Source organism: Brevundimonas sp. ALps5, assembly GCF_058681645.1.
The window spans coordinates 1416797-1472406 of sequence record NZ_CM178744.1 but is presented as its reverse complement, the minus strand read 5'-3'; the positions used below and the strand labels follow the sequence as shown (position 1 = coordinate 1472406).

Here is a 55610-nt window from a genome sequence, read left to right as displayed (position 1 = left end):
GCCGTCATGGCGGCCCTGATGGCCATCGGCGTGGTCGGGGTCCTGCTGGCCCCGCGCGAAAAGACCCACACCATCCGCGAGATCCCGGTCGGCGACATCCCGGCGCGGCCCGTGCTGCAGGTCGTGGAATGGGTCGTGCGACTGGGCCTGATCTTCATCGCCGCCCTGATCATCGGTACGGGTTTGACGGACAAGCCCGACGCCCTGCTCTGGGCCTTCGGCGGCCTGCTGGGCGCGGGGGCGGAAACGGTCAAGGCCGGGCTCGAGGACAACACCGCCGTCGGGGTTTTGACCCAGTTCGCCTATGTGATCGGCGGCTTCGTCATGATGGCCGTGGCCTGCTGGCCCATCCCGGGGGTGAAGACCCGGCCCGGCGCCTATCTGGCCGGGTCGTTCGGCCAGCCGCTCGCCGACTTCTTCGTGCGCTTCGCCAAACTGGCCCTGCCGATCCTGGCCCTGATCTGCCTCTACCGGCTGGCCGACTTCGTGCTCAACATGATGAACCCCTTCTATCAGGACCTGGGCTTCACCAAGATCGAGATCGCCGAGGTGCGGAAGGTCTTCGGGGTGGTGATGCTGTCGCTGGGCGTCTTCGTCGGCGGCTGGTCGGTGGCCAAGCTGGGGCTGATCCGCACCATGGTCATCGGCGCCTTCATGAGCCCGGTGTCGAATCTCGTCTTCGGCTGGCTGGCGACCCAGGGGCATGACCTCGGCGCCCTGTTCACAGCCATCGGGGTGGACAATATCGCCACCGGCTACGCGGGCACGGCCCTGATCGCTTACATGTCCAGCCTGACCTCGATCGGCTTCACCGCGACCCAGTACGCCCTGTTCAGCTCGCTCTACGCCCTGCCCGGCAAGATCATCGCCTCCCAGTCGGGCAAGATCATCGAGGCCTCGGCCCGGGCGGCGGACGCGGGCGGCCCGCTGGCCCTGTTCAAGCCGATGTTCAACAAACTTCCCGAGGGGTCGCTGGTCGCGGGCGCGGCGAAGAGCGGCGTGACCGTTCAGGGTCTGGGCGCCGGCTATTTCACCTTCTTCCTCTATTCGGCGGCCATCGGGATCTTCGCCATCGTGCTGGCCTTCTACGTCGCCAAACGCCAGCCGGCCGTCATGGCCGAGGCCAAGGCGCGCGAAGAGGCGGCGCAGGCCGAAGCCGCGACCGAGGCCCAACCCTCGTAAAGGATCAGACGCCGGAGCCTAGAGCTCCGGCGCTCCGCCTTCGTAGGCCGCGAAGGTGGCGGCGGTGATGATCTCGGAGACCGAGGCGCCGAGGCTGACGATCTGGACCGACTTCTCGAGGCCCACCAGCAGCGGGCCGATCACGGTCGCGCCGCCCAGCGACTGGACCAGACGCGTCGAGATCGAGGCCGACTGGATCGCGGGCATGACCAGCACATTGGCGTCGGCCGACAGGCGCATGAACGGATAGTTCGAGCGCGCGCCCGGATCGAGCGCCAGCTCGGGCGGCATCTCGCCTTCGTATTCGAAGTCGACGTCCATGCCGTCGAGGATGCGGATCGCCTCACGCACCTTCTCGCCGCGCTCGCCGGGCGGGTCGCCGAAGGTCGAGTGGCTGAGGAAGGCGACGCGCGGGGTGCGGCCCAGCTTGCGCACGGCGGAGGCGGCCTGGACGGCGATCTCGGCCAGCTCCTGGGCGTCGGGCAGTTCGTGGATCGAGGTATCGGCGACGAACAGGGTGCGGCCCTTGGCCAGCACGATCGACAGGCCGATCAGCCGGTCCTTGACGTCGATGACCCGGCGCACCTCGCGCAGCACCATGTTGAAGTTCCGGGTCGTGCCCGAGACCACCGCATCGGCGTCGCCCAGCGCCACCATGGCGGCGGCGAAATAGTTGCGGTCCTGGTTGATCATCCGCTGGACGTCGCGACGCAGATAGCCGCGGCGCTGCAGCTTGGCGTAGAGCCAGTCGGTGTATTCGACGTTCTTGTGGCTGACGCGGGCGTTGACGATCTCGATGCCGAGGGCGTCGAAGTCGAGGCCGGCCTCGATGGCGTTCTTGCGGATCAGGTCCTCGCGACCCAGCAGGACCGGGGTGCCCAGTTCGGACTGTTTGAAGGCCCAGGCGGCGCGGATGACCGGGGTCTCCTCGCCCTCGGCGAAGACCACCCGCTTGTTCGGGGCGGCGCGCACGGCCGAGGAGATCTTCTGCATCAGGGCGGCGGACGGATCGACGCGCTCGCGCAGGGAGTTGCGATAGGCCTCCATGTCGGCGATCGGCTGGCGCGCCACGCCGGTGTCCATCGCCGCCTGGGCGACGAAGGGCGGGATGTACCAGATCAGGCGCGGGTCGAAGGGCGTCGGGATGATGTAGTCGGGGCCGAACTTCAGCTTGCGGCCCGAATAGGCGGCGGCGACCTCGTCCGGCACGTCTTCGCGCGCCAGGGCGGCGATGGCCTGGGCGCAGGCGACCTTCATCTCGTGATTGACGCGGCGGGCGCGGACATCCAGCGCGCCCCGGAACAGATAGGGGAAGGCCAGGACGTTGTTGACCTGGTTCACATAGTCCGAGCGGCCCGTGGCGATGATGGCGTCGGTGCGGACCGACAGCACATCCTCGGGCGTGATCTCCGGATCGGGGTTGGCCATGGCGAAGATGATCGGATTGGGGGCCATGGAGGCCACCATCTCCTTGGTGATCGCGCCCTTGGCGGCCAGGCCCAGGACGACGTCGGCGCCGACCATGGCTTCGGCCAGGGTGCGGTGCGGCGTGTCGGTGGCGTGGGCGGCCTTCCACTGGTCCATGCCGGTGGGGCGGCCCTTGTAGACGACGCCGTCGCGGTCGACGATCACGGTGTTCTCGGCGCGCACGCCCGCAGCCTTCATCAGGGCGATGGAGGACAGGCCCGCCGCGCCGGCGCCGGCCAGAACCACCTTCAGGTCCTCCAGCTTCTTGCCGACGATGTGGGCGGCGTTGATCAGGCCGGCGGTCGAGATGATGGCCGTGCCGTGCTGGTCGTCATGGAAGACGGGGATGTCGAGCAGGTCCTGAAGCTCTGACTCGATCACGAAGCATTCCGGGGACTTGATGTCCTCCAGATTGATGCCGCCCCAGGTGTCGCCGATGTTCTTGACGACGGTGATGAACTCTTCCGGGTCGGTGGTCTTCACCTCGACGTCGAAGCTGTCGACGTCGGCGAAGCGTTTGAACAGGACCGACTTGCCCTCCATCACCGGCTTGGAGGCCATGTGACCGAGGTTGCCCAGGCCCAGGATCGCCGTGCCGTTGGAGATCACCGCGACCAGATTGCCCTTGGAGGTGTAGTCGTAGGCGAGGTCCGCATCCTTGGCGATCGCCAGCACCGGAATGGCCACGCCCGGCGAATAGGCCAGCGACAGGTCGCGCTGCGTCGCCATCGGCTTGGTCGGCGCCATGGAGATCTTGCCGGGCGTCGGGACCTTGTGGAAATCCAGCGCGTCCTGATCGGAGAAGGTCTGTTTGTCGGTCAGGTCGGGCATGGGGGCCTTTGCGCGCGCGTCTTCGTATCGGGTCGGAACCCGACTGTTCCTAGAGCGCCGCTGGCGAGGGGACAACCCGGGCCGAACTTGACCCCGGGTAATCCTTGCCTCAGTCGACCCCGGCGAGGAACTCGAAGATGGCCGCCTTGGCCTCCGGCTCGTCCAGCATTGGGGCGTGGCCCACGCCGTGCACCTCGGCATAGTCCATATCGGGCGCCGCCTTCCTCATCTTCGCGGCGATTTCGGTGCTCAGAAGGTCCGAGTTTCCGCCACGGACGAGCAGGGTTGGGCGGTTTTTCGCCAGTTTGCGGAACCACGGCCAGAGATTCGGGACCAGGGCCTTGGCCCCCGCCGCCCGGATCGGGACGGCGATGTCGGGGTCGTAGTCCAGCACCGGCGTCCCCTCGGTCCCGTCGCGGAAGATGCGGCGGGCGAAGGCCGACCAGTCGGCGTCCGTATAGTGGGGGAAGGCGACCGCATTGATCCGCTTCGCATAGTCGGCGGCGGCGGCCCAGGTCGGGGTCTCGACCGGCTGGCCGGAATAGGCGGCGATCCGGGCCAGACCCTCGGGCGCCACCTCGGGACCGATGTCGTTGAGGATGGCGGCGACGACGGCCTTCGGCCGCATCGCGGTCAGGGCCATGGTGATCAGCCCGCCCATGGAGGTGCCCATGAAGACGGCGCGCTCGATGCCGGCCTGTTCCATCAGGGCGATGACGTCGCGGGCGTAGACGTCGGGCGTATAGGTCATCGGATCCGGCGCCCGGTCCGAGCGGCCCCGGCCACGCACGTCCAGCGCCAGGACCCGGCGTCCGCTCTGGGCGATCAGGGGGGCGATGCCCTCGAAATCGGCGCTGTTGCGGGTCAGGCCGTGGATGGCGATCAGCGGCGGCTTCGCCGGTCCGGCGCCCGGCGCATAGTCGCGGGCGAACAGGCTGAGGCCGTCGGGCGAGGTCCAGCGACGCTCGGCGAATCCGGTGTTTGGCGCGACCATGTCTTTGTTCCTGAACGCCCCCGATCACCCGAAGGCTAATTCAACGCCCCGGGAATTGCGATGCCGGCCCGGGGATCGGTTCCCCGAAAAGGCGAAGCCTGTGGCCGCTGAGACGCTTAACGCGCGAGCGCGCTCAAAGCCCCAGAATGTCGTGCACGAAGTCGCCGAGGTCGGGGCCGTGGAACAGGAAGCCCTTCACCCCGGCGCGGCGGGCGGCCTCCATGTCCGAGTCGCGGTCGCCGATCATGAAGGATTTGGCCGGGTCGATATTGTGGTCGGCGATGGCGCGCAGCAGCATGCCGGGATTGGGCTTGCGGTCGGGATGGTCCTCGTGGAACCAGGCCGGGTCGCGCGCCTCGTGATGCCAGGGGCAGGCGTAGACGGCGCCGATCAGGGCGCCCTTGGCCCCCAGCCGCCGCACGATCAGGGCGTTGAAGGCGTTCATCTGGGCCTCGTCGAACAGGCCCCGGGCGACGCCCGACTGGTTGGTGACGATCACCACCAGATAGCCCTGCCGGTTGAGCAGCTGGATCGCCTCGGCCGCGCCGGGGATGAACTCCAGGTCCTGTTCGCGGTGCGGATAGCCGACGTCGACGTTGATCACGCCGTCGCGGTCGAGGAAGACGGCCGGGACGCCGGTCGGATTCGAGGGAGCGGTTTCTGGGGTCATGCCCTGCCGGGTCTATCGCCCAACGTTGCAAGTCGCAACGCGAAGTGACCCTGTCGTGTTTGGCGTCAGGAACCGTCATTTGCTAGACCGCCCCACCATCGTCGCTTCCGACCGATTTGCGGAGGCTTTTCCCGGGCGGACGCTTGTCAGCGTCGCTCCGGCGCCGACCCGAAGCGGGCGGCCCGGACAAGAGATGAAACGATAACCCCATGATCCCCTTCATCGACCTTCAGGCCCAGCGCCTTCGCCTCGGCGGCAAGATCGAGGCCGCCGTTCAGGAGGCCGTCGTCGGCGGCGCCTGGGTCATGGGTCCGCAGGTGCGTCAGTTCGAGGCCGACCTCGCGGCCTTCGGCAAGGCCAAACACGCCCTCGGCTGCGCCAACGGCACCGACGCCCTGGCCCTGCCGCTGATGGCCTGGGGCGTGGGCCGCGGCGACGCCGTCTTCGTGCCGTCCTTCACCTTCGCCGCCACCGCCGAGGTGGTGCCGTGGTTCGACGCCGAGCCGGTCTTCATCGACGTCGATGAGAAGACCTACAACATGGACGCGGGCCATCTGGCCGCCGCCGTCGAGGCCACGATCGCCGAGGGCCGCCTGACGCCCAGGGTCGTCATCGCCGTCGACCTTTTCGGCCAGCCCGCCGACTATGCCGCCATCAAAGCCGTCTGCGATACGCATGGGCTGAAGCTGATCTCGGATTCGGCGCAAGGCTTCGGCTGCACCATCGACGGCGACCACCCGCTGAAATGGGCCGACGTCACCACCACCAGCTTCTTCCCGGCCAAGCCGCTGGGCTGCTACGGCGACGGTGGGGCGGTGCTGACCGACGACGATGAACTGGCCCAGCTGATGGATTCCATCCGGGTGCACGGCAAGGCCGTGGCGGTGGACCTGAAGGACCGCACCTTCGACCACGACCCCAAATATCTGAACATGCGTATCGGCCTGAACAGCCGTCTGGACACCATCCAGGCCGCCGTCCTGATCGAGAAGCTGAAGGTCTTCGGCGAGGAGATCGAATGGCGCAACCGCATCGCCAAACGCTACAACGAGGGCCTCGCCGCCCACGTCTCGGCTGTGCCGGAAGTCCCCGAGGGCAATGTTTCGAACTGGGCGCAATACACGATCGAGCATCCGAACCGCGACGCGCTGGCCGCCCATCTGAAGGAACAGGGCGTGCCGACGGCGGTCTATTATCCGATCCCCCTGCACCTGCAGCCGGCCTATGAGATGTATCCGCGCGGTCCGCAGGGCCTGCCGGTCACCGAGCGTCTGATGGAGATCGTCATCAGCCTGCCGATGCACTCGGATCTGGACGAGGCGACCCAGGACAAGGTCATCGCCGCCGTCGCCTCCTTCAAGGGCTGAGCCATGAACCCCTCACAGCTGCACACCCCCCTGCGCGCCGGCGTCGCCGGCGTCGGCGTCATGGGCCGCAACCACGCCCGCGTCATGTCCGAGATGCGCGAGTTCGACCTCGCCGTGGTCTTCGATCCCGACAGCGCCACCGCCGGAAACGTCGCGACCGCCTTCAACGCCCAGCCCTTGACCACCGCCGCCGACTTCGTCGCGGCCGGTCTGGAGGCCGCCGTGGTCGCCACCCCGAACCGCCACCACGCCGAACTGGGCGTCGCCCTGCTGGAAGCCGGCGTCCATGTCCTGGTCGAAAAGCCGATCGCCGCCACCGTCGCCGACGCCCAGCGGATGATCGACGCCGCCAGGGCCAACGACCGCGTCCTGATGGTCGGTCAGGTCGAGCGCTTCAACCCGGCGGTCGAGGCGGTCAAGCGCGCCATCGCCGGCGAGGAAGTCATCTCCATCCAGATCACCCGCGTCGGCCCCTTCCCGCCGCGCATGGGCGAGGTCGGAGTGGTCATCGATCTGGCGGTGCACGACATCGACATCATCCGCCACCTGACCGGCTCGGAGATCGCCGAGGTCCAGCCGCAGCTGGCCCGCACCCGTGCCGACCGCGAGGATACGGCGCTGCTGCAGTTCCGCCTCGACAACGGTGTGATCGCCCACATCACCACCAACTGGGTGACGCCCTACAAGACCCGCACCCTGCAGGTCGCGACCCATAACAAGTTCGTCGTCGCCGACCTGATGACGCGTCAGGTGACCGAATACTTCGGCCAGCAGCCGGACGGCTCCTACTCCACGCGCGGGGTGATGAGCTGGCCCAACGAGCCGCTCAAGAAGGAGCTGGAAGCCTTCGCCCACGCCATCCGCACCGGCGAGACCCCTGCCGTCACCGGCGAGGACGGCCTGCGCAACCTCGAGGTCGCCCTGAGGTGCCTGGGCGAGTAGGTCTCAGGCCGCGCCTGCGGTCGCCCGCTCCGGCGCCGGCCTGAAGGTCAGGCGGGCGCGGAAGCCGTCGGGGGCGTAATCCAGCTCGGCGGCGCCGCCGAGGTCGCCCTTCAGGCTGGTGGCGATCAGGCGCGAGCCGAAGCCGGTGCGTTCGGGCTTGGGCACGGTCGGCCCGCCCGTCTCGATCCAGTCCAGCGCGACACGGCCCGCCGCGTCCGGCGCGGTCCAGCGTACCGAGACCCGACCGCCCTGACGGCTGAGGGCGCCGTGTTTGGCGGCGTTGGTGGCCAGTTCGTGGATGATCATCCCCATGGCCAGGGCCTGGGGCGGGGCGAACAGGACGTCGGGGCCGTCGAGCGCGAACTGCTCGGGCGAATAGGGCCGCATCTCCCGACCCAGCATGTCGCGCAGCATGGCCTGCTCCCAGCCGGTGGCGGTCAGCAGGTTGTGGGTCTCCGACAGGGCCATCAGCCGCGCCTCGAACAGGGCCGAGAACTCGGGCACCGACCCCGTGCGCCGCGCGGTCAGCATGGCGATCGACTGGATGGTGGCCAGGGTGTTCTTCACCCGATGATTGAGCTCGTTGATCAGCAGCTTCTGACGCCGCTCGCTGGTCTCCAGAGCCTCAAAGGCGCGCCTGCGGTCGGTGATGTCGGACACCACCCCCGCCAGCTTCAACGGCCGGCCCGAGCGCGAACGGACCAGACTGCCCTTGGACTGGACCCAGCGGCCGGTGTTTCCGACCGGATACTCGACGTCATAGTCGGCCTCGCCCCTCATCGCCTTCTCCAGCGCCTCGGCGCGGGCGGCGAGGTGGTCGTCCTGCATCCAGACGGGGTTGTCGATGTCGCCGGTCGGAGCGTCGACGGACAGGCCGACGAGTTCGCGCGCCCGGGCCGAGAGGGTGAAGGTCCGGTCCTTGAGATTGAGCTCCCAGTATCCGACGTCGGCGGCGGCCAGGACCGAGACCAGTCGGGCCCGATCGTCGGCCATGGAGGCGGCAAGGGCGATGAACAGGATGACTGCGGTGACGGCCGCCACGCTGACGGCGATGGCCAGGGGCGGAGCGCCGCCATCGTCCATCATCCCCGCGACGGGCCTCAAATCCAGGGCCGCCATGCCGGTGTAGTGCATCCCGACGACGGCCAGTCCGAGAATGGCGGCGGCGGCGGCGCGCCAGCCGATCGAGGTCTCGCGGCGTGCGGCCCACAGGGCGGTGATGGAGGCGCCGATGGCGATGGCGATGGAGAAGACGACCAGCTCCGGCCGCCAGCCGACGGTGGCGGCGGTGCGCATGGCCGCCATCCCGACATAGTGCATCAGGGCGATAGCCGTCCCCATGGCCGCCCCGGCGAAGGGAATTCGGCCCGCGCCCAGCCTGTCACGCGAGGCGGTGAAGAAGGCGCCGGCCACGCCGGCCACGGCCAGCAGGAAGGACAGGACCGTCAGGCCGGGGTCGTAGCGGACCGGGGCGCCGGGATCGAAACCCAGCATGGCGATGAAATGCATCGCCCAGATGCCGCCGCCCATGGCCACGGCGGCCGCCGCCAGCCAGGGCGTCTGGTCGCGGCCCTCGCGGCCCCGAATGCGCTGGAACAGGTCGAGCGCCGTCCAGCCCGCCAGAACCGCGACGGCATAGGCCAGGAGGAGGAAGACGCCGCCGTGGTGGTGCAAGGCCGTTACCGTACAGATCTCTCCGAACGCCCCTTATCGGACACAAGCCGCGTCGGCGTCCACCCGCTTCCCCGGATCGGCGGTAGCCGACCCGTTCAAGGCGTCAGAAGATCAGTCCGTCACCATCTGCATGCCCAGCCACTCGGCGATCAGGGCGGGCTTGGCGACGCCCTCGATCTCGACGGTGACCTCATGCTTGATCAGCCAGCGGGTGACGCCGCCGTCCGAGCCCTTGTTCTCGGCCGAGAGCAGTTTGAAGCGGCCGCGCACCTTCGAGCCCGAGGGCACGGGGTTGATGAAGCGCAGTTTGTCGAAGCCGTAGTTGACGCCCATGACCACGCCTTCGAGACGCGGCACCCCGTCATAGCTCATGGCCGACAGCAGGCTCACCGTCAGGAAGCCGTGGGCGATGGTGCCGCCGAACGGGGTCTGTTTGGCCGCCTCGGGGTCGATGTGGATGAACTGCCAGTCCTCGGTGCAGTCGGCGAAGGCGTCGATGCGCTTCTGGTCGATCTCGATCCATTTCGAGACCCCGACCTCCGTACCGATCAGTCCCTCGAGTTCCGTGGCCTTGGTCATTGGTTCGCTCCCTTGTTTGGGGCGAAGCTATCCGCCTTCCCCAAGGTGAGGCCAGCCCGTTTTCATCCCCCGAAGCGATCGTCGAAGCGATCCTCGATGATGGCCGAGAACAGGGCCGGATCGACATTGCCGCCCGACAGGACGATGGCCGTGGTCTTGTCCGCCGCGGAAACCTTGCCGGTCAGCAGGGCCGCGAGCGACACCGCCCCGCCCGGTTCGACCACCAGCTTCAGGGTGCGGAAGGCGTAGCGCACGGCCTCGGCGACCTCGGCGTCGGTCACGGTCAGGATCCCCGCCAGTCGACGGTTGATGGGGAAGGTCAGCTCGCCCGGCCGGTCGGTCATCAGGGCGTCGCAGATGGTGCCCCTGGCCGGGGCGTGGGTCAGACGCTCGCCCTTCGCCAGCGAAATCTGGGTGTCGTTGTAGTCGGCGGGCTCGACGCCCCAGCAGGGGGTCGCGGGCGACAGGGCCGCCATCGACAGGTTGATTCCGGCCATCAGCCCGCCGCCGGAGGTCCCGCACAACAGTTGATCCAGAGCGCCGGCGCCCAGCTCGGCGGCCTGTTCGACGATCTCCAGCCCGGCCGTGCCCTGACCCTCGATGATGAACGGGTCGTCGAAGGGGCGAACGAGAATGGAGCCCTTCGAGGCCGCGATCTCCTCGCCGATGGCCTCGCGGCTCTCGGTGTAGCGGTCGTACATCCGCACCTCGCCGCCGAAGCCGATGACGCCCTCGACCTTCACCCTGGGACTGTCGGCGGGCATGACGATGATGGCCGAGGTTCCGACCATCTTCGCGGCGGCGGCGACGGCCTGGGCGTGGTTGCCCGAGGAATAGGCCACGACGCCCCGCGCCTTTTCCTCGTCCGTCAGCCGGCTGATGCGGTTATAGGCGCCGCGAAACTTGAAGGCCCCGGCCCGCTGCAGGGTCTCGGCCTTCATCAGCACCCGTCCGCCCAGACGTTCGTTCAAGGCCGGGCTCTCGATCAGGGGGGTGCGCACGGCGACGCCGGCGATCTGACGGGCGGCGTCGCGGACGCCATCGAACGAAGGGGTGTGCAAGGTCATGCCCGCTGCTTAAACCAAAGCCGAAGTCCTGGGTAAGGGCCAGTTCAAGAGTTCCTGCCTCGACTTTCTGCGACGCCAGCCCGGGAGACGGCCTTGTCCAATCTGATACTCGCCATCGACCAGGGCACGACGTCCAGCCGGGCCATCGCCTTCGAGGTCGGGGAGGATCAGTCGCTCAGGGCCGTGGCCATCAGCCAGATCGAGCTGGCCCAGCATTTCCCCCATTCCGGCTGGGTCGAGCATGACGCCGCCGAGATCTGGACCGCCACGCTGCAGACCTGCCGCGAGGTGATCCGCAAGGCCGGCGGCGTGTCGCGCTTCGCTGCCATCGGCATCACCAACCAGCGCGAAACCTCCGTGATCTGGGACGCCGCGACGGGCGAGCCCCTGCACAGGGCCATCGTCTGGCAGGACCGGCGCACCGCCGACGTCTCCGCCCGCCTCGCCGCCGAGGGCCATGAGGCCGAGGTGCAGGCGGCGACCGGCCTGATCCTCGATCCCTACTTTTCGGCCACAAAGTTCGCCTGGCTGCTCGACAAGGTCCCGGGCGCACGCGATCGGGCGGAAAAGGGCGAGGTGAAGCTCGGCACCATCGACGCCTGGCTGGTGTGGAAGCTGACGAACGGAGCCAGCCACGTCACCGACGCCACCAACGCCAGCCGCACCTCCCTGATGGATCTCCGGACCCGGGAATGGCGCGATGACCTGTGCGAGCTTTTCAATGTGCCGAAGGTCGTCCTGCCCCGCATCGCCGGCTGCGCCGAGATCAGTGGCGAAAGCGACCCCAGCCTGTTCGGCCGCGCCCTGCCCATCGCCGGATCGGCGGGGGACCAGCAGGCGGCCCTGGTGGGCCACGGCGCCCTGAACCCCGGCGACGCCAAGATCACCTACGGCACCGGCGCCTTCCTCGTCGCCAATGTCGGGGATCAGCCGGTCGCCTCGACCCGCCGCCTGCTCGGCACTCTCGGCTATCTGGTCGGGGACACCGCCGCATACGCCCTCGAAGGCTCCATCTTCTCCGCTGGATCGGCGATCCAGTGGCTCAGGGACGGGGTCGGGATGATCTCAGAGTCGCGTCACTCCGAGGCCATGGCGCAAGGCCTGAAGGACAACGGCGGGGTCTATCTGGTCCCCGGCTTTACGGGCCTCGGCGCGCCCTGGTGGGAGCCGGATGCGCGCGGCGCCGTCATCGGCCTGACCCGGGATTCCAAACCGGCCCACTTCATCCGGGCGGGGCTGGAGGCCTTGGCCTATCAGACGCGCGACCTGCTCGACGCCCTGGCCGACGACGGGGCGCCCCGGCTGGCGACGCTGAAGGTCGACGGCGGGGTCACGGCCAATTCGTTCGCCATGCAGTTCGTCGCCGACATCTGCGAGGTCACGGTCGAACGGCCGGCATTCCAGGAGATGACGGCGCTGGGCGCGGCCAAGCTGGCGGCGCTCGGCGTCGGCCTGATCACGGATCTGGAAGTCCACAGCACCGAGGCGCCCGCCGTCTGGACCCCGCGCATGGAGTCGGCCGAGCGTGAGAGGCTGCTCAAGGGCTGGCGCAAGGCCGTCAAGGCCGCCATCATCGCCGCGAACTGAACGACAGAGCGTCTTCAAGACGCCGACCGAGGAAGATCCATGACCGACGCCGCCACCAACCTCGACGCCCAGGCGACCTTCTCCGGTACGCGCGAGGTCGATCCCCGCTACGCCCTCGACGAGGGCAGGCTCGGCGAATGGCTGGCGGCGAATGTCGAAGGCTATGAGGGACCGCTGACGGTGCGCCAGTTCAACGGCGGCCAGTCGAACCCGACCTATGAGCTCGTCACCCCGGGCAAATCCTACGTCCTGCGTCGCAAGCCGCCCGGGACCCTCCTGCCCTCCGCCCATGCCGTGGACCGGGAGTTCACCGTCATCTCGGCCCTGTCGAAACAGGGCTATCCGGTCGCGAAACCCTGGGCCCTTTGCACCGACGACGCCGTCATCGGCTCGATGTTCTACGTCATGGACAAGGTCGAGGGCCGGGTCCTGTGGGACCTGAAGCTGCCGGGGATGGAGCCCGCCGAGCGCCGCGCCATCTATGAGGCCCAGACTGACGCCCTGGCGGCCCTGCACGCCTTCGACCCCGCCGCCATCGGTCTGGGCGACTATGGCAAGCCGGGCAACTATTTCGAGCGTCAGGTCGGGCGCTGGACCAAACAGTATCGGGCGTCGGAGATCGATCCGATCCCGGCCATGGACCGGCTGATCGACTATCTGCCCTCGACCCTGCCGCCCGAGGGACCGGCACGGATCGTCCACGGCGACTTCCGCCTCGACAATCTGATCATGGCCGCCGAGGCCTCGGAGGTCCGGGCCGTGCTGGACTGGGAGCTGTCGACGCTCGGCGATCCCATGGCCGACTTCTCCTACATGCTGATCGGCTGGGTCCTGCCGGCCAGCCAGAGGAACGGCATCAACGGCGTCGACCTCAAGGCGCTGGGCATCCCCACCATTGAGGAGACGGTCGCCCGCTATGCGGAGAAGACCGGGGCGGGGATCCCGGCCAATCTCGACTGGCTGATGGCCTATAATCTGTTCCGGCTGGGGGCCATCTGTCAGGGCATCGCCGGGCGGGTGCGCGACGGCACCGCCGCCAGCGCCCACGCCCGCAGCATGGCGGCCCAGGTCGGCCCCCTTTCGGACGCGGCCTGGAGCTTCGCGGTCAAGGCCGGAGCCTGAAGCGAGATTTCGGATTCAGGTCAGGAGCGCCTTGAGCACCCCGTCCAGCACCGGACGGCCCTTCGGCGTGGCGATAACCCGGCTGGCGCGCGTCTCGAGAAAGCCGTCGGCGGTCAGGTTGGCGACCCGGTCCGCGACGCCGAGCGTGTCGAAGGCGGAGGCTTCCGCCCCCTCGACGGTGCGAAGACCGAGCAGGACTCGCTCCTCGGCGGCGCCTTCGGCGTCCAGCGCCTCCCGTTCGGTCCAGGGTGCGCCTTCCGCGACACCAGAGACATAGTCCCCGATCCGGCGGTGGGCGATGGTGGCGGTGCGCAGCCCCTCCAGCGTCAGCCGCCCGTGGGCGCCGGGGCCGAGGCCCAGATAGTCGCCGCCGCGCCAGACATGCAGATTGTGCGCCGACCGGGCCGCCACGCCGCGCGCGTGGTTGGACACCTCATAGGCCTCGAAACCGGCGGCCCCGAGGACGGTCTGGGTCGTCTCATAGAGGGCGGCGGACAGGTCCTCGTCGGGCGGGGTCCAGTCGCCGCGCGCGAAGGCCCGGCCGAAGGCGGTCGTGGGCTCGACGGTCAGCTGATAGGGCGAGACGTGCTCGAACCCCAGGTCGACGGCGGTGGTCAGTTCGGCCGTCCAGTCGGCGACCGACTGATCCGGGCGAGCGTAGATCAGGTCGATCGAAAGCCGGCCGAAAGCCTTGCCGGCCAGGGCGATGGCGCGCCGCGCCTCCCCCGCCGAATGGTTGCGCCCGAGGAACCTCAGGGCCGCCTCGTCCAGCGACTGGACGCCCAGCGACAGCCGGTTGATCCCGGCGTCGGCCAGGGCGGCGAAATGGGCCGCCTCGGCGTCGGTCGGATTGGCCTCAAGCGTGATCTCGACGGGATGGGCTGTCGGGAAGCGGGCGTGGATCGCCGCGATCACCGCCGCCACGGCTTCGGGCGGCATCAGGGACGGGGTGCCGCCGCCGAGGAAGATTGAGGCCAGTCGCCGCTCACCGACCAGCTCTGCCTGGGCCTCGAGATCGCTCAGGATCGCCGCGACCAGCCCGGCCTGCTCCTCCGTCCGCCCGCGATCCCGCACGACGTTGAAATCGCAATAGGGGCAGATGCGGGCGCAATAGGGCCAGTGGACGTAGACGGCGACATCCGAACCCGGGTCGAGGTCAGTCAATCAGGGCGGCCTTGAGCTTGGCGAAGGCGCGGGCGCGATGGCTCATGGCGTCCTTGGCCGCCGGCTCCATCTCGCCGAAGGTCTGGTCGAAGCCGTCGGGAATGAAGATGGGGTCATAGCCGAAGCCGCGCGTGCCCCGGGGCGGGAAGGTCAGCTGGCCGTGGACCTCGCCCTCGACCACGACGCACGGTCCATCCGGCCAGGCGACGGCCAGGGCCGAGGTGAACCAGGCGCGGCGGTCGGTCGATCCGATCTCCTCCAGCCGATCCTCCACCTTCTTCATGGCCAGGGCGAAATCCTTGCCCGGCCCGGCCCAGCGCGCGGAAAAAATGCCCGGCGCCCCGTCCAGCGCCAGAACGGACATTCCGGAGTCGTCGGCCAGGGAAACCTCGCCAGAGAGCTGGGCCGCATGACGCGCCTTCAGCATGGCGTTGCCGCCAAAAGTGGTCTCGGTCTCGTCCGGTTCAGGCAGATTCAGCTGTCCTGCGGTGACAATCTCGTAATTTCCATCCAGCAGGGCCGCGATTTCGGGGACCTTTCCGGGGTTGTGAGTGGCCGCGACGAGCCGCATCCCTTTGATAAGCTTGAGTTTCATCGCTGTTCACGCACCGCGTTACAATCCATTGCCAAAGTTTAATATCGTTAAACGATATGTAACGTGACCTCGCCCGTTGCAAGGCCTATCTATGTTCTCACGAACGGGGGCCGCACCGTTCCAGAGATTGACGGAAACGCACAATCTTTACCCAGCGGTCATAACCAAGTGGGCAATAAACGTCCCACACTCAGGAGAACCACGATGAACACGATGAACGCCTCTCTCTTCATGGACAAGGTCGGCAATGTGCTGGTCAACGCCGCCCTGCTCGCCGCCCTGCCGACCGCCCTGGTCGCCATCCTCGCCCAGGCTTTCTGAGCCCGTCTACCGCGCCTTGCATCGATCTCGATGCAGGGATTGACCGAGGGGGTCTGATCCAGACCCCCGGTTCACGGCAGATGCGCTTTTGTAAGGCTTTGACGAGACCCATGAAGATCGCGATGTATAAGACCGCGACGGGGTTCGCCGGACCCCGCGCGGCATTCGCCTCCTCCCTCCCGGCCTGAGCGACCCCGGCCGATGCGCCTTCCGACCCTCGACAATCTGAAAGGTCGGCTTCCGGCAAACGGCGTCGCCTCCCGCATTCGATTTCCGCGCTTTCGCGCCCCCTGGCGGACCCTGGGTCCCGGCTCGGTCGCCAGCCTTCTGAAGGTCGCCCTCGACGTGGCCTATCTGCTGCTGATGCTGATCACCGCCGTCCTGCTGATCGCCTTCGTCGCCGCCATCTTCATTCCTGTCGCCAACTACAACGTCACCGTCACCGACCATGACGGCGGTCTGCAGCAGCCCCTGACGCGGCCGCTCCTGCTGTTCGGTCTCGGCGCCCTGTCGGCCTGGGTCGGCGGCTTCCTGCTGATCCTGCGAAACCTGCGCCTCATCTTCCGCACCCTGACCGCGGGCGACCCCTTCCGGCCCGAGAATGTGCGCCGTCTGCGCGCCATCGGCCTGACGCTCGCCACCGTCACCGCCGGCGTCTGGGTGGCCCAGGGCATGGTCGCGGCCCGCCTCGTGCCCGGGGTCATGGACCCGCAAGGGTTCGGCGAACTGTTGACCCCCATCTTCTCCGTCCTGGTCGTCTTCGTCCTCGCCGAAGTGTTCCGCGAGGGCGCCCGGCTGCGCCGCGAATCCGAACTGACCATCTGATCTGATCGAGCATCCCTTCTCATGGCCATCCGCATCCAGCTCGACCGCATCCTGCTCGAACGACGCATGTCGCTGACCGAGCTCGCCGACCGCGTCGGCGTGACCCTGGCCAATCTGTCGATCCTCAAGACCGGCAAGGCGCGGGCGATCCGCTTTTCCACCCTCGACGCCCTGTGCCGGGAGCTGAACTGCCAGCCGGGTGATCTTCTGGTCCATGAGCCGGGCCCGCAGGATTTGACCGCCGACGACGACGGCGACGACTGACCCGTGGCCAAGGGGCCGCCGAAAAAGACCTCGGGGGGCAAGGCTTCAGGCGATCTGACGTCCGAGGACCGTCGCATCTGGGCCCGGGTCTCGGGCTCGGTGACCCCGCCGACGGCCCGAAAGGCCGCCCGCGTCACCCCCGGCGGCCCCCTGCCGGCCGATCCGCCCGCCAGCCTGTCGACGGCCACGACCCCGGCCAAAAAGCCTGTCCTGACGAAGACGCCGCCCAGGCTCGCGCCGGCCCGTCCCGTCGCCTCTCCCGCTCCACGGGGTGCCCCGGAAGAGCTGGAGCCGCGCCGCCAGCGCCGGCTGTCGCGCGAGCGGGATCCGATCGAGGACCGCATCGACCTGCATGGCTTCGGCCGCTTCGAGGCCGAGGACCAGCTGCGCGCCTTCCTGATGGGCTGTCAGGCCCGGGGACTGAAGTCGGTGCTGGTGATCACGGGACAGGGCCGCAGGGGCGGCGGCGTCATCCGCGCCTCGGTCCACGAATGGCTGCAGTCGCCGGCCCTGCGCCCGATCGTCTCCGGCTTTGCCTCCGCCCACCGCCGGCACGGCGGCGACGGCGCGATCTATGTGACGCTCCGCAAAAGCTGAGATCAAGGAAAAGGGCCGGAGCGTCTCCGCTCCGGCCCTTCCTCATTCAGGCTTCCTCTTTGAAGAGGGGCGCTCGCCTTACCAGATGTGAACCCGGTCGGCCGGGGCGAGGTAGTATTTCGAGCCGGCCTGGACGTTGAAGGCTTCGTACCAGGCGTCGGAGTTGCGCAGCGGGCCGATGACGCGGAACATCGCCGGGCTGTGCGGGTCGGTGGCGACCTGTTGCTTGGCGGCTTCGTCGCGCATCTTCGACTGCCAGACCTGGGCCCAGCCGTAGAAGAAGCGCTGGTCGCCGGTGACGCCGTCCAGAACCGGGGCGGCCTGACCGTTCAGGGAGATGTGATAGGCCTCCAGACCCACGGCCACGCCCGAGGCGTCGCCGATGTTCTCGCCCATCGTGAGCCCACCCTGGACGTGATAGCCCGGGATGGGTTCGAAGGCGTCGTACTGGGCGCCCAGACGCGTGGTCAGGGCCTGGAAATTGGCCTTGTCGGCCGGGGTCCACCAGTCGCGCAGCACGCCGTCGCCGTCGGACTTGGAGCCCTGGTCGTCGAAGCCGTGGCCGATCTCGTGACCGATCACGCCGCCGATGCCGCCGTAGTTGACGGCCGGGTCTGCGTTCGGATCGAAGAAGGGCGGCTGCAGGATGGCAGCCGGGAAGACGATCTCGTTGTTCGACGAGTTGTAATAGGCGTTCACCGTCTGGGGCGTCATGCCCCATTCGGTCTTGTCGACCGGCTTGTTCAGGCGGGCCAGTTGGTAGTTCCACTGGAAGATCCCGGCGCGCTCGGCGTTGCCGAACAGGTCGTCGGGACGGATTTCCAGGGCGGAGTAGTCACGCCATTTGTCCGGATAGCCGATCTTGACGGTGATCTTGGACAGCTTCTCCTGGGCCGCGGCCTTGGTCGTGTCGCCCATCCAGCTCAGGCCGGCGATGCGGTGCGACAGGGCCGAACGGATGTTCGAGACCAGCTGTTCCATCTTGGCCTTGGATTCGGCCGGGAAGTATTCGGCGACATACAGACGGCCGGTCGCCTCGCCGAGCGAACCCTCGGCGAAGGAGATGGCGCGCTTTTCGCGGCTGCGCTGCTCGGGCTGGCCCGACAGGTCGCGCGAACGGAACTCCCACTGGGCGTCGGCGAAGCGGCGCGACAGCCGCGGCGCGGCGTCATCGGCGGTGTGGAAGGCTTCCCACGCCTGCAGCAGGGCGACCGGGGTCTCGGCGTAGATGGCCGCGATCTTGGGCATGGCCGTGTTCTGGGACACGATCAGGCGTTGGGCCGTGCCCAGCTGGGCGGCGTCGAAATAGGCCTGCCAGGGGAAGCCCGGCGCCTCTTCGGCCAGTTTGGCGATGGTGTATTCGTTATAGGTCTTGTCGCGGTTGCGGTTCTCGATCGGGGTCCAGTGGGTTTCGGCGATCGAGGTTTCCAGGGCCACGATGGCGGCCGCGTTCTCGGCGGGGTTTTCCCAGCCGATCATGGTCAGCATGCGCTCGACATAGGCCTGATACTTGACCTTCTTGTCGGCGTAGAGCGGCGACAGATAGTAGTCGCGGTTCGGCAGACCGAGGCCGCCCTGACCGGCGGAGACGACGTAGCGGTCAGGCTGTTTGGCGTCGATGGTGATGCCGGTGCGGAAGAAGGACGTGCCCAGACGGCCCTGGGTCCCGCCCATCAGAACGGCCATCTTCTCACGGGTGTCGGCGGCGCGGATGGCGGCCAGATAGGGCTGCAGCGGCTGGGCGTCGAGCTGCTCGATGCGGGCCTCGTCGATATAGGAGCGGTAGGCGTCGGCGATCTTGGCCTCGTCGGTGCCCGGCGTCAGGTCGGTGCGGGCCGCCAGACCCAGGACCAGTTCCTTCATGCGGTTGTCCGACAGTTCGCGCAGCAGGGCGAAGGAGCCGTAGGAGGTGCGGTCCGACGGGATGACCAGCGACTTCAGCGCGGTCCCGTTGGCGTATTCCATGAAGTTGTCACCCGGGTTCACCGTGGTGTCGCGACCGGCGAGGTCGAAGCCCCAGGTCCCGTACTTGGGCGCGACCGTGCCCTGATAGCCCGAGCCGGTCGGGCCCGACTGGAACAGGGCGACCATGGTGCAGCCGTCGTCGATGCACTCATGCGCGTCGGACTGGGCGCTGAACAGGCCGGTGTCGGCGGTCTGGGCGAAGGAGGCGGCGGGCACGAGCAGGGCGCCGAGGGCGGCGCCGAGGAGAAGCTTCTTCATGTAGGAAAACAGTCCTGAAAGGTCGGCGATTTTCGTCGAATGAGGCGGCGGATGAGGCCATCTGCGGCCGAAGCCAATATGGCGGTTCGGCGGCGAACCTACGCCGGACAGGGGGGGTGTCGCCTTAAAAAAGATTCATGAATCTCCGCGACGGGATGGCGCCGGAGCCCCGTTGAGACAAGATTGTCCCCATAGCGAATTGGGGGGCGAATGGCGGGCGGACACGGCGGCGGCGGCGAATACAAGGATCTGGTCGTCTTCCTGGCGGCGGCGGGCGTGGTGGTGCCCCTGTTCAGCCGTCTGAGGATCAGCCCGGTGCTGGGCTTCCTCGCCGCAGGCGTCGTTCTGGGGCCGCATGGCCTCGGTCAGCTGACCGATACCCTGCCCTGGCTGTCCTGGTTCACCATCAGCGACCCGGCCCAGATCGCCCAGCTCAGCGAGCTCGGCGTCGCCTTCCTTCTCTTCATGATCGGGTTGGAGCTGTCGTGGGAGCGGCTGCGCTCGATGCGCCGCCTCGTCTTCGGCTTCGGCCTGCTTCAGGTTCTGGTCTGCGCGGCGGTTCTGGGGGGCGGCTTCCTGCTGCTGGGCCAGTCGCTGGCCGCGGCCGCCGTCCTCGGCATGGGTCTGGCCCTGTCCTCAACGGCGGTGGTCATGCCGGTCATGGCCGAGAGCGGGCGGCTCAAGGGAGCGACGGGCAAGGCGACCTTCGCCGTCCTTCTGGCCCAGGACCTGGCCGTGGCGCCGATCCTGATCACCGTCTCCTTCCTGGCGGCCGCCGCCCATCCGGGCGGCTTCCTTCAGCCCGACCAGATCGGCCGCACTCTCTTTACCCTGGCGCCCGCCGCCCTGGGTCTGGCCCTGATCGTGGTGCTGGGCCGGGTGGTGCTCCGACCCCTGTTCCGGTCCGTGGCGCGCAGCCGCAAGCGCACCCACGGCGGTCAGGAGCTGTTTGTCGCCCTGTGCCTTCTGGTCGTGGTCGGGACCGGGGTCGCGGCCCAGGCGGCCGGTCTGTCGATGAGCATCGGCGCCCTGATCGCCGGCCTGCTGATCGCCGAGACCGAGTACCGGCGCGAGGTCGAGGTCAATATCGAGCCGTTCAAGGGTCTGTTGCTCGGGGTCTTCTTCGTCGGGGTCGGCATCGGCCTGGATCTGAACGTCCTCGCCGCCGACCCGATCTTCGTCTTCAGTCTCGCGATCGCCCTCACGGCCATCAAGGCCGGGGTCATCTACGGCCTTGCCCGTCTCTGGAAACTGGGCCCCCGCACGGCGATCGAAACCGCCCTGGTCCTGGGGCCGGCCGGAGAGTTCGCCTTCGTCGTCCTGAACACCGCCATGGGCGAGGGTCTGGCCTCGCCCGCCTTCACCCAGGCCGTACTGGTCTCGGCGACCCTGTCGATGTTCACCGTGCCCCTGATGGCCTGGCTGGGCCAGGCGCTGGCGCCCCGTCTTGAGCCGCGCGACGTCGAGACGCCGGCCGTGCCGCCCGAGGCCCTGAACCCGGTGGTGCGCGAGGGCGTGGTGCTGATCGTCGGCTTCGGCCGGGTCGGGCGGCTGGTCGGCGAGCTTCTGGCCGAGCACAAGGCGCCCTTCATCGCCGTCGACGCCGATCCGGCGACGGTGACCGAGGCCCGTCGCCAGGGCTTCGACATCTATTACGGCGACGCCGGACGGGCCGAGATGCTGACCGCCTGCGGCATCGACAGCGCCCGCGCCCTGGTGGTGACCATGGACGCCCCCTCCAAGGTGGATGAGGTGGTCATCGCCGCCCGGGCCCTGCGCGACGACATGACCGTGATCGCCCGCGCCCGCGACGACCGCCACGCGGCCCGCCTCTATGGTCTGGGCGTCACCGACGCCGTGCCCGAAACCACCGAGGCCAGCCTGCAACTGGCGGAGAACACCCTGGTCGACATCGGCGTGCCCATGGGGCTGGTCCTGGCGTCCATCCACGAAAAGCGCGACGTTTTTCGCGCGGTCTTCCAGGCGGCCATCCCCGAGGCGCGGCGCGGCCGCGCGACCCGGGCCCTGCGCGGGTCTACAGTTCGGAAACCTTTGGAAAATAAAGCGTAGCCGTTCGCGACGGAATGTCCGAATAACGTCGTTTATCCACTGTGTCGGTTCGCTGACACCGCGCCGCGAGGAACCGCGCCGTTAATATTTGGACCCCAATTTCGTCATCGTTCCGTGATGAAGACCCCCGTTCTCGGGGCGACGCCTTCTGAAAACCGGTGAATTCCGGGGCTCTCGGCCGTGCCCCTTCTTCCTTTTCGTCCCGGCGGTTCCCCCGCCTCCGGGTTTGAGTAAAGCATCTCTTCCATGTCTCACACCGCCGCGACCGCCGACGTTCAGACCCCCGATGACGTCGCCGGACACGAAACCCCCCGCCTGAACCGCCGCCAGGCCGCCAAGATCCGCACCCGGCAGAAGGTCCTCGACGCCGCTCGGGGCCTGTTCGCCGAGCGCGGCTATGAGCCGGCCACCATCCGCGACATCGCCAAGGGCGCGGGTATGTCCACCGGCGCCGTCTTCGCCAACTTCCAGGACAAGGCCGAGCTGTTCGAAGCCGTCCTGACCGAAGACATGACCAAACTGGCCGACACGGTGAAGGCCGGCGCCGGCGAGGGTTCGGTCAAGGCCCGTCTGGCCGCCGCCCTGACCGCCGGCTACCACGGCTCGCTGGACCAGCTGCCGCTGTTCCAGGCCATCGTCGCCCGCTCGTGGTTCCAGCCGCTGGCCGCCGAGACGCGCGCCCGCGCCGTGACCAAGCAACTGCTGGCCGTCATCACCCAGATCCTGCGTGACGGCGTCGGCAAGGGCGAGCTGTCGCAAGACGCCGACGTGCCGCTGCTGACCGACCTGCTGTGGGACGCCTATCTGTCGAACTACCGCCGCGCGGCCTACGACAGCTGGACCGAGCAACAGCTGTCGGACCACGTCGCCAAGCAGATCGACGTCATCCTCGCCGGCGCCCTGACGCGCTAAGGGATTTGAGTCTCCTCCCCGTCGCGCAGCGATGGGGAGGTGGCTCCGAGCTCTGCGCGAGGAGACGGAGGGGTTCTAGCTCTTCCACCTCAGCACCCCGGCCTTGACCGGGTTGACGAAGCCGCGTCCCTCGACGCGGCTTTTCGTCCATTCGCGCTTGAGCTGCTGATACCACTTCGCCTGTTTGTCGGCGTCGTCGATCCAGATCAGGGCGGGGTCGTAGCGCAGCCCCTCGTTCTGCAGGTTCACCATCCCGCCGTCCTGCTTCAGGAAGGCGACGACGCCCATCCGCAGGAAGGGCTTGGCGATGTTGAACACCCAGTGGTCGGACCAGAAGATCTGGGTGATCCGGGTCTTGGTCTCTGTCACCGGCGTCAAACAGGTCAGGGCCAGGACCTGTTTCTCACCGACCTGGATATGCTCCCAGCGATAGCCGGGCAGGCGGAAGGTGATCTCGGTCGCGGGGGCGCCGCCGAGGATCTTGTAGGCTCTCGAGTTCGACGACGGCGCGTGGCGGACCATGGCGAAGCCGAACTCGCGCGGTTCGAAGGCCTTGGCCTTCTCATGCATCGAATGCTCGGACCGCCACCACCACTGCTGATGCACGAAGGGCCCGTGGGCCGGGTCCATCAGGCCGACGACGGCGTGGTCGATATGGCTGTCGAAATCCATCCATTCGACCAGCCTGGCCTCGCCGCCGACGACACCCGGGAAGACCGGCGGCGCATGGTCGGGGGCCTCGTCCGAGCGCGGATCGGAGCGCATGAAGACAAAGACCAGCCCCTGGCTCTCGACCACCGGATAAGAACGGACGCGGATCCGGCCGGCCTCGAAGGCCTGTTCCTCGACCAGGGACGGAATGGCGGCGCAGACCCCGTCGGGACGGAAGCGCCAGCCGTGATAGGGGCATTCGATGGTCTCGCCCTCGCCGGGCTTGTCGACCATCCGCCCGGCCGAAAGCGGCGCGGCCCGGTGCGGACAGATGTCGCGCATGCCGTAGGCGGCGCCGGCGTTCGTGCGGCCGATCAGCACCGGCTCGCCCATGATCTCGTAGCGTTTCAGCGACCCCTTGGCGACGTCGTGCGCCAGGGCCACGAAATACCAGGCGTCCAGCACGAACCCCTTTCCGAAGGCGGTCGGCGGAGCCTTGGCCTCAGGGGCATTGGAGGAGACGGGGGCGGAGTCGGCGGAGGGCATCCCGCCATTCTAGGCGTCTGCGCCCGTGACGTCATCACGCAGGATTTTTTCCACCGCCCCGCTTCCGCCCGCATCCATTCGTCCCCACTGTGACGACAAGGGATCAGAACGCAGGCGAACCGCCTGCCCGGAGGGACGCCACATGAACACCCAGCTGTTGACCGGAATGGTCGCCGCCATCGGCCTGATGATCAATTTCGGCGCGGTGGGCCTCGCCTCCGCACAGGACGGCCATATGGAACACGCCGAACACCACCGCCACGCCGACTTCGCCTCGGACCGGCTGCATGTCCGCATCGACGGCGAGCCGGCCGGTCCCGGGGTGCGTGACATCATCCTGATTCCCGGGCTGAGCTCCTCGCCCGAGGTCTGGGACGGCACGGTCGAACACCTGCAGGCGCGCTGGAACTCCGAGACGGTCAGCGTCAACAACGGCGTCCCCGTGACGGTCGAGACGCTTCAGCCCGGCGGCTGGCGTATCCACCGCATCCATATCCAGGGCTTCGCCGGCGCCCCGACCGAGGGCAACGCCTCCGGCCCGGTCTCGGCCCCGGTCGCCGAGGAGATCGCCCGCTACATCACCGAAAACCATCTGGATCACCCGATCGTCGTCGGCCATTCCATGGGCGGCACCATCGGCCTGATGCTGGCCGCCCGCCATCCCGATCTGGTCGGCAAGCTGATGGTCGTGGACATGCTGCCGAGCCTGGGCCCGGCCTTCGCCGGCCCGACCGCCACCCGCGAGCAGATCGAGGCCGTCGGCCAGCGCACCCACGACGGCATCGCCGCCGAAACCGGTCAGGCCCGCATCGACAGCGCCAACCAGACCATCGGCTCGATGATCAAGACCGAGTCGAAGCGCGCCGGACCGATTCAGGACACCCTGACCAGCGACACCGACGTCATGGCCCGCGCCATGCAGGAACTGGTCGTCACCGACGTCTCGCCCGAGTTTTCGAAGATCACGGCCCCGGTCGAGGTCCTCTACGTCGATTTCAACGGCATGCCTGCGGGCGGCACCGACGCCATCTACCGTGGCGCCTATTCCCGCCTGCCGGGGGTGAAGCTGCAGCGCGTCGCCGACAGCGCCCACTTCATCATGCTGGACCAGCCCGAGGTCTTCTATTCGGCGCTGGACGCCTTCGTCGCGCCGTAGCCTGCCTGCCATGGACCTGCCCCCGCCCATCGCGTCCTTCGTGGGCGACGCGGTGCTCGAACCTGACGCCATCGGGGAATCCCCCTGCTCCGTCAGCAGTTTCATGCGCGGCGGGGAGCGGTTCTTTCTCAAGACCTCGCCCGCGGTCTACGCTCCGACGACGTTCAGCGTCCTGCGCGAAGCCCGGGTCCTGGACTGGCTTTCCGGTCGCCTGAACGTCCCCGAACTGGTGCATGTCGGCCGGACGGAAACCCATGAGGTCATGGTGACGCGTCAGGCGCCGGGCGAGCCCCTGGCCGCGCGTATCGCTGCGGATCGACCCGTTCTTCCCCTGTATCAGGAAGCCCTGAAACGGCTGGCTGCGGTGCCGATCGACGACTGCCCGTTCGATTCCGGGATCGCCGTCCGCCTTGAGGAGCTGGAGTATCTGATGGCGAAGGACCTGATCGCCGACGACTACGATCCGGGACAGTGGCCGGACCTGAACACGCCCGAGAAACTGTTGGCCCATCTCCGGGCCACACGGCCTTCGGAGGCTCTCGTCTTCACCCATGGCGATCTCTCGGACGGCAATGTCTTCGTCGATGAGCGCGACGCGCTGTATTTCATAGACCTCGGGCGGGCCGGAAAGGCGGACCGCTGGACCGACGTCGCCTTCGTGCATCGCGGTCTGCGGGAGGATCTGTCGCCGGAGATCGCCGACGAATTTCTCCGGGCGCGGGGCGAGCCGGACGCGCCGGCCCGGCGGGAGTTCTTCGAACAGCTGGACGAACTTTTCTGAACCGGGGGGACTGGCGCGTGACGACCTCCGCGGACCGAATTATCGGCCTCTATTCCGACAAGGCCGAAGGTTGGATCGCCGACCGTCGGCGGACGCTGGGGACCGGCGGTCCGGGCCTGACCGAGGCCGGCTGGTTCGAGCGGTTCACGGCCGCGCTGCCGCCCGGCGGAACCGTGCTGGACATCCGCTGCGGCGCCGGCTGGCCGGTGGCGGCGGCCCTGATCGAGCGGGGGTTCAAGGTCACGGGTGTCGATCCGGCGCCCGGCCTTCTGGCCCATGCGGGTGAGACCCTGCCCCAGGGCGAATGGCTGGCCGGCGATATGCGCACGCTGGATCTGGGCGACCGCCGCTTCGACGGCCTTCTGGCCTGGCACAGCCTGTTTCACCTCAGTCCCGCCGACCAGAGGATCGCCCTGCCGCGCATCCTGTCCCACGGGGCCCGACCTTGCGTCTTCATGACCTCCAGCGGCCCGGGCGAGGGCGAGATCGTCGGCGACTGGCGCGGCGAGCCCCTCTACCACGGCAGCCTCGCGCCAGAGGAATACCGCGCCATCTTCGACGCCCACGGCTTCGTCGCCGATCCGATCGATCCGGCGGAGCAGGACGAGTATGGTTTGATCTGGGTGGCGCGGCGGCGATAGCGTGATGTCTTCGTCCTCACCCATCGAAAGGAAGTCCGTGGACGGCCGATCCGATTTCATCAGGCGATGGAAGGGCCTGCGACTGGCCCTTGGCGTGTTCGCGGCATGCCTCCTTCTGGCGGCGGCCTTCAAGCCGGTGCTGCTTTTCCCGATCTGGCTGGTCGGATTGCCGGTCTTCGGAATTCTGCTTTGGCGTGTGCGATGCTGGCAGTGCTCCGGGCGACTGGTCGCCAATGCCGGGAGCGAAATCCGCTGGCGCAGGGACGGCCTCTGGAACTGGAAGCCCTGTGAGCACAAGCGCTGCGGCGCGCCCTTGCTCTGAGCCCCCGTACGCCTCGTGCACCGCCGCTGCACCCGCGCCTCACCGATCGTTAACCGCTCCGCCCTGATTTCACCGGAAACAAGCCTCACGTTCCCGTGACATCTTCACCGCCTGTTCACCACGCGGGCTGTTTTGATGGGCGACGTGTGGGATAGCGCCGGATCGGGTAGAACCCTTCCGCAGCGGGACTTTGAGGATATCCATGGCCGGTCCAGGTTTCGGCAGACAGGGTGGCCATTCGGGTGGTCGTCCGAGCGGTGGTGGGGGCGGCGCGAAGCCGCAGCGCACCCGTCTGCAACAGGCCCTCTACTGGGGCGGCGTCCTGGCCATCTGGGGAGCGATCTTCCTGGTGGTCTTCTTCGCCGTCTTCGCGCGCGGCCTGCCGGACACCTCCAGCCTCTACAATGTCTCGCGCCAGCCCTCGATCACCTATCTGGACCGCAACGGCGCCCTGATCGCCACGCGCGGGACGCAGCAGGCGCCGCCGGCGGATCTGGACAGCCTGCCCGACTATGTGCCCGCCGCCTTCATCGCCATCGAGGACCGCCGCTTCTGGTGGCACCCGGGCTTCGACCCCATCGGCATGATGCGGGCCGCCGCGCGCAACATGCGCGCCGGCCGCGTCGTGCAGGGCGGCTCGACCCTGACCCAGCAGCTGGCCAAGAACCTGTTCCTGACCCCCGACCAGAACATGCGCCGCAAGGTGCAGGAGCTGATGCTGGCCGTCTGGCTGGAGATGAAATTCTCCAAGAAGGAGATCCTCGCCCTCTATCTGAACCGGGTCTATTTCGGCGCCGGCGCCTATGGGATCGAGGCGGCCTCGCAACGCTATTTCGACAAGTCGGCCAAGGATCTGACGGTCGGCGAGGCGGCGCTTCTGGCCGGCCTGCTGAAGGCGCCGTCGCGCTATTCGCCCGTGTCAGAATCCAAGCGCGCCGCCACCCGCGCCACCGTGGTTCTGGACCAGATGGTCGCCACCGGCGTCATCACCCCCGCCCAGCGCGAGCAGGCGGTGCTGGAGCCCGTCCGCGTCTCGCGCACGCTGGCCAGCCAGCACGCCCAGTATTTCATCGACTGGCTCGACAAGCAGATCCGCGGCCTGGTCGGCGAACCGACCGAAGACATGGTCGTCGAAACGACCCTCGATCTGACGCTGCAGACCTCGGCGGAACGCGCCGTCAACCGCATCCTGACCCGCGACGCCGGCAAGGGCGTGCAGCAGGCGGCGCTGGTGGCCCTGGACGGCGACGGCCGGGTCCGCGCCATGATCGGCGGCGCCTCCTATGCCGACAGCCAGTTCAACCGCGCCGTCGACGCCCAGCGTCAGGCCGGGTCCTCGTGGAAGCCCTTCGTCTATCTGGCGGCCATGGAGGCCGGCTATACGCCCCAGACCCCGGTGGTCGACGAGCCGATCACCATCGGCACATGGTCGCCCAAGAACTATTCCGGGACCTTCGGCGGGCCGACCACCATCGCCGACGCCGTGGCCCATTCGACCAATACGATCGCCGCCTCGGTCGCCGACAAGATCGGCCGCGACAGCGTCTCGCGCGCCGCGCGCCGTCTGGGCATCACCAGCCGCATCAGCCTCGACCCCGCCATGGCTCTGGGCACCTCCGAGGTCTCGCCCATCGAAATGGCCCAGGCCTATGACGCCTTCGCCAACGGCGGCCGTCGGGTCGAGGCCTATGGCATCAGCCGCATCCGCACGCCCCAGGGCCGGGTCATCTACCAGCATTCCAACACCGGCGCGGTCGGCCAGCAGGCGATCAACAACCCGCCGCTCTACTATATGAACCAGCTGCTGCGCGGGGTCATGACCGGCGGGACGGGCGCCTCGGCCTCCATTCCCGGCCGCGATCTGGCGGGCAAGACCGGCACCACCTCGGACTACAAGGACGCCTGGTTCGTGGGCTACACCGGCGGCTTCGTCGCCGCCGTCTGGGTCGGCAAGGACGACGCCACGCCGATGCGCGGCGTGACCGGGGGCGGTTCGCCCGCCGCCATCTGGAAGGACTTCATGTCCGCCGCCCTGCCGCGCCTGAACGCTCCCGCCATTCCCAACGGCCCGCCCATGCCCGAGGGCTGGGTTCCGCCCGATCCGGTGGGCGATCTGATGGGGCAGGTCGAGGACCCCTATGGCGGCACGGTGACCACCCCGGTCGATCCGAACGCCGGCGAGCCCTATGACGGCCAGCAGACGCCGGCGCCGCGGGTCGAGGTCCGGCCTGCGCCGCAGCAGCCCAAGCCGCGTCGCGAGGATCCGCCCCAGAAGCTCGAGACCCTGCCGCCCGAGAAGCGTTCGGACCCGCTCTTCTTCTGACGCTCATCCCGCTTCCGTCATCCTCGGGCTCGTCCCGAGGACCCATGGCGGACACGGGCAGGAGGATTGAGGTCACGCGGATCGCTTGGGCGCGCCCCGTCACACAGTCGGTTGCGCTGAACGATGGGTCCTCGGAACAAGTCCGAGGATGACGGCTGGGGTTAGCGCTTCGTCTTCGCCTTCTTCTTCATCAGCCGGTCGGCGACGGCCTCGGCATGCTTCAGGGTGAAGTCCAGCGCGGCGGGCGACCCCCGCCTCGGCCCCACGGTGTCGGCGACCAGGGCGCCGCGTTCGCCCAGAGGCCGGGGCTCGCCGGTGGTGGTGTCGATGGCCGTCTGATGCTCGATCTCGGCATTGACCTCGGCGCCCATCAGGATGATCTGCACCGAGATCCAGATCCACAGCAGAAAGCCCATGAAGGCCGCCAGCGGACCGTAGCTGTCCAGCCGCACGAAGGTCGACAGATACCAGCTGAACAGGAAGGACACGATGATGCTGAGGATCGCCGCGAACAGGGCGCCCGGGGTCAGCCAGCGCCAGCGCGCCCTCTGTCGGCAGGGGCCGAAGCGATAGATCACCGTCAGGGCCCCGACATAGCCGGCGAACAGCAGGGGCCAGCGCAGCAGGGCCAGAAGGCCGTAGTCCTCCTCCAGCCCGAACACCGACAGCACGATCGGCGCCCCGACGACCAGCCCCGCCGTGACCAGAACCGCCGTCAGTCCCGACAGGGTGAAGGCCATGCAGATCAGGTTGTAGTGGACCAGATTGCGCTTCTCGACCTCGTGATAGGCGACGTTCAGCCCGTAAAAGAGGGTCTTGATCCCCCCGTTGGCCGTCCAGAGCGACAGCAACAGGGTCCAGACGAGGGTGAAGGTCAGCTGGCCCGAGGAGTTCTCGGCCAGCCTCTGCATCTGGTCGCCCAGGAACTCGGCCACGTTCGACGGCAGGACGGAATAGAGGAACTGCAGCCGGCTCCAGGCGTCCGCAGGATCCGCGAACAGCCCGTACAGGGTCACGAAGGCCGCCAGCGTCGGGAACAGGGACAGCACCAGGAAGAAGGACACCCCGCCGGCGAAGAAGCCGACCCGGTCGCCGAAATAGGCCGCACCTACGCGCCAGGCGATGTCCATCCAGCCCTTGTGCGGAATGTGCTCGGGCCTGCGGGCCAGCCGTCCCCGACCCGGATCGCGGGCGTCATAGTCCTCGGGCGTCGGAACGGCTGGCGGCAGGATTTCGGGCCGCTTTGGTCTCAGCTCGACGCCGTATTTGTGGCCCTGGGTATAGAGAAGATGCGCTGCACCGGCGCCCGCCGCCAGCCCGCCGACGGTGGCCGCCGCGAACCGCCAGACCGAGGCTCGGCTGCCGACCCGGGTCAGTTTGAAGGGGAGCTTTGGAGAGGACGCCATCGACGGCTCAACGGCCAAGCTGTCGGCGCGTTCCCGTCCTTGCCCTGCTCTTGCCCGATCTTCGTTCGTCGGGCAGTCATCCCGCATGTCGTCCGTCGCCGCCCTCTACCGCCACCCGGTCAAGGGGTTCACGCCCGAGCCCCTGACCGAGGCCGTGCTGCCGACCGGCGGCTGGTTCCCCGGCGACCGAATGTGGGCGGTTGAGAACGGCCCCTCGGGCTATGACCCCTCGGCCCCCGAACAGATCCCGAAACAGAGGTTCACCGTCCTGATGCGTCAGGCGATCCTGGCCCGGGTCCGCACCCGCTGGGATGAGGCGGCCAACGTCCTGACCGCCGGGATCGACGGCGAACACTTCTCTGTCCGCCTCGACGACCCCGACGACCGCGCCGTCTTCGAGGCCCGGCTGACCGCCTTCCTCGGTGAGGAGGCGCAAGGGCCGCTGAAGCTGATCGCCGCCGGGCCGGATCACCGCTTCATGGATTCGTCCAGGGGCCGGGTCTCGATCCTGAACCTCAACAGCGTGCGCGACCTCGAGCGCCGCTGGGGCCAGACGCTCGATCCCTTACGCTTCCGCGCCAATGTCTGGGTCGAGGGTTGGTCGCCCTGGGTCGAGAACAACCGGGTCGGAGAGGCCATCAAGATCGGCGAAACCACCCTGCGCGGCGCCAAGCCCATCGTCCGCTGCGCCGCCACCGAGGTCGATCCCGAGACCGGCGAACGCGACCTCGCGGTGGTCCGGGCCCTGTTCGAGACCTATGGCCATATGCTGTGCGGACTCTATGTCTCGATCGAGGAGGGGGGTCGCATCGCGGTCGGCGATCCGGTAGCGAGACCCGCATGACCGACACGACCTCTACCCCCGCTTCCGGCCCCACCCTCGTCTCCGCCTGGAAGGCCGCCCAGGCCCGGCTCAAGGCCGCGCGCATCGACAGCCCCTCCATCGACGCCCGCCTGCTGCTGGAAGCCGCGACGGGCGCCAGCCGCATGGACATCCTGACCGACCCCTACCGCGCCGTCAGCGCTGACCAGCTGGCCATGCTCGACGGCTTCGTCGACCGCCGCCTGAAGCGTGAGCCGGTGTCGCGCATCCTCGGCCGCAAGGGCTTCTGGAAGATCATGCTGAACGTCACGCCCGACGTGCTCAGCCCGCGCCCGGACACCGAGACCATCCTCGACATCGCCATGCTGGCGCACGCCCCGCATGAGGCCTTCACCGTCGCCGACCTCGGCACCGGCTCGGGCGCCATCCTGCTGGCCATCCTGTCGGAGCGTCCGGCGGCCAAGGGCGTCGGCACCGACATCTCCTTCGAGGCCCTGGCCGTAGCGCGCGAGAACGCGACGAACCTCGACCTCGACGGCCGCGCCACCTTCCTCAGGACCGAATGGGCCTCGGGCTTCGCCGACCAGAGCTTCGATCTGGTGGTCTCCAACCCGCCCTATATCCCGTCGGGCGACATTCCCGGCCTCGATCCCGAGGTGCGCGACCACGATCCGATCCTGGCCCTGGACGGCGGCCCCGACGGCCTGGAGGCCTATCGCCAGCTGGCCCCCGAGATCAAACGCATCCTCAAAGCCGGCGGCGTCTTCGCCGTCGAGATCGGCTGGGACCAGGGCGAGGCGGTCAAGGCCCTGTTCGACGCGCAAGGGTTCGATAACGTCATCGTGGTCAAGGACCTCGGCGACCGCCACCGCGTCGTCACCAACGGCCCGGACCCGCGCACCAATCCGATTCCGCAGGGGTAAGATCGCTTCCGCCGCCTGTTCCTGCGACGCGATGTCCGTGGCGTCGAACGCCCGGCTCCTGCGGGCGTTGATGCCCCGAACAGGCCGTGGAGCAGACGATGAAGGTCCGGAAATTCGCCGTCGCAGAGGCGGTGTTCGAGCGGTCTCCTGATCAGGACGACGACATCTTCGCGGCCAATATGGTCGATGAGCGCGACGGCGGCCCGGTCACCATCGGCTACGGACGTTACGGTCCCGACCAGACCCTCTCCGAAACCATGGCGGTCGACGACACGATGATCATTCTTGAGGGGCGGCTTTCGGTCTCCACCGACGCGGGCACGGTGACTGCCGGCCCGGGGGAGATCATCTATATGCCCAGGGGCGAGATGGTGACGATCCGTTCTCACGCCGAGGGGGCCGTCACCGCCTATGTCACCTGGCCGCACTGGCGTGAGGCGCGATCCTGAATGCGACCCCCGTTGTTCCACGGTCCTCGAACCGCGAGGCGGATCGCTCCAAACAAACCCCTTGGAAAACAGCTGGACGCACGCTAAGTCAAAGACTGTCTCCCACCCAAACCGCACGCCTCTGCCGCCTATCCGGCTCAGTCACGCGCGCTCGGGGCATGTGACGGTCGGGCCGGAAGCCCGGCGGACCACGGGGCGACGAGGGATTTCCGACCATATCGTTTTTTGGGGATTGGCCCCGAACGAAGCGGAACGACGAACCGGACAGGTCCAGGACGCGCATCGCGATCCGGCTGTCCTCTCGAAAGCACGGTAGCGTCTCATGAGAGATTTCAAGGGCATGAAGCGTCAACGCGGACGTAACAGAAAGCCCGGCGGCGGTCAGTCGAACGCCAACAACGCCAATCCGAACCGGTCCTGGGATTCCCAGGGCCCGGAGAACATCAAGGTCCGCGGCAACGCCCAGACGGTCTATGAGCGCTATCTGCAGCTCGGCCGCGACGCGTCGGCCTCGGGCGACCGGGTGCTGGCGGAGAACTATCTCCAGCACGCCGAACACTATTTCCGCGTCCTGCGCGCCCTCCAGCCGGCCCGGCCGGTGTCGGAAATCGCCGCGCGCGAACTGTCCAACCAGGGCTTCGACATCGATTTCGAGGACGAATCGGGCGCCCAGGCCGCGGCCTTCCTCGCCGCGCAACAGGCCGCCGAGCGCGCCGCCCAGCAGGCCAATGAGCCGCGCCCTGATCGTCAGGACAATCGTCAGGACGGGGATCAGCCGCGCGAGCAGAACCGCGACCGTGACCGCAACGAAGGCGGCCAGCAGCGCGAATGGCGCGACCGGGACAACAACAAGGATCGCGATCGCGACAACAACCCGAACCGCGAACCCCGCGCCGAGGGCGAGGAGGGCGGTCCGCGCCGTGAGACCCGTCGCGAACGCTGGGAGCGCCGCCGCGAGGAACGCAACCGCCGCTTCGAGGCCGAGGGCGGCGTGGGCGAGGCGCCTGAAAACACCCCCTATGACGCCGGTGCGGACGCCGCCGCCGACGTCCAGGCGGAATCGCCCGCCGAGGCTCTCGCCGGAACCCCCTACGAGCCTGCCGCCGACGACGCGCCCAAGGCCCAGCGTCCGCGCCGCGCCCGCATGCCGCGCGAAGGCGACGGCGACGACGCCCCGGCCGCCCTGCCGGGCTTCCTGACCCGCTCCGCGGCCCCGGCCGCCCCTGTTGCTGACGCGCCGGTTGAGGCGTCCAGCGACGAGGCCGCTCCGAAGAAGCGCGCGCCCCGCCGCAAGGCCGAAACCGCCACCGAAGACTAATCCGGACCCCGGGTCGTTCGCGGCCCGGGGTTTCTTTTGTCGACCATAACAACCTATGGTTTTACCATAATGCAACCTCCGGGTCCCATTCTGGGGTCAGGAGGATGTGTCATGGAAAAGATTCTCATGCTTCTGGCCCTTGCCCTGTCGGGCGCCTGGGCCGGGATAAGACTGGCCCTCAAGGCCCGCGCCGAGGCGCGACGGCTTCAGGCTCGCAATCTGGAGCTGGAGGAGCGGGCGGGGGACGACGCCCGAGATCTGGCGGAGGCGCGCAAGACCGCCGAGGACGCCGCTTGCCGCCTGACCGACGCCGAAACGGCCCGGGGGGACTTTCTGGCGGGGCTGTCGCACGAACTGCGCACGCCCCTGAATGCCGTAATCGGCTTTGCCGAACTGATGCGGATGAACGTCCAGGCCGAGCCCATGACCCGGCGCCAGTCCCAGGCCGTGGACCACATCCTGGCATCGGGACAGGCCCTGCTGGGCCTGATCGAGGAGGTGCTGGACCTCGCCCGGATCGAGGCGGGCAAGGTTTCCATGTCGATCGAGGCGGTCGATCCCCATCTGGTGGCGCGTCAGGTCTGCGACGCCCTCAGGCCAGAGGCCGAGGCCGCCGGCCTGACCCTGAGCGCCCCGCCGCCGACCGCCGGCTTCGGCGTCGTCGCCGACCGGACCCGGCTGCGGCAGGTGCTGATCAACCTCGTGTCCAACGCCATCAAATACAATCGCCCAGGGGGCGCTATTTTCCTGCAACTGCGACAGACCGCCGAGGGCGTGGCCCTGTCGGTGCACGACACCGGCGTCGGCATTCCCGAGGCGCGCATGGCCGGCCTGTTCCAGCCCTTCAACCGGACAGGCCGGGAGATCGCGGATCCCACTGGGACCGGCATCGGTCTGGCCGTCTCGCGCCGTCTGGTCGAGGCGATGCAGGGCCGGCTGGAGGCGGTCAGCCGCGAGGGGGAGGGGTCGATCTTCACCCTGACTCTTCCTCTCGCCCGGTCGACGGCGCTTGAGATCACCGCCTCGCCTATTCCCACGCTGGATCGGCCCGATCTGCCGGGCGGCGCGACCCTGCTCTATGTCGAGGACAATCCGTCCAACATCGCCCTGATGCGGCATGTCATCGCGGCGCTCGGCGGCATCCGGCTGCACGTCGCCGAAACGGGGCATGAGGGGCTGACCCTGGCGCGCGACCTCAGGCCCGACGTCATCATCCTGGACATCAATCTGCCGGGGCTGGACGGGTTCGAGCTGAAGGCGCGGCTGGACGCCGATCCCCTGACGCGCGGCCTGCCCGTGCTGGCCCTGTCGGCCAGCGCCCTGCCCGGCGACTTCAAGCGGGGGCGGGCGGCGGGCTTCCGCGACTATCTGACCAAGCCGATCGACATCCCCGTCCTCGCCCGGGCCCTGAACGGCGCCCTGATGGAGGCGGTCGAGCGGAACGCCGCGATCGAGGCGGCCCTCGGCGACGTGCGGGCGGCGTAACAGCTTGACGGCGGGCGCGGCGAGGGGTCTGAAGACCCCAGCGTCAGTCGTAGCTCAAGGTCGCCCATGCGCCTCGCCGTCCTCGCCGGTCTCGCCGCCTCCCTGGTCCTGTCGGCCTGCGCCGCGGGCGCGCCCCCGCCGCCCCCGCCGCCGCCGAACCAGCCGACCTATCCGGCCCCGCCGCCCGGGCCCGGAGCCTCAGGCGGCGCGGCCCTGATGGACTGGCGCGGCGTCATCACCGCCACCGACCGCGACCGCTACCAGCGCCGCGACGCCGCCTGGTCCCTGGCCCTGCAGCAAGCCCGCCGCCAGACCGGCTCCGGCGACCTCGCCAGCCTCGGTGACCTGACCGATCCGCGCGCCGCCTTCGCCCCCGTCGTCCCGCCCGTCGGCGACTATCGCTGCCGCACGGTGAAGCTGGGCTCGCAAGGCGGTGAGGAGGGTCTCGGCTATGTCGTCTACGGCTGGTTCGCCTGCCGCATTGAACAGACGCCGCGCGGGCTGAAGTTCTCCAAGCTGACCGGCTCCCAGCGGCCGAGCGGCCTGCTCTTCCCCGAGACCGACCGCCACATGGTCTTCCTCGGTTCCGTAGCCCTCGCGGCCGAGCCCCCGGCCAACACCTACGGCCGCCGCCCCGACCGGGACGTCGTCGCCACCCTGGAGCGGATCGGCGACCGGCGCTGGCGTCTGGTCATCCCCTGGCCGCAGAACGAATCCAACCTCGACCTGATCGAACTGGTCCCCGCCTGAGGGTGGTCCGGTCTGTCGCCGTCGCCGGGGCCGGGCCCACCGGTCTCGCCGTCGCCCTGATGCTGGCGCGTCAGGGTCGGCGCGTGGTGGTGTATGAACGGTTCGAGGAAGCCCGCCCGGTCGGGGCCGGCTTCATGCTCCAGCCCACGGGCCTGCATGTGCTCGACCGGCTCGGCCTGACGGCGGAGGTGGAGGCCTACGCCCAGCCCCTGACCCACATCTTCGGCCGCGAGGCGCGCCGGGGCCGGGTGGTCCTCGACATCCGCTACGGCGACCTGAGGACGCCGCGGCCCTCGCTCGGGGTCTGCCGCGCGGCCCTGTTCCACGTCCTGCACCGCGCCTGTCTGGCCGAGGGGGTCGCGTTCGAAACGGGCCGGGAGATCGTCTCGGCCACGGAGGGCCGTCTGACCGGCGCCGACGGCTGGGCCAGCCCGGCCTTCGACCTCGTCATTGACGCCACCGGCGCCCGCTCCCCCATCGCCAGGGCCCTGGGCGCGCGGCGTCAGGAGCTGGGCTGGTCAGGCCTGTGGGGCACGGTCCCCTGGCCGGGCGGGGCCTTTGATGAGGGCGCGCTGGAGCAGGTCTATCGCGGCGCCGCGAAGATGATCGGCGTCCTGCCCTGCGGGGTGCGGCCTGATGCGCCGGACCAGCGCCTCGCCACCTTCTTCTGGAGCCTGAAGGGCGACGACCATCCGCAATGGCGCGCGTCCGGCCTCGCGCCGTGGAAGGCCGAGATCCTGTCCCTCTGGCCCGAGGTCGCACCGGTGCTCGAGGCCATCGTCGATCCGGACGCCATGACCCTGGCCCGCTATGGCCATCACACCCTGATCCGCCCCGTCGCCGACCGGCTGGCGGTGCTCGGCGACGCGGCCCATTCGACCAGTCCGCAGCTGGGGCAGGGGGTCAATATGGGCCTGCTCGACGCCTTGGCCCTTGCCGACGCGCTGGAGACCCACGCCGAGCTGTCGGACGCGCTGGACGCCTATGCCGCCGCCCGGCGTTGGCATGTGCGCCTCTATCAGGCCCTGTCGATGGTCTTCACCCCCTTCTATCAGGCCGACGGCGCTGTCCTGCCGTGGATCCGCGACCACATCCTCGGCAAGGTCGCCCGCCTGCCCTTCGCCCCGCGCCTGCTGGCCGCGACCGTCTCGGGTCTGCTGCTCGATCCCAGAAGCGTTCCCGGGGGCCGGTGAACCCCAACCGGCCCGGACCGTTCGTCTCCCTCTGATCCAAGGAGCGCCCATGGCCGTCCGAGCCCTCACCGCCGCCGCCGCCGTCCTGACCCTCGCCGCCTGCGGTCAGGGCGCGGCGCCCTCGCCAGAAGAGGCCGCGGCTCCCGCGCCGACCGAGCCGGTCGCCGGTCAGCCCACGACCAGCCCCACGCCGCTCCCGACCGAACAGACCCGGGTCCCGTCGACAGGCGAACAGGGCGGCGTCTCCGACTGGCGTCAGGTGGCCAAGGCCGCCGACGCCTCGGCCTTGGGCCGCTTGGATCAGGCCTGGCGGCTGGGCCGCGCCGAGGCCGAGGACAAGGGGTTCGCCGATCAGGTCGAGGCCCTGGGTCCCCTCGTCGATCCCAACGCCGCCCTGCCGGGCCGCCTCCAGCCCCCGCCCGGGAGTTATCACTGCCGCACGATCAAGCTGGGTTCGCGCGATGAAAGGGGACCCGCCTTCCTGTCCTATCCGAACTTCCGCTGCACGGTGGAGCTGACCCCCGGCGGCGACCTGGTCCTGACCAAGACCACAGGCTCGCAGCGCTCGCGCGGCCTGCTCTATCCGCATTCGGACAATCAGCTGGTCTTCCTCGGCGCCCAGGCCTGGGGCGACGAGACGACGTATCCGACCTATGGCCAGACCCGCGAGCGCGACCAGATCGGCGTCCTCGAACGCCTCGGCCCCCAGCGCTGGCGCCTCGTCATCCCCTGGCCGAAGCAGGAGGCCAAGCTGGAAATCCTCGAACTGACGCGGTGACCTAGACCTTGGTCAGCCTGAGGTCTTGATAGTCGTACGAGAAATCGGCGTCCGGGCTCAGGGCCTTCATCGTCGCCGTCTTCGGGCGGCCGTTCTCCAGGGCGAAGGTGACCAGCAGATCCTCTTCGCGCTTGTCGAGGAAGCGGGTGCGCATCGTTTCCCCGTCATAGGGTTCGACCGGCCCCTTCAGCGTCGGGGTGTGGGTGAAGCGCATCCACAGGCCCTCGCCGCGCTTCTCGATGACGATGTCGCCATACCAGGGGTCGCGCCAGGTCCCGGCATAGGCCTCCAGCGGCAGCGACGGCTTCGTGCCCGCCGCCTGACGGGCGTCGATGTCGGCGGCGGCCTTGACCGCCTTGGGCTCGGCCTCGGCGGCCAGCCGCACCGAGTCGGCGATCCAGTCGAACGACCCGCCCTTTTCCATGCAGATGTCGGCGATGCCCGAGCGCAGGGCGCGCAGCAGCTGGCCCTCCTCGGCATTGGAGAAGATGGAGAAGCCGACGTTGCGGCCCGGGATCATCACCGTCGCCGAGATGCCGCCCGGCGAGCCGCCGCCGTGGCTGATGTAGCGTTCACCGCGATAGTCCTGCACCTGATGGCCCATGGCGTAGGTCGAGGCGATGGCCCGGCCCGGCATGGCCGCCGTCGGCCCTTCCGAGCCCGAGACGATGATGTTGGGCCTCCACATCTCCTTGGCCGAGGCTTCGGAGAACAGCCGCGATCCGTCCGGCAGCTTACCCATGGCCAGACGGATGGCGATCCATTTGGCCCAGTCGGTCGCGGTGGTGCAGATGCCGCCCGCCGCCGCCGCCGAATCCCAGTTCCAGACCTCGGCGATCGAGTCCGCGATCTGCGTCATCGGACCATGGGTCCGCAAGGGAGGCCCGACCCGGGCGTGGGGCAGGGCCGACTTCGCCGGATCCGCCAGGGTCGCCAGGGGCACGGTCTCGGTCATGCCCGCGCGGCTGAAGATTCGCGTCTGGATGAACTGCTCCCAACGCATGCCGGAGACCTTTTCCAGCACCGCCCCCGCGACCACGAACATGAGGTTGCAGTAGTGATAATTCGCGCGGAACCCGTCCTCGATGGGCACAAAGGCGGCCTGACGCACGACCTCGTCGCGGGTCCGGTCGCTGTTGGGCCAGAACAGCAGATCCCCGGCGCCCAGGCCGAAGCCGGCGCGGTGACTGAGGGTGTCGCGAACGGTGATGTGCTCGCCGATGTACGGGTCCGACAGGGCGAAGTCGGGCAGGTAGGTCTTCACCGGCTCGTCCCACTTCACCTTGCTCTCGTCGACCATCATGGCCAGGGCGGCGGCGGTGACGTTCTTGGTGTTGGAGGCGATGGCGAACAGGGTGTGCTCGTCGGCCCTGGTCGCCTCGCCCATCTTGCGCACGCCGTAGCCGCGCGCCAGGACCGTCCGGCCGTCCTTGACCACGGCGATGGAGAGGGCGGGCTGGTCGGGGAAGGCCGCCATGGCCCGTTTCACATAGGCGTCGACGGTCTCGGCCAGGGCGGCCCCGGCGTCGGGCGCCGAGGTCGCCGTCTGGCTCCAGGCCAGGGTCGGGCTCGCCAGACCGGCCATGCCGAGGCCCGCGGACGACAGGGCCTGACGGCGCGACAGACGAAGGGACATGACGAGAACTCCAGCGAAACCTGAACGGTGAGGCTACGCGCCGATTCAGGCGGGCGCCAGTACGGCGGCGCTCGGCCCCGTCCTGACACCGGTGTCTTTTCAGTGTCGCGACGCTGGTGTAGCGTCCGGGCAGACCTCGCCGTCCGGGACGGAACGGGGCGGGCCTGAAGGTCCATTCGGGAGGAGCCCCTATGTCGTATTCCTCGACCGTTCGCGGTCGCGCCTTGATTGCCGCCGCCGCGCCCCTGCTGGCCGTGATGGCCGCCTGCGCCCCGGCTGTCGCCAACACGTCCGCCGCGAGTGCGCCGCAACCGGTCGCCGCCCAGAACAGCGCGCCCGTCCGCTGGGGCAGCGCCGTCCTGCGTCAGGACGCGGCCTGGTACGCCTCGGCCGAGGCCCGGCGTCTGGCCGACAGCGTCCTGCTCTACCAGTTCGCCAATGGCTCCTGGCCCAAGAACACCGACATGAGCGCGCCCCCGGCCGCGCCCGTGGACGAAGAACTCGGCGACACCATCGACAACCAGGCGACCACGCTTGAGATGGAGTTCCTGGCCAGGGTGGTTCAGGCGGGCGCGCCCAATTCCGCCGCCTATGTCGCCGCCTTCGACAAGGGCTTCGATTGGGTTCTGGCGGCCCAGTACCCGAACGGCGGCTGGCCCCAGTTCTTCCCGCTGCGGACGGGCTACTATACCCACATCACCTACAATGATGACGCCATGGTGCGGGTGCTCAACGTCCTGCGCGACGTCTCCAACGGCGCCGGCCCCTACGGCTTCGTCGACACGGGCCGCAAGGCGAGGGCCGCGGAGGCCGTCACGCGCGGGATCGACATCATCCTCAAGACCCAGATTGTGCAGGACGGCAAGCTGACCGTCTGGTGCGCCCAGCATGACGAGGTCACCCTGGCCCCGGCGTGGGCGCGCAAATTCGAGCCGCCGTCGCTGTCGGGTTATGAGAGCGTGGGTATCACCCGCTTCCTGATGGGCATTCCCAACCCCTCGCCCGAGGTCATCGCCGCCGTCGAGGGCTCGGTCGCCTGGTTCAGATCCACCGTCATCCCCGACATCGCCGTCGAGCGCTTCACCAATGCCGAGGGTCAGAACGACCGTCGCGTGATCCCGGCCCCGGGCGCCCGCCTCTGGGCCCGCTTCTATGAGCTGGGGACCAACCGGCCGATCTTCATCGACCGCACCTCGGTGTTTCAGCCGGCGCTGGCCGACCTCGATCGCGAACGCCGCGCCGGCTATAATTATTACGACGGCGCCGGGGCCAATCTGATCGATCGCGACTACCCGGCCTGGCGTCGCCGCGTCGGCCTGCCCGCGACCTAGGACGCGATGAAGGCCGCGAAGGCTTCGGCGTAATCCGGATGCCAGCGTGACAGGGCCGGGCGGTTCTCGATGAGGTCGCCCATGGCCCACTGCATCCGCTTCTGGTCCAGCGGCCGGTCGACGTCCTCGTCCGGGCACAGGATGTAGAAGTCGCCGGCGGCGAGGCCCTGCATCATGAAGTCGACCGTCTGGGCCGAGGTCCAGGCGCCCGACGGCTTGTCGCTCCGGCCCCGCGCCGTCATCCCGGTGAAGACGAAGCCGGGGATCAGCAGATGGGCCGAGACCTGACCCTCGCCGGTGTTCCTGAGCTCATGCGCCAGCGCCTCCGTATAGGCCTTCACCGCCGCCTTTGAGACATTGTAGGCCGGGTTGCCGGGCGGGTTGGTGATCCCCTGTTTCGAGCCCGTGTTGATGATCAGCCCGGGCCGGCCGCGCGCGATCATCCCGGGAACGAAGGCCTGACAGCCGTGGATCACGCCCCACAGATTGACGTCGAGCAGTGTCTTCCAGTTCGCTTCCGGCCCGAGGGCGTCGGTGGGCATGGACACCGCCGCATTGTTCATCAGCACATCGACCCCGCCGAAGCGCGCGACGACCGCGGCTTCCAGCGCCGTGACCGCGGCCCGGTCGGACACGTCCACGGCGAAGATCGCGGTCTCGGCTCCGGGAGCCCGCGCCCTCACCGCTTCGACCGCTGCTTCAAGCCGGGCCGGATCCAGATCGACCAGGGCGACCTTCAGTCCCAGCGCCGCGAACTGACAGGCGGCCTCCAGCCCGATGCCGGACGCCGCCCCCGTGACGACGGCGACCGCGCCGGGGATCAGGACGGGATGGGACATGGCGGCCTCCTTCGGTTCGGGAGGCGGCAAGGGACGCTTCGGCCCGGGCGGGGTCAAGGCGGCGGACGCGAAAAGGCCCGCCGCGTTTCCACGGCGGGCCTCATCAGACCTGAAGGCTCAGCCTAGAGTCGGCAGCGGGCGAAGACGCCGCGACGGACCACGAACATGTCGGTGCGCGGGTTGTAGCTGCGGTAGCGCATCGAGCAGGCGTGGACGTGGCGGTACCAGTCGTTGTGGCGGGTCCAGCCGCGCGGCGGCGCCGGCGGACGGGAGCCCCAGTGGTCGTCCCAGGTGCCGTACATATGGTCCGGGCCGGCGCCGTGGTTGGGCCCGTTCATGGGACCATGGTTCATCGGTCCGTTCATCGGACCCGAGTTGTAGGGGCGTTCCTGGCCGACGGTTCCGGCGGCGGCAGGCAGGGCGCTGAGAGTCATCAGACCCGCGGCGGCGGCGATCAGCAGTTTTCTCATAAGCGTTTCTCCGATGGCCGGGACCCGCCCGGCGTTCACCAAGAACACCCCGCCCCCTGCGACGTTGCACCGCAGGTGAGATTTCACCGCTCGACCCGCCGGGGCTGCAACCCCGGCGGGATTCTCCAGCGATTACAGGCGACAGACCGCCGTCTGGCCGCGCCGCACCGTGTAGCGGTCAGTGGCCGGATTGTAGCTGCGATAGCGCTGCGAACAGGCGCGAACGTGGCGATACCAGTCGTTGTGGCGGGTGAAGCTGCGCGGCGGGGCCGGCGGGCGGGCGCCCCAGCCGGTGTTCCAGGCGCCGTATTCGTTGCCGCCGCGTCCGTTGTCGTGGTCGGCGCCGCGTTGCGGCTGTTGCGGCCCGTTGTTGTGCGACTGCGGCGCGGCGGCCGCGGGAATGGCGCTCAGGGTCATCAGGCCGGCGGCCATGGCGGCCAGGATCGTGCGGGTCTTGCGCATGAGAGGTCTCCTTCTTGATCGGCAATGTCCGATGAAGCTCAAACGTCACGCCGTCGGGAATCGCCCTCTGTCCGAGATATTTCTCTTTGCGTTCAACAGGTAACAAGACTGAAACATTGAGGCGGCATCATTGGCCACGCCCTCTTGTGTGATCACCCCGACACACCCAAATCTCGACCACCGGACGGCGCGTTGCTTGCTTCAGAGGACGCGAGGTTCGGAATCCGCCTCTCAAGGGGACACCCACAAGAATGAACCTCGACCTCTATTCCGACCGGGCCAAACAGGCCGTCCAGTCGGCCCAGTCTCTCGCCCTCGCGCGCCGTCACCAGCAGTTCGCCCCCGAGCATCTGCTGAAGGTGCTGCTGGAGGAGCGTGACGGCCTCGCCCGCAATCTGATCACCGCCGCCGGCGGCGACCCGGCCAAGGCCGAAACCGCGACCGAAACCGCCCTGCAGAAGCGCGCCCAGGTCTCCGGCGGCTCGGGCCAGCTCTATCTCGACGGCGACACCGCCCGCGTCTTCGCGACGGCCGAGGAGTCCTCGAAGAAGGCCGGCGACGCCTTCGTCACCACCGAACGCCTGCTCTCGGCCATCGCCCGCGAAGGCGGGGTGGCGAAGGAAATCCTCAAGTCCGTCGGCGCCACGCCCGACAAGCTGGACGCCGCCATTACCGATGTCCGCAAGGGCAAGACGGCCGACTCCGCCGCCGCCGAGGACGGCTATGACGCCCTCAAACGCTACGCCCGCGACCTGACCCAGGCGGCGCGCGACCAGAAGATCGACCCGGTCATCGGCCGCGACGAGGAGATCCGCCGCACTATCCAGGTCCTCGCCCGCCGCACCAAGAACAACCCCGTCCTGATCGGTGAGCCCGGCGTCGGCAAGACCGCCATCGTCGAGGGTCTGGCCCTGCGCATCGTCAATGGCGACGTGCCCGAATCCTTACGCGACAAGAAGGTCATGTCGCTGGACATGGGCGCCCTGATCGCCGGGGCGAAATACCGCGGCGAGTTCGAGGAGCGGCTCAAGGCCGTGCTCAACGAGACCTCGGCCGCCGAGGGTCAGATCATCCTCTTCATCGACGAGATGCACACCCTGGTCGGCGCCGGCAAGGGCGACGGCGCCATGGACGCCTCCAACCTGTTGAAGCCCGCCCTCGCGCGCGGCGAGCTGCACTGCGTCGGGGCCACCACCCTCGATGAATACCGCAAGCACGTCGAGAAGGACGCGGCCCTGGCCCGTCGCTTCCAGCCGGTCTTCGTCGCCGAGCCCTCGGTGGAGGACACCGTCTCCATCCTGCGCGGTCTCAAGGAGAAGTATGAGGTCCACCACGGGGTGCGCATTTCCGACAGCGCCATCGTCGCCGCCGCCACCCTGTCGAACCGCTACATCACCGACCGCTTCCTGCCCGACAAGGCCATCGACCTGATCGACGAGGCCGCGTCGCGCGTGCGCATGGCCGTCGATTCCAAGCCTGAGGCGCTCGACGAGATCGACCGCCGTCTGGTCCAGCTGAAGATCGAGCGCGAGGCCCTGAAGAAGGAGACCGACGCGGCCTCGAAACAGCGTCTGGAAACCCTCGAGGACGACATCTCCGACCTCGAGGTCGAATCCGAAGACCTGACCCGCCGCTGGAAGGCCGAGAAGGAAAAGGTCGGCGCCGGCGCCCAGCTGCGCGAGACGCTCGACCGCTTGCGCGCCGACCTGGCCTTGGCCCAGCGCAACGGCGACCTCGGCCGCGCGTCCGAGATCGCCTACGGCCAGATCCCGGCCATCGAGAAGCAGCTGGCCGAGGCCGAAGCCAACGAAGCCGACAAGTCCGGCCCGCTCACGCCCGAGGTCGTCGACGCCGAACAGATCGCCGCCGTCGTCTCCCGTTGGACCGGCGTCCCGGTCGACAAGATGCTGGAGGGCGAGCGCGAGAAGCTGCTCAAGATGGAGGACGCCCTGCGCGGTCGCGTCGTCGGTCAGGACGAGGCCCTGACCGCCGTCTCCGACGCCGTCCGCCGCGCGCGCGCCGGCCTGAACGACCCGAACCGGCCGCTGGGCTCCTTCCTCTTCCTCGGCCCCACCGGCGTCGGCAAGACCGAGCTGACCAAGGCCCTGGCCGCCTTCCTGTTCGACGACGACGCGGCCATCACCCGGCTCGACATGTCGGAATATATGGAGAAGCACTCGGTCAGCCGCCTGATCGGGGCTCCTCCCGGCTATGTCGGCTATGACGAGGGCGGCGCCCTGACCGAGGCCGTGCGCCGTCGGCCCTATCAGGTCGTCCTGTTCGACGAGGTCGAAAAGGCCCACCCCGACGTCTTCAACGTCCTGCTCCAGGTCCTCGACGATGGCCGCCTGACGGACGGGCAGGGCCGCACCATCGACTTCCGCAACACCCTGATCATCATGACCTCCAACCTGGGGTCGGAGGCGCTCGCGGGCCAACAGGAAGGCGACGACGTCGAAACCGTCCGCCCCTATGTCATGGAAAGCGTCCGCGCCCACTTCCGCCCGGAGTTCCTCAACCGCATCGACGAGATCATCCTCTTCCGCCGCCTCGGCCGCGAACAGATGGGCGGCATCGTCCGCATCCAGCTGTCCCGCCTCGAACAGCTGATGGCCGACCGTCGTCTGACGCTGGCGCTGGACGACACCGCCGCCGCCTGGCTCGCCGACAAGGGCTACGACCCGGTCTACGGCGCGCGTCCGCTAAAGCGGGTGATCCAGAAGGATCTGGTCGACCCGATCGCGAAGAAGCTGCTGGCCGGCGAGTTCGAGGACGGGGCGGTTATTGCGGTGTCAGCCGGCCAGGGCGGGCTGGAGATCGGGAAGGCGCGGGTGCATTAGGGCGCCAGCGAAGTGGGGCCGTGCATGTCGCGGCTCCATTTTCTTTCGTCATCCTCCGGCAAGCCGCGGCTTCGCGGCGCAGACCGGGGGACCCAGCGGCGCGCGGGAGCGCGACCCTGCTGCGGAGACCAGCGTCAAACATCCTGCCTAAACAGGTCGCCTTCGGCGCTGCTGGGTCCCCCGATCTCGCTGCGCTCGTCGGAGGATGACGAAAGCAGAGGGAGCGCATAGGTTGTGCGGATGGGGACGCATCGCACCTTCATCGCCACCTACATCATGGCGAGCGGGCGGAACGGGACGCTCTATGTCGGGATGACGTCCAACCTCTTCGCCCGGGTCTGGAAGCACAAGACCGGGGTCTTCGACGGCTTCACCGCTGACCATCACTGCGACCGTCTGGTCTGGTTCGAGCAGTATGTTTGGGTCACTACGGCCATTCGGCGGGAAAAGCGCCTCAAGAAATGGCTTCGGGACTGAAAGCTGAAGCTGATCGAGGACGCCAATCCGGAATGGGCCGACCTGGCGGCGGACTGGTATCCGGTAAACGACCCGGGCTGGGTTCCACCGGTGGAAGACGATTGATCTTCTCTTTCGTCATCCTCCGGCGAGCGAAGCGAGACCGGGGGACCCAGCGGCCTGCGAGAGCAGGACACTGTCACGAACGCCTTTCTTAAACAGCGTGCCTGAACAGATCGCCTTCGGCGCCGCTGGGTCCACCGGTCTGTGCCGCGAAGACGCGGCTTGCCGGAGGATGACGAAAGAAGGGGCACCTGAGCCGCTCAGCCATCGCAATCCGCCTCCCCAACCCCAACGATTTCCCGGCTTTCCGCCCTTCTCGCCCCAATCGGATAAGCACGCCCGAAACCTCCCGTATAATCACTCCTGTCCCGTCGCGAGGGGAAGGCGTCCCGGGCCCGGGAGCCGGACGTGCGGCGGGGTCGATCGCGGGGTTGCCGGGGCATGGAGAGCCCCGGGTCCGGAGGGGGCCTCCCGGCGCCCTTCGCCTGTCGTGGGCTGAGCCTGTGGAACGGGGACGAACCGGGTGAACCTGAGGCGGCGGGACAATGGGACCCCCGCCGCTCCCGGCTGAAGAGCTTCCCTCCCCCAAGGCGCTTGCGAAAAACGGTCGAGCGGAGCACGGGCGACCACGCCGAAACTCCCTTTAGGGGCGGCCAGCGGCGACGCTGATCGTCAACGGTACCCGGGCGGGATCGCCCGTGCTCCGCCGCTTCCCCACTTCAGCGCAGATGCGCGTGAGGGCGATGACGCACGTCTTCCTTCTCCCCTTGCGGGAGAAGGTGGCAGCCGGAGGCTGACGGATGAGGGGTCATGTGGGCCTGTAAGGTGAGGGTTCGAACTCGGACGTCGGCACGACCCCTCATCCGACCTCGTTTCACTCGGCCACCTTCTCCAGCAAGGGGAGAAGGACAGATCACGCCTTGCGCACAAACTCCGTGCGCAGCACCAGGCCGCGGACCTTTTCGACATTGGCCTCGATCTCGGCCGGGTCGTCGGTCAGGCGGATGTTCTTCACCATCGTGCCGCGCTTCAGCGTCACCCCGCCCGAGCCCTTGACCTTGAGGTCCTTGATCAGGGTCACGCTGTCGCCGTCGGCGAGCAGATTGCCGTTGGAGTCTTTGGTCGGGGCGTCGGTCATGGCCTCGGGTTAGCGTACGGCGGCGGTCGCGTCACCCACCGGCGTTCTTGTGCGGATGGGCAAATCGCCCAACCCTCCGCCGCCATGAACCCGATCGTCTCCTCGACCGCCGCGAGTCCCGCGTCCCTGCCGTCGATCTCGAGCCGCGACGAGCAGAAGATCCGCGCCGCCAAGGCCGCCGTCGACTCCATGACCGTCCGTCAGGACAGGGCCTCGGACGAGCGCAAGGCCATCGCCAGGAAGAAGGCCGAAGAGCTCAAGGCCCGCATCCAGATGCTGAAGATGTCGATGCCCGCCAACCCCGAGGCGGCCGGCAAGATCATCGCCCAGCTGGCCCGCGAACTGGGATCGATCGTGAAATCGTACGGCGGGACCGGGTCCGACCTCGGCGTGGCCTCGACCGCGACCCTCGCGGCGGGCGGGGAGGCGACCGCCACCGCAGCCGCCCCGACCGTCACGGCTTCGGAAGGCGCTTCCGACGGCGCCGACGCCACGACCGAAGCGGACCCCAATTCCGATGCCGCTTCCGGCGCGGCGCCCAGGGACCCCTACCGCGCGGCCATGGCGGCCCAGTCCGCCGCCAACGCCGAACAGGCCCGCAAGTCGGAAAGCGCGCGTCAGGACTCCGAGTTCGCCACCACGGTCAAACAGCTGCTGGCCGAGCTCAAGGCCATGAAGGCGAAAGCCGAAGCCGATGCGAAGGCGCAGGGCGATCCGAACACGCCCGAGGTCGCGGACGCCGACAAGGCGCTGGCGGCCGTCGACACTGCGCTGGGCGACGCCGGTCTCTCGGGGTCGATGGTCTCGCTGGTCGTCTAGTCCGGAACGTTGGCGTCCAGCTCGTCCAGCCAGACCCGCGCATTGCCGTCCGACGGCGCCCGCCAGTCGCCGCGCGGGCTGAGCGAGCCGCCGGTCACGACCTTGGGCCCGTTCGGCAGGGCCGAGCGCTTGAACTGGCTGGTGGCGAAGAAGCGGATCAGGAATTTCCGCAGCCAGGCCTTGATCGTCGCCAGGTCGTATTCGACGCGATCGCCTTGCGGATGATGCGCCGGCCAGTCGCCCTTGGACGCATCGCCCCAGGCCTGATGCGCCAGATACGCCACCTTGGACGGCTTCAGGCCGAAGCGGGTGATGTAGAACAGGAAGAAGTCGTTCAGCGCATACGGACCGACCGTCGCCTCGGTCGACTGGATCCTGCCGTCGGCGCCGGCGGGCACCAGCTCGGGCGAGATCTCGGTGGCCAGAATGGCGTGCAGGACGTCCGCCGCCTCGCCGTCATGCTCCTTGTCCGCCACCCAACGGATCAAATGCCGGATCAGGGTCTTCGCCACCCCGCCGTTGACGTTGTAATGGCTCATATGGTCGCCGACGCCATAGGTCGCCCAGCCCAGAGCCAGTTCCGACAGGTCGCCGGTGCCCAGGACGAAGCCATGGTTCTGGTTGGCCAGCCGGAACAGATAGTCCGTTCTCAGCCCCGCCTGGACGTTCTCGAAGGTGATGTCGTGAACCGGCTGGCCGTCGGCGAACGGGTGCCCGATGTCCTTGAGCATCTGTTCGGCGGCCGGGCGGATGTCGAGCTCGGCGCCCGTGACGCCCAGCGACTTCATCAGGGTCCAGGCGTTGGACTTCGTCCCGTCCGAGGTCGCGAACCCCGGCATCGTATACGCGAGGATATCCGTTCTCGGCATCCCCAGCCGGTCAAAGGCGCGGCAGGCGACCAGCAGGGCCTGGGTCGAGTCCAGCCCGCCCGAAACGCCGATGACGATCTTTTTCGATCCCGTCGATTTCAGGCGCCGCATCAGCCCCTGCACCTGGATGTTGAAGGCCTCGAAACAGTCCTGATCCAGCCTTGCGGGATCGTCCGGCACGAAGGGGAAGCGGTCGAGGGGGCGCAGGAGGGCGGCGTTGGCGGCCTCGTCCTCGCGGGCCTCGAACAGGACCATGTCGAAGGCGTGATCCTCGTCCAGTTCGCGGCGGGCGCAGTCGGCGAAGGTGCCGGTGCGCAGCCGCTCCAGCCCGATCCGGTCGACGTCGACGTCGGCGATGGTCAGATGGGACTCCATCGCGAACCGGGGCCCCTCGGCCAGTTTCGCGCCCAGCTCATGGATCGTCGCCTGACCGTCCCAGGCCAGGTCGGTGGTGCTCTCGCCCCATCCCGAGGCGGTGAAGATATAGGCCGCCATGGCCCGCGCCGACTGGCTGGCCGACAGCATGGCCCGGTCGTCCGACTTGCCGATGACGACATTGGACGCCGACAGGTTGAGCAGGATGCGGGCCCCCGCCAGCGCCTGCCGCGTCGAGGGCGGCACAGGGGCCCAGTAGTCCTCGCAGACCTCGACGCCGAAGACGAAGCCGGGTCGGTTCTCGGCCGCGAAGATCAGCCGCGTGCCGAACGCGCCCCACTCGCCGCCGAGATCGGGCAGATGATCGTCGGCCGGGCTGAACCAGCGCTTTTCGTAATACTCCCGATAATTCGGCAGATAGGTCTTGGGCACGACGCCGAGCACCCGCCCCTCGCCCAGCACGATGGCGCAGTTGTACAGCCGGTCCCCGCTGCGCAGGGGCGCGCCAATGACCGAGATGACGCCCGTTTCGGCGGTGACGTTGGCGAGGTCGTGGATCTGCCGCTCGACCTCGTCAAGCAACGCCGCCTGCAGGTGCAGGTCGTCGATGGCGTAGGCGCTGAGGCTGAGTTCGGGGAAGACGATCAGGTCGACGCCCTGCTCCCCCGCCTGCCGGATCAGGGCGATGTGCTCCTCCGCATTGGCCTTCGGGTCGGCGATGTGCACGACCGGGGTCGCGGCGGCGACGCGGACGAAGCCGTGGGTGCGGCTGGAATGGAAGGCGTGGAGTTCGGCCAAGGCGCGGTCCTTCGGGATCTTATGCTCATATAGAGCCAAAGTCCCGGCTCCGCCAACTACGGCTATGTTAATCCGTGACCTGAAGGCGCGGGACCGCTAAAGCCGTTCTCATGAACGATACCCCGAAAAAGGGCTGGTTCCAGCGTCTGTCGGACGGTCTGGCCCGATCCTCCAAACAGATCACCGAGACGGTCGTCGGCGGCCTGGTCAAGGAGCCGCTGGATCAGGCGGCGCTGGACCGGCTGGAGGAGCATCTGCTGGAGAGCGATCTGGGTCCGGCCGCGACCGACCGGATCGTCGAACGTTTCCGGGCGCTCCGCTTCGGCAAGGTGTCGGACGAGCGCGAGGTCAAGGAGGCCCTGGCCGAGGCCGTCGCCGCCGAGCTTCTGCCGCGTCAGGCCGTGTTCGATCCGCTCTCGGAAGGGATCAAGCCGTTCGTCGTCCTGTTCGTGGGGGTGAACGGATCGGGCAAGACCACGACCCTGGGCAAGATAGCCGCCGACCTGACGGCCAAGGGCGCGAAGGTCATGATCGTCGCCGGCGACACCTTCCGCGCCGCGGCCCGTGAACAGCTCAAGGTCTGGGCCGAGCGGTCGGGCGCCGATTTCGAGAGCCGCCGCGACGGCGCCGATCCAGCCGGGCTGGCCTTCGACGCCTACACCAAGGCCCGGGCCGAGAACTATGACGTCGTCCTGATCGACACCGCCGGCCGGCTGCAGAACAAGTCGGCCCTGATGGACGAACTGCTCAAGATCGTTCGGGTGCTGAAGAAGATCGATCCGGACGCCCCGCATGAGACGCTTCTGGTGCTGGACGCCACCGTCGGCAGGAACGCCCTGGCCCAGGAACAGATCTTCGGCCGGGCGGCTTATGTCTCGGGCATCGTGATGACCAAGCTGGACGGCACGGCGCGCGGCGGCGTCCTTGTCCCGGTGGCCCAGGCCTCCGATGCCCCGCTGAAGCTGATCGGCGTCGGCGAGGGGATCGAGGATCTGCAACCCTTCGACGCCCGGGCCTTTTCCCGCTCGCTGGTCGGGCTTGAGGACTGAGAATGACCGACCAGACCGTGCCTGAAGCCAAACGCCCGCAGTGGATCCGTCAGGCCGTCGACTTCGGCGCCCTGCTGTGTTTCGCCGCCGCCTATTTCATCACCCGCGACATGATCAAGGCGACCTGGGTGCTGTGCATCGCCTCGGCCGTGGCGCTCGCGGTCGGTTACTGGGTCGAGAAGCGGTTCGCCCCTCTGCCCCTGATCACCGGCGCCTTCGCCCTGGTCTTCGGCGGGCTGACGATCTTTTTCCACGACGAGAGCATCATCAAGATCAAGCTGACGGTGCAGAACGCCATGCTGGCGATCGTGCTGCTGGGCTCGCTCCCGCTGAACAAATCGCCGTTCAAATATCTGCTGGGCGACGCGATCAAGGTGACCGATGAGGCCTGGCGGGTCCTGACCCTGCGCTACGGCCTGTATTTCGCGGCCATCGCCATCGTCAACGAGATCGTCTGGCGCACCCAACCCGACGGCGTCTGGGTCCAGTTCCGCGTGGCCTTGTGGATCCTCGCCTGCGTCTTCGGCCTGATCCAGATCCCCTACATCATGAAGCACATGGTCAAGGACGAAGAGCCGGGTCCGACGTCTCCGGATACGGGTCTGTGATCGTTCAAGCCCGCACGTTCGCGCTCAAGCAGCGAGCGACCGCGTCGCGAGCGATAGCGCGGGGCGCTTCGCGCCCCTCTGCTGGAATGTCGTCAAACCGTAAAGCCACGCTGATAACCCTCCGTCCACGGTAGACGGCCGTGAGCGCCGCACGCCAAGCTTGGGGAAGTTCGACCATGGTCAAGTCCGGCAAGTCGTCCAAACGTCTGGGCACGCTCGCGGAATCGCCGAGCCATCTGATGCACCGTGTGCTGCAGCTGGCGCTCGACATCTATTCCGAGGAGGCGGGCGCCGACGGTCCGACCCAGCGCCAGTTCGCGGTCATGGAGGCCGTGGCGGCGAAATCGGGCCTGACCCAGACGGATCTCGTCCGGGCGACGGGCATCGACCGCTCGACCCTGGCCGATCTGGTCTCGCGCATGACCACCAAGGGCCTGCTGGAACGCGAGCGCTCGACCGTCGACGCCCGGGCCAAGGCCGTGCGCCTCTCGGACGAGGGCAAGACCCTGCTGGAAGCGTCACGCCCGAAAGTCGAGGCGGCCGACAAACGGATCATGGCCCTGCTGCCCAAGGGCAAGCGCGACGGCTTCCTGGAGCTGCTGGCCGATCTGGCCAATGCGGCCGACGAGGCGCCCGATATCGCCAAGGCCGAGGCCAAGGCGCTGAAGAAGGCGGCCAAGGAGGCGAAGCGCGCCGACAAGCTGGCCCGCAAGGCGGTCGAGGGCGGCGGCAAGAAGGCCGCCAAGGCTCCCAAGCTCAAAAAGGCCAAGGCGCCGGTCCTCGAACCGGTCTCCTGAGGCGCCCCTCCCGAGGCGCCCTACTCAGGCCTCTGCTGTTCCTAGACCTTGATATCCAGAAGGCTGCCGGGACGCAGGGGCCGGGCGCTGTCGGGCGTGGCCGCCGCGGCGGACTGTGCCGCGACCCGGGCCGGCGCCGCGGTGTGGGCGACCGGAGCGGCCTGAACCTCGCCGAGAGCCGCGCGGAAGAAGGCGGCCTGGGCCTGCCGCAGAGCCGATGACGGCGCGGCCTGTTCCCCGCCCTGAGGCGTGACAGCGGGCAGATTGGGGCGAATCGCGCTCATCGGAATACGGTTAACGAAATCCCTACAGAAAGGGTTAACGGATCGGACTCCGTCCCCTGTCCCGAAGCGGTCCGGGATCGTCATCCACTGTGAAGCCGACAAGCGTGACCGTCGATCCGGTCGAACACTGACGCTTGTCTCAGGGCCGGAGGAGCCGGGGCGGCTACTCCAGGGCCGCGACCAGCCGTTCGACGTCGGCGTCGTTGGTCAGGGGCCCCGAGGACTTGGCGACGATCCGGCCGGTGCGGTCGACGGCGAAGCTTTCGGGCACGCCGGAGATGCCGAGATCCAGCCCCGCCCGGCCCTCGTGATCGACCAGAACCATGTCAAAGGGATTGCCGAGGTCTTCCAGCATCCGGGCCGTGGCCTCGGGCTCATCCTTGTAGGCGACGCCGATGATGCGCACGCCCCGGGCCTTGAGCGCCATCAACCGGGGGTGTTCGACCCGGCAGGGCGCACACCAGCTGGCGAACATATTGACGATCACGGGCCGGCCCATGGCCACGGTCTTCAGGTCGACGCTGGACGGCCCGGCGACGGACCCGACCAGCACCGGCAACACCCGCTCGGGCGCGTCCCGTCCCACGGCGGCGTCCGGCTTGTAGGTCGGATCGTGCTTCAGCGACCAGCCGACGAACAGCACGGCCAGGGCGGCGAGAACGACGAGCGGGATCACCGCCAACCAGCGCATCATTCTGGTTGCGCTATCGCGCTTCGCGCTGCTTGAGCGCGGATGGTCGGAGTCTCATCGGTACGCATCTGTTCACTCTCCAGCCGCTTCAGCTCACGCTTCCAGCGGCGCGAAACGACGACGGCGCGAGCGACGAGGCAGGCGAGAACGAGGGCGCTGATCCCCCAGGCGGGCCAGACGAAGGCGGCGTAGGGCGTCATGTCGAGGTCGAGCATCGTCTAGGCTTCCAGAGCGGCGCGGGCGCGCAGCGACATCACCCGGCGGCGAACGATCTCGGTGCGGATGGACGTCAGCCAGACCGCCAGGAACAGGGCCGCATAGGCCGCCATCATGGTCAGCAGCGGCCAGAGGAAGACGGGCGCCAGACTGGATCCTCCGGCGCGCAGCAGGGAGGCCGGCTGATGCAGGGTGTTCCACCAGTCCACGGAGAATTTGACGATCGGCAGGTTGATCAGCCCGACCAGACCGAGCACGGCGGCGGCGCGGGCGGCCCTGGTCTCGTCATCGATGGCCGAGCGCAGGGCCATATAGCCGAGGTAGAAGAGGAACAGGACCAGCACCGAGGTCAGGCGCGCGTCCCAGACCCACCAGGTCCCCCACATCGGCTGGCCCCAGAGGGAGCCAGTGATCAGGGCAAGCGCCGTGAAGGCGGCGCCGGGCAGGGCCGCGGCGCGGGCGGCGGCGTCGGCCAGGGGGTGGCGGAAGACGAGGGCGAAGAAGCTGGAAATCCCCAGGGCCGCATAGACGAGGGTGCCCAGGGAGGCCGCCGGCACATGGACGAACATGATCCGCACCGTGTCGCCCTGCTGATAGTCGCCGGGGGCGGTGAAGGACAGCCATGTCCCCGCCGCCAGCAGCACGGCCGCCGCGCCCCACAGCCAGGGGGTCAGGGGGCCGGTGAAGCGCATGAAGCGCTCGGGATTGGCGAGGCCGAACATGGCTCGGCCATTACGCGGGGCTGCAGGAGGCGGCAAGAGCCCCTCCACCACCCGCCCGGCCGCGGGCGGTCCCCCCTCCCCGTTTCATGGGGAGGATATGAAAACGGGGCCGGTGGTTTCCCACCGGCCCCGCGAATTCATCGAACAGTCGAAAGACTATTCAGCCGACTTCAGTTGGCCGGCCGATTCCTTGCCCGAGCGACGGTCGCGCTCGACTTCGTAGGAGATCTTCTGACCTTCGTTCAGGGTGTTCAGCTCGGACGCTTCAACGGCCGAGACGTGGACGAAGACGTCCTTGCCGCCGTCCGAGGGTTCGATGAAGCCGTAACCCTTGGTGGGGTTGTACCATTTGACAGTGCCGGTAGCCATTTTCAGGACCTCCGCTAGCGATTGACCACGCACAACAGCGTGCGCGGCCTGTCGGGTCTGAGTGGGAAAGGCCTGGAAACTCGGTGCGTTCGCAAAGAGAGGGGCGTTACGCAAAGAGATCGACGAGGGGGCTTATGCGCCCAAACGGGCGCCGAAACAAGGCGTTGCGCCCTGCCCCCTGACTGGCCCCGCAACCGGGCCCGTGCTCAGGCGGCGTCCTCGTCCTCGGAAACGGCCGACGCGGGGGCGTCGTCGCCTTCGGGTGCGACATAGTGTTCCGTGCAAAGCTTGCGCAGGGCGGACGTCAGGGAGCCGCCGTAAAGCCGGTCCTGCACCCGCTCGTGGCCCTCGGCCTGCAGTTTCGCCTTGATGTCGCCGACGGTGCGGCAGGCCCCGCTTTTCGCCAGTTCATACGCACGTTCTATGGTCGTCGGTCGGAAGGTCATTGACCACAGATAGGCCCGACCGGAGCCATATGCGAGGTTTGTCGCCATTCTGTCCGGTTGCGGACGCGATGTTCAACCCGAACGGGATCACGCGGAGCCTTGATCCGGACCGGAACGAGGCACAGGCTGGGCCGTTCGTTCGTTGATCCACCGGAGTCGGTTCCATGCGCCCTTCCACTCTCCGCCTTCCCGCCCTCCTGACCGTCGCCGCCGTCTTGTCGGCCTGCGCCAGCACCGGCCCGGCGGAAGGGAACTATTCCGTCCGCGAGCAGAAACTGTCCGATGAATGCCAGGCGCGGGGCGGCATCCTCGTTCCGACCGGCGCCCAGACCGG

54 protein-coding genes (2 of these 54 running past the window's edge) are annotated in these 55610 nt (G+C 68.4%); 31 read left to right on the top strand and 23 right to left on the bottom strand.

All coding sequences use genetic code 11. The annotated features are described in order from the left end of the window. Positions 1-1182, top strand: partial view of an AmpG family muropeptide MFS transporter gene (locus ACW172_RS07055; protein WP_492034469.1) — the 3' portion only. It extends 570 nt beyond the left edge of the window; the window shows 1182 of its 1752 coding nt (coding positions 571-1752); its start codon lies off the left edge, out of view; the stop codon is at positions 1180-1182. An 18-nt stretch (positions 1183-1200) separates the two neighbouring features. On the opposite strand, the gene ACW172_RS07050 is transcribed toward ACW172_RS07055, so the two are convergent. The 3 genes from ACW172_RS07050 to ACW172_RS07040 all read right to left on the bottom strand — a co-directional run bounded on the left by ACW172_RS07050 (position 1201) and on the right by ACW172_RS07040 (position 5144). After that, a complete protein-coding gene (locus tag ACW172_RS07050) occupies positions 1201-3480 on the bottom strand; it encodes an NADP-dependent malic enzyme (RefSeq protein WP_492034468.1) in 2280 nt (759 codons plus the stop codon). A 109-nt stretch (positions 3481-3589) separates the two neighbouring features. Next, entirely contained in the window at positions 3590-4474 is an 885-nt protein-coding gene (locus tag ACW172_RS07045; protein ID WP_492034467.1) for an alpha/beta fold hydrolase, read from the bottom strand. A 133-nt stretch (positions 4475-4607) separates the two neighbouring features. Beyond that, positions 4608-5144 (bottom strand): D-glycero-alpha-D-manno-heptose-1,7-bisphosphate 7-phosphatase, encoded by a 537-nt coding sequence (locus ACW172_RS07040; protein ID WP_492034466.1) that lies wholly within the window; start codon positions 5142-5144, stop codon positions 4608-4610. Between the two features lie 209 nt (positions 5145-5353). On the opposite strand from ACW172_RS07040, the gene ACW172_RS07035 reads away from it, so the two are divergent. After that, positions 5354-6511, top strand: a complete 1158-nt coding sequence (locus ACW172_RS07035; RefSeq protein WP_492034465.1) for a DegT/DnrJ/EryC1/StrS family aminotransferase — start codon at positions 5354-5356, stop codon at positions 6509-6511. A 3-nt stretch (positions 6512-6514) separates the two neighbouring features. Then, the gene (locus ACW172_RS07030; protein WP_492034464.1) at positions 6515-7453 is read left to right on the top strand and encodes a Gfo/Idh/MocA family protein; all 939 of its coding nucleotides are present in this window, start codon (positions 6515-6517) and stop codon (positions 7451-7453) included. Positions 7454-7456: 3 nt separating this feature from the next. On the opposite strand, the gene ACW172_RS07025 is transcribed toward ACW172_RS07030, so the two are convergent. From ACW172_RS07025 to ACW172_RS07015, 3 genes are all read right to left on the bottom strand, one after another. Then, the gene (locus tag ACW172_RS07025) at positions 7457-9127 is read right to left on the bottom strand and encodes an MHYT domain-containing protein (RefSeq protein WP_492034463.1); all 1671 of its coding nucleotides are present in this window, start codon (positions 9125-9127) and stop codon (positions 7457-7459) included. Between the two features lie 111 nt (positions 9128-9238). Next, positions 9239-9706, bottom strand: a complete 468-nt coding sequence (locus ACW172_RS07020; protein WP_492034462.1) for a MaoC family dehydratase — start codon at positions 9704-9706, stop codon at positions 9239-9241. Between the two features lie 62 nt (positions 9707-9768). Beyond that, positions 9769-10773, bottom strand: coding sequence for a threonine ammonia-lyase (locus ACW172_RS07015; protein WP_492034461.1), 1005 nt, complete (start codon positions 10771-10773; stop codon positions 9769-9771). A 93-nt stretch (positions 10774-10866) separates the two neighbouring features. Between ACW172_RS07015 and glpK the strand changes: the two genes are divergently transcribed. Further along, entirely contained in the window at positions 10867-12360 is a 1494-nt protein-coding gene (gene glpK, locus ACW172_RS07010) for a glycerol kinase GlpK (protein ID WP_492034460.1), read from the top strand. 39 nt (positions 12361-12399) lie between these two features. Further along, complete coding sequence (locus ACW172_RS07005) at positions 12400-13482, top strand: phosphotransferase family protein (protein ID WP_492034459.1); 1083 nt, start codon at positions 12400-12402, stop codon at positions 13480-13482. A gap of 15 nt (positions 13483-13497) precedes the next feature. Here the strand turns inward: ACW172_RS07005 and hemW are convergent, their stop codons facing one another. After that, positions 13498-14646, bottom strand: coding sequence for a radical SAM family heme chaperone HemW (gene hemW / locus ACW172_RS07000; RefSeq protein WP_492034458.1), 1149 nt, complete (start codon positions 14644-14646; stop codon positions 13498-13500). Next, a complete protein-coding gene (gene rdgB / locus ACW172_RS06995; protein WP_492034457.1) occupies positions 14639-15241 on the bottom strand; it encodes an RdgB/HAM1 family non-canonical purine NTP pyrophosphatase in 603 nt (200 codons plus the stop codon). Before rdgB ends, hemW begins: the two co-directional genes overlap by 8 nt. Before the next feature lie 522 nt (positions 15242-15763). Between rdgB and ACW172_RS06990 the strand changes: the two genes are divergently transcribed. Genes ACW172_RS06990 through ACW172_RS06980 form a run of 3 tightly spaced genes read left to right on the top strand, consistent with a single transcriptional unit; the run spans position 15764 to position 17248 of the window. Then, positions 15764-16387 (top strand): DUF2975 domain-containing protein, encoded by a 624-nt coding sequence (locus ACW172_RS06990; RefSeq protein ID WP_492034456.1) that lies wholly within the window; start codon positions 15764-15766, stop codon positions 16385-16387. Positions 16388-16408: 21 nt separating this feature from the next. Then, positions 16409-16651, top strand: a complete 243-nt coding sequence (locus ACW172_RS06985) for a helix-turn-helix domain-containing protein (RefSeq protein WP_492034455.1) — start codon at positions 16409-16411, stop codon at positions 16649-16651. 3 nt (positions 16652-16654) lie between these two features. Continuing rightward, entirely contained in the window at positions 16655-17248 is a 594-nt protein-coding gene (locus tag ACW172_RS06980) for a Smr/MutS family protein (RefSeq protein WP_492034454.1), read from the top strand. A gap of 78 nt (positions 17249-17326) precedes the next feature. Here ACW172_RS06980 and ACW172_RS06975 read toward each other — a convergent pair whose 3' ends face one another. Beyond that, positions 17327-19471 carry a M13 family metallopeptidase gene (locus ACW172_RS06975; protein WP_492034453.1) on the bottom strand — a complete coding sequence of 715 codons (2145 nt, stop codon included), beginning with the start codon at positions 19469-19471 and terminating at the stop codon, positions 17327-17329. 210 nt (positions 19472-19681) lie between these two features. On the opposite strand from ACW172_RS06975, the gene ACW172_RS06970 reads away from it, so the two are divergent. Continuing rightward, positions 19682-21541 carry a cation:proton antiporter domain-containing protein gene (locus ACW172_RS06970; protein WP_492034452.1) on the top strand — a complete coding sequence of 620 codons (1860 nt, stop codon included), beginning with the start codon at positions 19682-19684 and terminating at the stop codon, positions 21539-21541. Positions 21542-21787: 246 nt separating this feature from the next. Next, positions 21788-22453, top strand: coding sequence for a TetR/AcrR family transcriptional regulator (locus ACW172_RS06965; RefSeq protein ID WP_492034451.1), 666 nt, complete (start codon positions 21788-21790; stop codon positions 22451-22453). A 75-nt stretch (positions 22454-22528) separates the two neighbouring features. Here the strand turns inward: ACW172_RS06965 and ACW172_RS06960 are convergent, their stop codons facing one another. Further along, a complete protein-coding gene (locus ACW172_RS06960; RefSeq protein WP_492034450.1) occupies positions 22529-23650 on the bottom strand; it encodes a Rieske 2Fe-2S domain-containing protein in 1122 nt (373 codons plus the stop codon). Between the two features lie 142 nt (positions 23651-23792). Here ACW172_RS06960 and ACW172_RS06955 point away from each other — a divergent pair, with 142 nt between their 5' ends. The 5 genes from ACW172_RS06955 to ACW172_RS06935 all read left to right on the top strand — a co-directional run bounded on the left by ACW172_RS06955 (position 23793) and on the right by ACW172_RS06935 (position 28873). After that, positions 23793-24806, top strand: a complete 1014-nt coding sequence (locus ACW172_RS06955) for an alpha/beta fold hydrolase (protein WP_492034449.1) — start codon at positions 23793-23795, stop codon at positions 24804-24806. A 10-nt stretch (positions 24807-24816) separates the two neighbouring features. Beyond that, positions 24817-25587, top strand: a complete 771-nt coding sequence (locus ACW172_RS06950; protein ID WP_492034448.1) for an APH(3') family aminoglycoside O-phosphotransferase — start codon at positions 24817-24819, stop codon at positions 25585-25587. 17 nt (positions 25588-25604) lie between these two features. Next, positions 25605-26228 carry a class I SAM-dependent DNA methyltransferase gene (locus ACW172_RS06945; protein ID WP_492034447.1) on the top strand — a complete coding sequence of 208 codons (624 nt, stop codon included), beginning with the start codon at positions 25605-25607 and terminating at the stop codon, positions 26226-26228. 37 nt (positions 26229-26265) lie between these two features. Then, positions 26266-26550, top strand: coding sequence for a hypothetical protein (locus tag ACW172_RS06940; protein ID WP_492034446.1), 285 nt, complete (start codon positions 26266-26268; stop codon positions 26548-26550). Positions 26551-26752: 202 nt separating this feature from the next. Beyond that, on the top strand, positions 26753-28873 hold the full coding sequence (locus ACW172_RS06935) for a transglycosylase domain-containing protein (RefSeq protein ID WP_492034445.1): 2121 nt from the start codon (positions 26753-26755) through the stop codon (positions 28871-28873). Positions 28874-29034: 161 nt separating this feature from the next. On the opposite strand, the gene ACW172_RS06930 is transcribed toward ACW172_RS06935, so the two are convergent. Continuing rightward, positions 29035-30279, bottom strand: coding sequence for a YihY/virulence factor BrkB family protein (locus ACW172_RS06930; RefSeq protein WP_492034444.1), 1245 nt, complete (start codon positions 30277-30279; stop codon positions 29035-29037). An 85-nt stretch (positions 30280-30364) separates the two neighbouring features. Here ACW172_RS06930 and ACW172_RS06925 point away from each other — a divergent pair, with 85 nt between their 5' ends. The 8 genes from ACW172_RS06925 (at position 30365) to ACW172_RS06890 (ending at position 37998) form a co-directional block, all read left to right on the top strand. After that, positions 30365-31123 (top strand): MOSC domain-containing protein, encoded by a 759-nt coding sequence (locus tag ACW172_RS06925; RefSeq protein WP_492034443.1) that lies wholly within the window; start codon positions 30365-30367, stop codon positions 31121-31123. Then, positions 31120-32025 carry a peptide chain release factor N(5)-glutamine methyltransferase gene (gene prmC, locus ACW172_RS06920; RefSeq protein ID WP_492034442.1) on the top strand — a complete coding sequence of 302 codons (906 nt, stop codon included), beginning with the start codon at positions 31120-31122 and terminating at the stop codon, positions 32023-32025. The genes ACW172_RS06925 and prmC overlap by 4 nt, the downstream gene beginning before the upstream one ends. Before the next feature lie 98 nt (positions 32026-32123). Further along, positions 32124-32474 (top strand): ethanolamine utilization protein, encoded by a 351-nt coding sequence (locus ACW172_RS06915; protein ID WP_492034441.1) that lies wholly within the window; start codon positions 32124-32126, stop codon positions 32472-32474. 340 nt (positions 32475-32814) lie between these two features. Beyond that, the gene (locus ACW172_RS06910; RefSeq protein WP_492034440.1) at positions 32815-33792 is read left to right on the top strand and encodes a DUF4167 domain-containing protein; all 978 of its coding nucleotides are present in this window, start codon (positions 32815-32817) and stop codon (positions 33790-33792) included. Positions 33793-33903: 111 nt separating this feature from the next. After that, entirely contained in the window at positions 33904-35277 is a 1374-nt protein-coding gene (locus ACW172_RS06905; protein ID WP_492034439.1) for a hybrid sensor histidine kinase/response regulator, read from the top strand. 66 nt (positions 35278-35343) lie between these two features. Next, positions 35344-36027, top strand: a complete 684-nt coding sequence (locus ACW172_RS06900; RefSeq protein WP_492034438.1) for a DUF4893 domain-containing protein — start codon at positions 35344-35346, stop codon at positions 36025-36027. Between the two features lie 2 nt (positions 36028-36029). Then, positions 36030-37220: an FAD-dependent oxidoreductase gene (locus ACW172_RS06895; protein WP_492034437.1), complete on the top strand. Its 1191-nt coding sequence runs from the start codon at positions 36030-36032 to the stop codon at positions 37218-37220. A gap of 49 nt (positions 37221-37269) precedes the next feature. Then, the gene (locus ACW172_RS06890; RefSeq protein ID WP_492034436.1) at positions 37270-37998 is read left to right on the top strand and encodes a DUF4893 domain-containing protein; all 729 of its coding nucleotides are present in this window, start codon (positions 37270-37272) and stop codon (positions 37996-37998) included. Position 37999: 1 nt separating this feature from the next. Here ACW172_RS06890 and ACW172_RS06885 read toward each other — a convergent pair whose 3' ends face one another. Continuing rightward, complete coding sequence (locus ACW172_RS06885) at positions 38000-39634, bottom strand: serine hydrolase (RefSeq protein WP_492034435.1); 1635 nt, start codon at positions 39632-39634, stop codon at positions 38000-38002. A 191-nt stretch (positions 39635-39825) separates the two neighbouring features. On the opposite strand from ACW172_RS06885, the gene pelA reads away from it, so the two are divergent. After that, positions 39826-40965, top strand: coding sequence for a pectate lyase (gene pelA / locus ACW172_RS06880; protein ID WP_492034434.1), 1140 nt, complete (start codon positions 39826-39828; stop codon positions 40963-40965). On the opposite strand, the gene ACW172_RS06875 is transcribed toward pelA, so the two are convergent. From ACW172_RS06875 to ACW172_RS06865, 3 genes are all read right to left on the bottom strand, one after another. Next, positions 40962-41804, bottom strand: a complete 843-nt coding sequence (locus ACW172_RS06875; protein WP_492034433.1) for an SDR family NAD(P)-dependent oxidoreductase — start codon at positions 41802-41804, stop codon at positions 40962-40964. The two genes, pelA and ACW172_RS06875, sit on opposite strands and share 4 nt — an antisense overlap. Before the next feature lie 122 nt (positions 41805-41926). Next, positions 41927-42274, bottom strand: coding sequence for a BA14K family protein (locus tag ACW172_RS06870; RefSeq protein WP_492034432.1), 348 nt, complete (start codon positions 42272-42274; stop codon positions 41927-41929). Between the two features lie 132 nt (positions 42275-42406). Continuing rightward, positions 42407-42736 carry a BA14K family protein gene (locus ACW172_RS06865; RefSeq protein WP_492034431.1) on the bottom strand — a complete coding sequence of 110 codons (330 nt, stop codon included), beginning with the start codon at positions 42734-42736 and terminating at the stop codon, positions 42407-42409. Positions 42737-42987: 251 nt separating this feature from the next. Here ACW172_RS06865 and clpB point away from each other — a divergent pair, with 251 nt between their 5' ends. Together clpB and ACW172_RS06855 are read left to right on the top strand one after the other, a co-directional pair. After that, the gene (clpB, locus tag ACW172_RS06860; RefSeq protein ID WP_492034430.1) at positions 42988-45576 is read left to right on the top strand and encodes an ATP-dependent chaperone ClpB; all 2589 of its coding nucleotides are present in this window, start codon (positions 42988-42990) and stop codon (positions 45574-45576) included. Positions 45577-45816: 240 nt separating this feature from the next. Beyond that, entirely contained in the window at positions 45817-46053 is a 237-nt protein-coding gene (locus ACW172_RS06855; RefSeq protein ID WP_492034429.1) for a GIY-YIG nuclease family protein, read from the top strand. Positions 46054-47008: 955 nt separating this feature from the next. Here ACW172_RS06855 and ACW172_RS06850 read toward each other — a convergent pair. Beyond that, positions 47009-47233, bottom strand: a complete 225-nt coding sequence (locus tag ACW172_RS06850) for an alkylphosphonate utilization protein (protein ID WP_492034428.1) — start codon at positions 47231-47233, stop codon at positions 47009-47011. Between the two features lie 84 nt (positions 47234-47317). On the opposite strand from ACW172_RS06850, the gene ACW172_RS06845 reads away from it, so the two are divergent. Then, entirely contained in the window at positions 47318-48052 is a 735-nt protein-coding gene (locus tag ACW172_RS06845; protein ID WP_492034427.1) for a hypothetical protein, read from the top strand. Here the strand turns inward: ACW172_RS06845 and ACW172_RS06840 are convergent. Continuing rightward, positions 48049-50094 (bottom strand): NAD(+) synthase, encoded by a 2046-nt coding sequence (locus ACW172_RS06840; protein WP_492034426.1) that lies wholly within the window; start codon positions 50092-50094, stop codon positions 48049-48051. The genes ACW172_RS06845 and ACW172_RS06840 overlap by 4 nt on opposite strands. Before the next feature lie 110 nt (positions 50095-50204). Between ACW172_RS06840 and ftsY the strand changes: the two genes are divergently transcribed. From ftsY to ACW172_RS06825, 3 genes are all read left to right on the top strand, one after another. Beyond that, positions 50205-51143: a signal recognition particle-docking protein FtsY gene (ftsY, locus tag ACW172_RS06835; RefSeq protein ID WP_492034425.1), complete on the top strand. Its 939-nt coding sequence runs from the start codon at positions 50205-50207 to the stop codon at positions 51141-51143. 2 nt (positions 51144-51145) lie between these two features. Further along, positions 51146-51751, top strand: a complete 606-nt coding sequence (locus ACW172_RS06830; RefSeq protein WP_492034424.1) for an inner membrane-spanning protein YciB — start codon at positions 51146-51148, stop codon at positions 51749-51751. Positions 51752-51927: 176 nt separating this feature from the next. Then, positions 51928-52548 (top strand): MarR family winged helix-turn-helix transcriptional regulator, encoded by a 621-nt coding sequence (locus ACW172_RS06825; RefSeq protein ID WP_492034423.1) that lies wholly within the window; start codon positions 51928-51930, stop codon positions 52546-52548. A 41-nt stretch (positions 52549-52589) separates the two neighbouring features. Here ACW172_RS06825 and ACW172_RS06820 read toward each other — a convergent pair whose 3' ends face one another. From ACW172_RS06820 to ACW172_RS06795, 6 genes are all read right to left on the bottom strand, one after another. After that, on the bottom strand, positions 52590-52832 hold the full coding sequence (locus tag ACW172_RS06820) for a hypothetical protein (RefSeq protein WP_492034422.1): 243 nt from the start codon (positions 52830-52832) through the stop codon (positions 52590-52592). A 163-nt stretch (positions 52833-52995) separates the two neighbouring features. Then, the gene (locus ACW172_RS06815; RefSeq protein WP_492034421.1) at positions 52996-53526 is read right to left on the bottom strand and encodes a DsbE family thiol:disulfide interchange protein; all 531 of its coding nucleotides are present in this window, start codon (positions 53524-53526) and stop codon (positions 52996-52998) included. Next, entirely contained in the window at positions 53523-53738 is a 216-nt protein-coding gene (ccmD, locus tag ACW172_RS06810; RefSeq protein ID WP_492034420.1) for a heme exporter protein CcmD, read from the bottom strand. The genes ACW172_RS06815 and ccmD overlap by 4 nt, the downstream gene beginning before the upstream one ends. Positions 53739-53741: 3 nt before the next feature. Next, positions 53742-54461, bottom strand: a complete 720-nt coding sequence (locus tag ACW172_RS06805) for a heme ABC transporter permease (protein WP_492034419.1) — start codon at positions 54459-54461, stop codon at positions 53742-53744. 156 nt (positions 54462-54617) lie between these two features. Beyond that, positions 54618-54830: a cold-shock protein gene (locus tag ACW172_RS06800; protein ID WP_492034418.1), complete on the bottom strand. Its 213-nt coding sequence runs from the start codon at positions 54828-54830 to the stop codon at positions 54618-54620. 206 nt (positions 54831-55036) lie between these two features. After that, positions 55037-55276 carry a hypothetical protein gene (locus ACW172_RS06795; RefSeq protein ID WP_492034417.1) on the bottom strand — a complete coding sequence of 80 codons (240 nt, stop codon included), beginning with the start codon at positions 55274-55276 and terminating at the stop codon, positions 55037-55039. Positions 55277-55440: 164 nt separating this feature from the next. Between ACW172_RS06795 and ACW172_RS06790 the strand changes: the two genes are divergently transcribed. After that, a protein-coding gene (locus ACW172_RS06790) for a hypothetical protein (protein ID WP_492034416.1) crosses the window boundary here: on the top strand, positions 55441-55610 show its 5' portion. It continues 64 nt past the right edge of the window; 170 of the gene's 234 nt are visible here — the first part of the coding sequence; the start codon lies at positions 55441-55443; its stop codon lies beyond the right edge, outside the window.

Bases quoted from the DNA above. Each gene is read 5' to 3' on its own strand.
- ACW172_RS07050 (WP_492034468.1), bottom strand. From the start codon at position 3,480: ATGCCCGACCTGACCGACAAACAGACCTTCTCCGATCAGGACGCGCTG.
- ACW172_RS07045 (WP_492034467.1), bottom strand. From the start codon at position 4,474: ATGGTCGCGCCAAACACCGGATTCGCCGAGCGTCGCTGGACCTCGCCC.
- ACW172_RS07040 (WP_492034466.1), bottom strand. From the start codon at position 5,144: ATGACCCCAGAAACCGCTCCCTCGAATCCGACCGGCGTCCCGGCCGTC.
- ACW172_RS07035 (WP_492034465.1), top strand. From the start codon at position 5,354: ATGATCCCCTTCATCGACCTTCAGGCCCAGCGCCTTCGCCTCGGCGGC.
- ACW172_RS07030 (WP_492034464.1), top strand. From the start codon at position 6,515: ATGAACCCCTCACAGCTGCACACCCCCCTGCGCGCCGGCGTCGCCGGC.
- ACW172_RS07020 (WP_492034462.1), bottom strand. From the start codon at position 9,706: ATGACCAAGGCCACGGAACTCGAGGGACTGATCGGTACGGAGGTCGGG.
- ACW172_RS07015 (WP_492034461.1), bottom strand. From the start codon at position 10,773: ATGACCTTGCACACCCCTTCGTTCGATGGCGTCCGCGACGCCGCCCGT.
- ACW172_RS07005 (WP_492034459.1), top strand. From the start codon at position 12,400: ATGACCGACGCCGCCACCAACCTCGACGCCCAGGCGACCTTCTCCGGT.
- rdgB (WP_492034457.1), bottom strand. From the start codon at position 15,241: ATGAAACTCAAGCTTATCAAAGGGATGCGGCTCGTCGCGGCCACTCAC.
- ACW172_RS06990 (WP_492034456.1), top strand. From the start codon at position 15,764: ATGCGCCTTCCGACCCTCGACAATCTGAAAGGTCGGCTTCCGGCAAAC.
- ACW172_RS06985 (WP_492034455.1), top strand. From the start codon at position 16,409: ATGGCCATCCGCATCCAGCTCGACCGCATCCTGCTCGAACGACGCATG.
- ACW172_RS06975 (WP_492034453.1), bottom strand. From the start codon at position 19,471: ATGAAGAAGCTTCTCCTCGGCGCCGCCCTCGGCGCCCTGCTCGTGCCC.
- ACW172_RS06970 (WP_492034452.1), top strand. From the start codon at position 19,682: ATGGCGGGCGGACACGGCGGCGGCGGCGAATACAAGGATCTGGTCGTC.
- ACW172_RS06965 (WP_492034451.1), top strand. From the start codon at position 21,788: ATGTCTCACACCGCCGCGACCGCCGACGTTCAGACCCCCGATGACGTC.
- ACW172_RS06960 (WP_492034450.1), bottom strand. From the start codon at position 23,650: ATGCCCTCCGCCGACTCCGCCCCCGTCTCCTCCAATGCCCCTGAGGCC.
- ACW172_RS06955 (WP_492034449.1), top strand. From the start codon at position 23,793: ATGAACACCCAGCTGTTGACCGGAATGGTCGCCGCCATCGGCCTGATG.
- ACW172_RS06950 (WP_492034448.1), top strand. From the start codon at position 24,817: ATGGACCTGCCCCCGCCCATCGCGTCCTTCGTGGGCGACGCGGTGCTC.
- ACW172_RS06935 (WP_492034445.1), top strand. From the start codon at position 26,753: ATGGCCGGTCCAGGTTTCGGCAGACAGGGTGGCCATTCGGGTGGTCGT.
- ACW172_RS06930 (WP_492034444.1), bottom strand. From the start codon at position 30,279: ATGGCGTCCTCTCCAAAGCTCCCCTTCAAACTGACCCGGGTCGGCAGC.
- ACW172_RS06925 (WP_492034443.1), top strand. From the start codon at position 30,365: ATGTCGTCCGTCGCCGCCCTCTACCGCCACCCGGTCAAGGGGTTCACG.
- prmC (WP_492034442.1), top strand. From the start codon at position 31,120: ATGACCGACACGACCTCTACCCCCGCTTCCGGCCCCACCCTCGTCTCC.
- ACW172_RS06915 (WP_492034441.1), top strand. From the start codon at position 32,124: ATGAAGGTCCGGAAATTCGCCGTCGCAGAGGCGGTGTTCGAGCGGTCT.
- ACW172_RS06910 (WP_492034440.1), top strand. From the start codon at position 32,815: ATGAAGCGTCAACGCGGACGTAACAGAAAGCCCGGCGGCGGTCAGTCG.
- ACW172_RS06905 (WP_492034439.1), top strand. From the start codon at position 33,904: ATGGAAAAGATTCTCATGCTTCTGGCCCTTGCCCTGTCGGGCGCCTGG.
- ACW172_RS06900 (WP_492034438.1), top strand. From the start codon at position 35,344: ATGCGCCTCGCCGTCCTCGCCGGTCTCGCCGCCTCCCTGGTCCTGTCG.
- ACW172_RS06890 (WP_492034436.1), top strand. From the start codon at position 37,270: ATGGCCGTCCGAGCCCTCACCGCCGCCGCCGCCGTCCTGACCCTCGCC.
- ACW172_RS06885 (WP_492034435.1), bottom strand. From the start codon at position 39,634: ATGTCCCTTCGTCTGTCGCGCCGTCAGGCCCTGTCGTCCGCGGGCCTC.
- pelA (WP_492034434.1), top strand. From the start codon at position 39,826: ATGTCGTATTCCTCGACCGTTCGCGGTCGCGCCTTGATTGCCGCCGCC.
- ACW172_RS06875 (WP_492034433.1), bottom strand. From the start codon at position 41,804: ATGTCCCATCCCGTCCTGATCCCCGGCGCGGTCGCCGTCGTCACGGGG.
- ACW172_RS06870 (WP_492034432.1), bottom strand. From the start codon at position 42,274: ATGAGAAAACTGCTGATCGCCGCCGCCGCGGGTCTGATGACTCTCAGC.
- ACW172_RS06865 (WP_492034431.1), bottom strand. From the start codon at position 42,736: ATGCGCAAGACCCGCACGATCCTGGCCGCCATGGCCGCCGGCCTGATG.
- clpB (WP_492034430.1), top strand. From the start codon at position 42,988: ATGAACCTCGACCTCTATTCCGACCGGGCCAAACAGGCCGTCCAGTCG.
- ACW172_RS06855 (WP_492034429.1), top strand. From the start codon at position 45,817: ATGGGGACGCATCGCACCTTCATCGCCACCTACATCATGGCGAGCGGG.
- ACW172_RS06850 (WP_492034428.1), bottom strand. From the start codon at position 47,233: ATGACCGACGCCCCGACCAAAGACTCCAACGGCAATCTGCTCGCCGAC.
- ACW172_RS06845 (WP_492034427.1), top strand. From the start codon at position 47,318: ATGAACCCGATCGTCTCCTCGACCGCCGCGAGTCCCGCGTCCCTGCCG.
- ftsY (WP_492034425.1), top strand. From the start codon at position 50,205: ATGAACGATACCCCGAAAAAGGGCTGGTTCCAGCGTCTGTCGGACGGT.
- ACW172_RS06830 (WP_492034424.1), top strand. From the start codon at position 51,146: ATGACCGACCAGACCGTGCCTGAAGCCAAACGCCCGCAGTGGATCCGT.
- ACW172_RS06825 (WP_492034423.1), top strand. From the start codon at position 51,928: ATGGTCAAGTCCGGCAAGTCGTCCAAACGTCTGGGCACGCTCGCGGAA.
- ACW172_RS06820 (WP_492034422.1), bottom strand. From the start codon at position 52,832: ATGAGCGCGATTCGCCCCAATCTGCCCGCTGTCACGCCTCAGGGCGGG.
- ACW172_RS06815 (WP_492034421.1), bottom strand. From the start codon at position 53,526: ATGATGCGCTGGTTGGCGGTGATCCCGCTCGTCGTTCTCGCCGCCCTG.
- ccmD (WP_492034420.1), bottom strand. From the start codon at position 53,738: ATGCTCGACCTCGACATGACGCCCTACGCCGCCTTCGTCTGGCCCGCC.
- ACW172_RS06805 (WP_492034419.1), bottom strand. From the start codon at position 54,461: ATGTTCGGCCTCGCCAATCCCGAGCGCTTCATGCGCTTCACCGGCCCC.
- ACW172_RS06800 (WP_492034418.1), bottom strand. From the start codon at position 54,830: ATGGCTACCGGCACTGTCAAATGGTACAACCCCACCAAGGGTTACGGC.
- ACW172_RS06795 (WP_492034417.1), bottom strand. From the start codon at position 55,276: ATGACCTTCCGACCGACGACCATAGAACGTGCGTATGAACTGGCGAAA.